The organism is Vibrio sp. Y2-5, assembly GCF_014596725.1.
Classification (GTDB): domain Bacteria; phylum Pseudomonadota; class Gammaproteobacteria; order Enterobacterales; family Vibrionaceae; genus Vibrio.
Genome location: NZ_JACVEG010000001.1, coordinates 1 through 57,671 on the forward strand (window position 1 = coordinate 1; position 57,671 = coordinate 57,671).

Annotated in this window: 51 protein-coding genes and 1 other RNA gene (1 of these 52 running past the window's edge); 42 read left to right on the top strand and 10 right to left on the bottom strand. The window is 44.1% G+C overall.

The genetic code is table 11. The features are described from left to right. The first annotated feature begins 416 nt into the window (after positions 1 to 416). The 8 genes from HUO09_RS00005 to luxS all read left to right on the top strand — a co-directional run bounded on the left by HUO09_RS00005 (position 417) and on the right by luxS (position 10,406). Positions 417 to 701: an oxaloacetate decarboxylase subunit gamma gene (locus HUO09_RS00005; RefSeq protein ID WP_167410810.1), complete on the top strand. Its 285-nt coding sequence runs from the start codon at positions 417 to 419 to the stop codon at positions 699 to 701. Positions 702 to 720: 19 nt separating this feature from the next. Further along, complete coding sequence (gene oadA, locus HUO09_RS00010) at positions 721 to 2,508, top strand: sodium-extruding oxaloacetate decarboxylase subunit alpha (protein WP_188232645.1); 1,788 nt, start codon at positions 721 to 723, stop codon at positions 2,506 to 2,508. A gap of 9 nt (positions 2,509 to 2,517) precedes the next feature. Continuing rightward, entirely contained in the window at positions 2,518 to 3,648 is a 1,131-nt protein-coding gene (locus tag HUO09_RS00015; RefSeq protein ID WP_167410808.1) for a sodium ion-translocating decarboxylase subunit beta, read from the top strand. 159 nt (positions 3,649 to 3,807) lie between these two features. Beyond that, positions 3,808 to 4,755 (top strand): NADP-dependent oxidoreductase, encoded by a 948-nt coding sequence (locus HUO09_RS00020; RefSeq protein WP_188232646.1) that lies wholly within the window; start codon positions 3,808 to 3,810, stop codon positions 4,753 to 4,755. Further along, a complete protein-coding gene (locus HUO09_RS00025) occupies positions 4,752 to 5,207 on the top strand; it encodes a YqaA family protein (protein ID WP_188232647.1) in 456 nt (151 codons plus the stop codon). Before HUO09_RS00020 ends, HUO09_RS00025 begins: the two co-directional genes overlap by 4 nt. A 19-nt stretch (positions 5,208 to 5,226) precedes the next feature. Beyond that, complete coding sequence (locus tag HUO09_RS00030; protein ID WP_188232648.1) at positions 5,227 to 8,082, top strand: pitrilysin family protein; 2,856 nt, start codon at positions 5,227 to 5,229, stop codon at positions 8,080 to 8,082. A 125-nt stretch (positions 8,083 to 8,207) separates the two neighbouring features. Continuing rightward, entirely contained in the window at positions 8,208 to 9,773 is a 1,566-nt protein-coding gene (gene gshA, locus HUO09_RS00035) for a glutamate--cysteine ligase (protein ID WP_188232649.1), read from the top strand. A gap of 114 nt (positions 9,774 to 9,887) precedes the next feature. Next, complete coding sequence (gene luxS / locus HUO09_RS00040; RefSeq protein WP_167410803.1) at positions 9,888 to 10,406, top strand: S-ribosylhomocysteine lyase; 519 nt, start codon at positions 9,888 to 9,890, stop codon at positions 10,404 to 10,406. A gap of 70 nt (positions 10,407 to 10,476) precedes the next feature. Here the strand turns inward: luxS and HUO09_RS00045 are convergent, their stop codons facing one another. Together HUO09_RS00045 and HUO09_RS00050 are read right to left on the bottom strand one after the other, a co-directional pair. Beyond that, the gene (locus HUO09_RS00045) at positions 10,477 to 11,751 is read right to left on the bottom strand and encodes an HlyC/CorC family transporter (protein WP_167410802.1); all 1,275 of its coding nucleotides are present in this window, start codon (positions 11,749 to 11,751) and stop codon (positions 10,477 to 10,479) included. 100 nt (positions 11,752 to 11,851) lie between these two features. Continuing rightward, a complete protein-coding gene (locus HUO09_RS00050) occupies positions 11,852 to 12,646 on the bottom strand; it encodes an inner membrane protein YpjD (RefSeq protein ID WP_042480529.1) in 795 nt (264 codons plus the stop codon). Between the two features lie 246 nt (positions 12,647 to 12,892). On the opposite strand from HUO09_RS00050, the gene ffh reads away from it, so the two are divergent. From ffh to rplS, 5 genes are all read left to right on the top strand, one after another. Continuing rightward, a complete protein-coding gene (gene ffh, locus HUO09_RS00055; RefSeq protein WP_167410801.1) occupies positions 12,893 to 14,278 on the top strand; it encodes a signal recognition particle protein in 1,386 nt (461 codons plus the stop codon). A 252-nt stretch (positions 14,279 to 14,530) separates the two neighbouring features. Continuing rightward, complete coding sequence (rpsP, locus tag HUO09_RS00060) at positions 14,531 to 14,779, top strand: 30S ribosomal protein S16 (protein ID WP_167410800.1); 249 nt, start codon at positions 14,531 to 14,533, stop codon at positions 14,777 to 14,779. A 27-nt stretch (positions 14,780 to 14,806) separates the two neighbouring features. After that, entirely contained in the window at positions 14,807 to 15,361 is a 555-nt protein-coding gene (rimM, locus tag HUO09_RS00065) for a ribosome maturation factor RimM (protein ID WP_167410799.1), read from the top strand. A gap of 25 nt (positions 15,362 to 15,386) precedes the next feature. After that, positions 15,387 to 16,133 carry a tRNA (guanosine(37)-N1)-methyltransferase TrmD gene (gene trmD, locus HUO09_RS00070; RefSeq protein ID WP_167410798.1) on the top strand — a complete coding sequence of 249 codons (747 nt, stop codon included), beginning with the start codon at positions 15,387 to 15,389 and terminating at the stop codon, positions 16,131 to 16,133. Positions 16,134 to 16,174: 41 nt separating this feature from the next. Next, a complete protein-coding gene (gene rplS, locus HUO09_RS00075) occupies positions 16,175 to 16,528 on the top strand; it encodes a 50S ribosomal protein L19 (protein ID WP_042480514.1) in 354 nt (117 codons plus the stop codon). A gap of 121 nt (positions 16,529 to 16,649) precedes the next feature. Here the strand turns inward: rplS and degS are convergent, their stop codons facing one another. The 3 genes from degS to zapG all read right to left on the bottom strand — a co-directional run bounded on the left by degS (position 16,650) and on the right by zapG (position 19,960). Continuing rightward, positions 16,650 to 17,711: an outer membrane-stress sensor serine endopeptidase DegS gene (gene degS, locus HUO09_RS00080; protein ID WP_188232650.1), complete on the bottom strand. Its 1,062-nt coding sequence runs from the start codon at positions 17,709 to 17,711 to the stop codon at positions 16,650 to 16,652. 297 nt (positions 17,712 to 18,008) lie between these two features. Continuing rightward, entirely contained in the window at positions 18,009 to 19,376 is a 1,368-nt protein-coding gene (locus HUO09_RS00085; RefSeq protein WP_167410815.1) for a Do family serine endopeptidase, read from the bottom strand. Between the two features lie 143 nt (positions 19,377 to 19,519). Further along, on the bottom strand, positions 19,520 to 19,960 hold the full coding sequence (gene zapG / locus HUO09_RS00090; RefSeq protein ID WP_167410796.1) for a Z-ring associated protein ZapG: 441 nt from the start codon (positions 19,958 to 19,960) through the stop codon (positions 19,520 to 19,522). Between the two features lie 150 nt (positions 19,961 to 20,110). Between zapG and zapE the strand changes: the two genes are divergently transcribed. From zapE to sspB, 8 genes are all read left to right on the top strand, one after another. Beyond that, complete coding sequence (zapE, locus tag HUO09_RS00095) at positions 20,111 to 21,214, top strand: cell division protein ZapE (protein WP_188233164.1); 1,104 nt, start codon at positions 20,111 to 20,113, stop codon at positions 21,212 to 21,214. A gap of 212 nt (positions 21,215 to 21,426) precedes the next feature. Further along, positions 21,427 to 21,855, top strand: a complete 429-nt coding sequence (gene rplM, locus HUO09_RS00100; RefSeq protein ID WP_167410795.1) for a 50S ribosomal protein L13 — start codon at positions 21,427 to 21,429, stop codon at positions 21,853 to 21,855. Positions 21,856 to 21,870: 15 nt separating this feature from the next. Further along, entirely contained in the window at positions 21,871 to 22,263 is a 393-nt protein-coding gene (rpsI, locus tag HUO09_RS00105; protein ID WP_042480501.1) for a 30S ribosomal protein S9, read from the top strand. A 331-nt stretch (positions 22,264 to 22,594) separates the two neighbouring features. Further along, the gene (gene petA, locus HUO09_RS00110; protein ID WP_042480497.1) at positions 22,595 to 23,188 is read left to right on the top strand and encodes a ubiquinol-cytochrome c reductase iron-sulfur subunit; all 594 of its coding nucleotides are present in this window, start codon (positions 22,595 to 22,597) and stop codon (positions 23,186 to 23,188) included. Then, positions 23,188 to 24,453: a cytochrome bc complex cytochrome b subunit gene (locus tag HUO09_RS00115; protein ID WP_042480494.1), complete on the top strand. Its 1,266-nt coding sequence runs from the start codon at positions 23,188 to 23,190 to the stop codon at positions 24,451 to 24,453. Before petA ends, HUO09_RS00115 begins: the two co-directional genes overlap by 1 nt. Next, a complete protein-coding gene (locus HUO09_RS00120; RefSeq protein ID WP_167410794.1) occupies positions 24,450 to 25,187 on the top strand; it encodes a cytochrome c1 in 738 nt (245 codons plus the stop codon). Before HUO09_RS00115 ends, HUO09_RS00120 begins: the two co-directional genes overlap by 4 nt. Before the next feature lie 99 nt (positions 25,188 to 25,286). Continuing rightward, entirely contained in the window at positions 25,287 to 25,922 is a 636-nt protein-coding gene (gene sspA / locus HUO09_RS00125; RefSeq protein WP_167410793.1) for a stringent starvation protein SspA, read from the top strand. A gap of 12 nt (positions 25,923 to 25,934) precedes the next feature. Beyond that, positions 25,935 to 26,405 carry a ClpXP protease specificity-enhancing factor gene (gene sspB, locus HUO09_RS00130; protein ID WP_167410792.1) on the top strand — a complete coding sequence of 157 codons (471 nt, stop codon included), beginning with the start codon at positions 25,935 to 25,937 and terminating at the stop codon, positions 26,403 to 26,405. A 70-nt stretch (positions 26,406 to 26,475) separates the two neighbouring features. On the opposite strand, the gene HUO09_RS00135 is transcribed toward sspB, so the two are convergent. Genes HUO09_RS00135 through HUO09_RS00150 form a run of 4 tightly spaced genes read right to left on the bottom strand, consistent with a single transcriptional unit; the run spans position 26,476 to position 29,819 of the window. Continuing rightward, a complete protein-coding gene (locus tag HUO09_RS00135) occupies positions 26,476 to 27,048 on the bottom strand; it encodes a BON domain-containing protein (RefSeq protein WP_188232651.1) in 573 nt (190 codons plus the stop codon). 16 nt (positions 27,049 to 27,064) lie between these two features. After that, a complete protein-coding gene (locus tag HUO09_RS00140; protein ID WP_042480478.1) occupies positions 27,065 to 27,655 on the bottom strand; it encodes a phosphoheptose isomerase in 591 nt (196 codons plus the stop codon). A 3-nt stretch (positions 27,656 to 27,658) separates the two neighbouring features. Further along, a complete protein-coding gene (locus HUO09_RS00145) occupies positions 27,659 to 28,030 on the bottom strand; it encodes a YraN family protein (RefSeq protein ID WP_167410790.1) in 372 nt (123 codons plus the stop codon). Then, entirely contained in the window at positions 28,002 to 29,819 is a 1,818-nt protein-coding gene (locus HUO09_RS00150) for a penicillin-binding protein activator (RefSeq protein ID WP_188233165.1), read from the bottom strand. Before HUO09_RS00150 ends, HUO09_RS00145 begins: the two co-directional genes overlap by 29 nt. A gap of 70 nt (positions 29,820 to 29,889) precedes the next feature. Here HUO09_RS00150 and rsmI point away from each other — a divergent pair, with 70 nt between their 5' ends. From rsmI to lpxC, 16 genes are all read left to right on the top strand, one after another. Further along, on the top strand, positions 29,890 to 30,753 hold the full coding sequence (rsmI, locus tag HUO09_RS00155; protein WP_188232652.1) for a 16S rRNA (cytidine(1402)-2'-O)-methyltransferase: 864 nt from the start codon (positions 29,890 to 29,892) through the stop codon (positions 30,751 to 30,753). Positions 30,754 to 30,844: 91 nt separating this feature from the next. Continuing rightward, positions 30,845 to 31,274, top strand: an RNA gene (rnpB, locus tag HUO09_RS00160) — RNase P RNA component class A. A 186-nt stretch (positions 31,275 to 31,460) separates the two neighbouring features. Further along, positions 31,461 to 32,411 carry a 16S rRNA (cytosine(1402)-N(4))-methyltransferase RsmH gene (rsmH, locus tag HUO09_RS00165; RefSeq protein ID WP_167410788.1) on the top strand — a complete coding sequence of 317 codons (951 nt, stop codon included), beginning with the start codon at positions 31,461 to 31,463 and terminating at the stop codon, positions 32,409 to 32,411. A gap of 7 nt (positions 32,412 to 32,418) precedes the next feature. After that, positions 32,419 to 32,736, top strand: coding sequence for a cell division protein FtsL (ftsL, locus tag HUO09_RS00170; RefSeq protein WP_167410787.1), 318 nt, complete (start codon positions 32,419 to 32,421; stop codon positions 32,734 to 32,736). Beyond that, complete coding sequence (locus HUO09_RS00175; protein ID WP_167410786.1) at positions 32,733 to 34,490, top strand: penicillin-binding transpeptidase domain-containing protein; 1,758 nt, start codon at positions 32,733 to 32,735, stop codon at positions 34,488 to 34,490. The genes ftsL and HUO09_RS00175 overlap by 4 nt, the downstream gene beginning before the upstream one ends. A gap of 20 nt (positions 34,491 to 34,510) precedes the next feature. Further along, entirely contained in the window at positions 34,511 to 35,995 is a 1,485-nt protein-coding gene (gene murE, locus HUO09_RS00180) for a UDP-N-acetylmuramoyl-L-alanyl-D-glutamate--2,6-diaminopimelate ligase (protein WP_188232653.1), read from the top strand. Then, on the top strand, positions 35,992 to 37,353 hold the full coding sequence (murF, locus tag HUO09_RS00185) for a UDP-N-acetylmuramoyl-tripeptide--D-alanyl-D-alanine ligase (protein ID WP_188232654.1): 1,362 nt from the start codon (positions 35,992 to 35,994) through the stop codon (positions 37,351 to 37,353). The genes murE and murF overlap by 4 nt, the downstream gene beginning before the upstream one ends. Further along, the gene (mraY, locus tag HUO09_RS00190; RefSeq protein ID WP_188232655.1) at positions 37,350 to 38,432 is read left to right on the top strand and encodes a phospho-N-acetylmuramoyl-pentapeptide-transferase; all 1,083 of its coding nucleotides are present in this window, start codon (positions 37,350 to 37,352) and stop codon (positions 38,430 to 38,432) included. Before murF ends, mraY begins: the two co-directional genes overlap by 4 nt. Before the next feature lie 74 nt (positions 38,433 to 38,506). Then, on the top strand, positions 38,507 to 39,835 hold the full coding sequence (gene murD / locus HUO09_RS00195) for a UDP-N-acetylmuramoyl-L-alanine--D-glutamate ligase (protein ID WP_188232656.1): 1,329 nt from the start codon (positions 38,507 to 38,509) through the stop codon (positions 39,833 to 39,835). A gap of 37 nt (positions 39,836 to 39,872) precedes the next feature. Beyond that, positions 39,873 to 41,063, top strand: a complete 1,191-nt coding sequence (gene ftsW / locus HUO09_RS00200) for a cell division protein FtsW (protein ID WP_167410781.1) — start codon at positions 39,873 to 39,875, stop codon at positions 41,061 to 41,063. Next, entirely contained in the window at positions 41,053 to 42,117 is a 1,065-nt protein-coding gene (murG, locus tag HUO09_RS00205) for an undecaprenyldiphospho-muramoylpentapeptide beta-N-acetylglucosaminyltransferase (protein ID WP_188232657.1), read from the top strand. The genes ftsW and murG overlap by 11 nt, the downstream gene beginning before the upstream one ends. Before the next feature lie 10 nt (positions 42,118 to 42,127). Beyond that, on the top strand, positions 42,128 to 43,588 hold the full coding sequence (gene murC, locus HUO09_RS00210; protein WP_188232658.1) for a UDP-N-acetylmuramate--L-alanine ligase: 1,461 nt from the start codon (positions 42,128 to 42,130) through the stop codon (positions 43,586 to 43,588). Positions 43,589 to 43,803: 215 nt separating this feature from the next. Further along, entirely contained in the window at positions 43,804 to 44,553 is a 750-nt protein-coding gene (locus tag HUO09_RS00215; RefSeq protein WP_175579629.1) for a cell division protein FtsQ/DivIB, read from the top strand. Further along, positions 44,546 to 45,808: a cell division protein FtsA gene (gene ftsA, locus HUO09_RS00220; RefSeq protein WP_102940468.1), complete on the top strand. Its 1,263-nt coding sequence runs from the start codon at positions 44,546 to 44,548 to the stop codon at positions 45,806 to 45,808. Before HUO09_RS00215 ends, ftsA begins: the two co-directional genes overlap by 8 nt. Before the next feature lie 30 nt (positions 45,809 to 45,838). Further along, complete coding sequence (gene ftsZ, locus HUO09_RS00225; protein WP_167410777.1) at positions 45,839 to 47,053, top strand: cell division protein FtsZ; 1,215 nt, start codon at positions 45,839 to 45,841, stop codon at positions 47,051 to 47,053. A 97-nt stretch (positions 47,054 to 47,150) separates the two neighbouring features. Further along, on the top strand, positions 47,151 to 48,068 hold the full coding sequence (gene lpxC / locus HUO09_RS00230; protein ID WP_167410776.1) for a UDP-3-O-acyl-N-acetylglucosamine deacetylase: 918 nt from the start codon (positions 47,151 to 47,153) through the stop codon (positions 48,066 to 48,068). 98 nt (positions 48,069 to 48,166) lie between these two features. Here the strand turns inward: lpxC and HUO09_RS00235 are convergent, their stop codons facing one another. Then, positions 48,167 to 48,625, bottom strand: coding sequence for a DUF721 domain-containing protein (locus HUO09_RS00235; RefSeq protein ID WP_167410775.1), 459 nt, complete (start codon positions 48,623 to 48,625; stop codon positions 48,167 to 48,169). A 332-nt stretch (positions 48,626 to 48,957) separates the two neighbouring features. Between HUO09_RS00235 and secA the strand changes: the two genes are divergently transcribed. From secA to carB, 5 genes are all read left to right on the top strand, one after another. Next, positions 48,958 to 51,651: a preprotein translocase subunit SecA gene (gene secA, locus HUO09_RS00240; RefSeq protein ID WP_188232659.1), complete on the top strand. Its 2,694-nt coding sequence runs from the start codon at positions 48,958 to 48,960 to the stop codon at positions 51,649 to 51,651. Between the two features lie 68 nt (positions 51,652 to 51,719). Then, entirely contained in the window at positions 51,720 to 52,118 is a 399-nt protein-coding gene (gene mutT, locus HUO09_RS00245) for an 8-oxo-dGTP diphosphatase MutT (protein WP_167410773.1), read from the top strand. A gap of 99 nt (positions 52,119 to 52,217) precedes the next feature. Next, positions 52,218 to 53,027: a 4-hydroxy-tetrahydrodipicolinate reductase gene (gene dapB / locus HUO09_RS00250; RefSeq protein ID WP_188232660.1), complete on the top strand. Its 810-nt coding sequence runs from the start codon at positions 52,218 to 52,220 to the stop codon at positions 53,025 to 53,027. Between the two features lie 481 nt (positions 53,028 to 53,508). Continuing rightward, a complete protein-coding gene (gene carA / locus HUO09_RS00255; protein WP_167410771.1) occupies positions 53,509 to 54,648 on the top strand; it encodes a glutamine-hydrolyzing carbamoyl-phosphate synthase small subunit in 1,140 nt (379 codons plus the stop codon). 16 nt (positions 54,649 to 54,664) lie between these two features. Continuing rightward, on the top strand, positions 54,665 to 57,671 hold the 5' portion of the coding sequence (gene carB / locus HUO09_RS00260; protein ID WP_188232661.1) for a carbamoyl-phosphate synthase large subunit. 224 nt of this gene lie beyond the right edge of the window; the window shows 3,007 of its 3,231 coding nt (coding positions 1-3,007); it begins with the start codon at positions 54,665 to 54,667; its stop codon lies off the right edge, out of view.

Here is a 57,671-nt window from a genome sequence, read left to right on the forward strand (position 1 = left end):
GCGGTCGGAGGTTCGAATCCTCCAGGACGCGCCACTATTTAAAGCCTCGCATAATGCGAGGCTTTTTCTTTTCCGAAAAAGCAATTCTTGTTTATCTGTAGGTAGTAAGTCACTGTTCTCTATCGAAGCTAGATGACTTTACTGGCTGAATTCCAAATTTCATTTCAATATTTCACTATTTCAATCGTAATTGACACAAATACCTTGTCTACACTCTGGTTTGCTTACAATCGGTTTGCGCCGTTTTGTTAGCTATGCCATAAATCTGACACTCAGTATGTGGTGCTTCTAGAAGAGTACTCTCAACTAAATTGACAATTTTTAATCAATTGAGATAATTTTCGCTCACTTGTCATAACGAGGAATCTCGTTTTTTTTGACGATTGTTGTCAGGATGACAAAAGAAAGGAAGCAACATGACAAACATTGGAAGCCTGCTAGTAGACGCGGCCGCCCTGATGATTACAGGGATGGGCTTCGTTTTTCTATTCCTAACCATTTTGGTTTATCTCGTTCGGTTAATGTCTAAATTGGTACCTCAAGAAGTACCTCAACCGATCAGTACACCTATCAAAAATAAAAAAGTACCAGTGAAATCTGCGGCGTTGAACCAACAAACGGTCAGCCCACAGGTTGTTGCGGCTATCTCTGCTGCGGTACATCAGCACCGTACTCTAGCTGCTGCTGAAAGTAGTAAATAATTAAAAGGAGTTAATAAGCATGTCTAAACCACTTGCCATAACCGATGTGGTCCTTCGCGATGCCCATCAATCTTTATTTGCTACGCGCATGCGTATCGAAGATATGCTGCCGATTGCAGCAGAGTTGGACAAAGTTGGCTACTGGTCTCTTGAAACTTGGGGTGGAGCAACATTTGATGCCTGTATTCGATTCTTGGGTGAAGATCCATGGGAGCGTTTACGCGAGCTGAAAAAAGCGATGCCTAACACGCCAATGCAAATGCTTTTGCGTGGTCAAAACTTGCTGGGTTATCGTCACTATGCCGATGATGTGGTAGAAAAATTTGTTGAGCGAGCGCGTACCAATGGTATGGATGTCTTCCGTATTTTTGATGCGATGAACGATGTTCGTAACTTTGAGAAAGCAGTAAAAGCGACGATTGATGTCGGTGCCCATGCTCAAGGCACTCTCTCGTATACAACGAGCCCTGTCCACAACGCCAATACTTGGGTTGATCTCGCTAAGCGATTGGAAGATTTAGGTTGTCATTCTTTGTGTATCAAAGATATGTCTGGCCTACTAAAGCCATATGAAGCTGAAGAGCTGATCACTCGAATCAAAGAATCTTGTGATGTTCCATTGGCTCTTCACTGTCACGCAACCACGGGCTTATCAACAGCGACAGCGGTGAAAGCGGTGGAAGCTGGTATCGACATTCTTGATACCGCAATTTCTTCAATGAGCCAGACTTACGGTCATACGCCAACAGAAACGGTTGTTGCGATGCTTCAGGGAACTGAGCGCGATACAAATTTAAAGCTAGAGCAGATCGAACCTATTGCGGCTTACTTCCGTGACGTGCGTAAAAAATACGCGAAGTGGGAAGGGCAACTAAAAGGCGTTGATTCTCGTATTCTTATTGCTCAAGTACCAGGTGGTATGTTGACCAATATGGAAGGCCAACTAAAAGAACAAGGTGCAGCTGACCGTATCGATGAAGTTCTTGAAGAGATCCCTCGCGTTCGTAAAGATCTTGGTTACATTCCTTTGGTAACACCGACATCACAAATCGTCGGTACTCAAGCTGTGATCAACGTTTTGACAGGTGAACGCTACAAGAGCATCACTAAAGAAACTGCGGGTTTATTGAAAGGTGAATACGGAGCGGCTCCAGCAGAAGTAAATGCTGAATTGCAAGAGCGTGTTCTCGATGGCGCTGACGTTATCACTTGCCGTCCTGCTGACCTACTGCAAGATGAGATGGAACACCTAACGACCGAATTGCTAGAAAAAGCAAAAGCGGAAGGTATTTCTCTGGCAGAAGATACAGTTGATGATGTACTAACATACGCTCTGTTCCCTCAGGTTGGCTTGAAATTCCTGAAAAATCGTCACAACCCAGAAGCTTTCGAACCTGCACCGGGTAAAGAGGCGGCAGCTCCTGTCGTTGCAACACCTGCTGCGGCACCAGTCGTTGGTGGTATTGAAACTTACAGTGTTAAAGTTGATGGTCATGTGTACGATGTGGAAGTTGGTCCGCAAGGTCAGCTAACGTCGGTTTCGCCTGCGCAGGCTAAACCTGCTGCTACAGCTGTAGTTGCTGTATCTGATAATGCTGAAGATGTTCCAGCACCACTAGCCGGTACTATTTTCAAAGTAAACGTAGCGGCTGGTGAAGAAGTTGCTGAAGGCGATGTACTCATTATTCTCGAAGCAATGAAGATGGAAACTGAAGTCAGAGCGGCTCGCTCAGGTTTAGTTCAGGATCTTCATGTCAAAGAAGGTGACGCTGTTGCTGTTGGTTCACCACTACTGAGCTTGGCGTAAGGGAGTACCATGGACGGATTAATAACCTTATGGCTTGAAACAGGTATAGCTAACTTTGAACTAGGCCAGATCATTATGATCATGGTTGGTTGTTTGCTACTGTTCCTTGCTATTCGTAAAGGTTTTGAACCCTTGTTACTTCTGCCAATTGGCTTTGGTGCGGTTCTAGCAAATATTCCAAATGCTGGTTTCACCGAACCGGGAGGTTTGCTTTACTACGTTTACCACGTAGGGATCGAATCGGGTGTATTCCCGTTGTTGATCTTTATGGGTGTAGGTGCAATGACTGACTTTGGTGCTTTGATCGCAAACCCCAAAACATTGTGGTTAGGCGCTGCGGCGCAGTTAGGTATTTTTGCGACATTATTTGGCGCAATTTTCCTTAACTATGTTCCGGGAATGGAATTTACCATGGCAGATGCCTCATCGATCGCGATTATCGGTGGTGCAGATGGCCCGACAGCAATTTTCTTAGCAAGTAAGTTGTCACCGGATCTGCTGGGTGCGATCGCCGTAGCTGCATACAGCTATATGGCATTGGTACCTATTATCCAGCCGCCAATTATGAAAGCACTCACGACTCCTGAAGAGCGCCAGATTAAAATGGCTCAGCTTCGTCATGTTGGGAAAACCGAAAAAATCATTTTCCCACTGATTGTCCTTCTGATGACCATTTTGTTCTTACCGTCAGCGACTCCACTTGTGGGTATGTTCTGTTTAGGAAACTTGATGCGTGAAGCGGGTGTGGTTGAGCGTTTGTCTAAAACTGCGCAAAATGAGCTGATCAACATCGTCACTATTTTCCTAGGGCTTGGTGTCGGTTCTAAGTTGCAAGCGGATAAATTCTTAAATTTGGAAACCTTGGGTATTCTGGCTTTAGGCGCCGTGGCATTCAGTATTGGTACTGCTGGTGGCGTTATTATGGCTAAGCTCCTCAACAAGTTCTCAAAAGAAGATATTAACCCGCTGATCGGTGCGGCTGGCGTATCTGCGGTTCCTATGGCTGCACGAGTGGTTAACAAGGTCGGCTTACAAGCTAACCCTCAAAACTTCTTGTTAATGCATGCTATGGGGCCGAACGTAGCGGGCGTACTGGGTTCTGCGGTTGCTGCGGGTGTATTACTAGCGCTAGTGGGTTAATCGCTAACGGATGAAACCGATGGGTTAAACTACCAATAGAGAACACTATCTCTGCTTAACGCTTTAACGGTATGAAACTGTAGTGTTTGTAAATATTGGTATATATTCAAAGGGATGCTGCAGCATCCCTTTTTTATTTGCGCTATAGGGACAGTTGAAATGGAAAACAAGCAAATTGCTATTACCCAGTTTGGTGGGCCTGAAGTTCTTTCAATATTATCGTCACCCATTCCTGAGCCGAAAGCGGGCGAAGTATTAGTTCGTGTGGCTTACTCTGGAATCAATCCGATTGATGTAAAAACACGAGCAGGTTTAGGCTGGGCTGCAGCTCAAAATAAAGACAACTTACCTTGGGTTCCGGGCTACGATGTTGCTGGTCAGATCGTGAAAACTGGCGAAGGTGTTTCTCGATTACAGGAAGGTGATAACGTCGCTGGCTTTATTGGCTTCCCTATTCGCGGCGGTGGATATAGCCAATACGTGTGTGTCCCAGAAAGTGAACTGAGTTTGGTGCCAGAATCGGTCACTCTAGAAGCTGCTGCCGTTCTTCCTCTCGCGGGGCAAACCGCTGCTCAGGCTTTGAATAAAGCGGAAGTGAAAGAAGATGATGTGGTCTTAATTTTAGCGGGAGCTGGCGGCGTTGGGCACTTAGCTGTGCAAATAGCCATAGCAGCAAAAGCGGAGGTTTATACCACTTGCAGCGAAAGCAATCTGGATTATTTGGCGACGCTGGGTGCTCACGCGATTAACTATCAGTTTGCGCCAGTCTCTCAGCGTATTGAAAAAGTGGATGTATTGATTGACCTTGTTGGCGGTGATGCTGCTTTGGATGCGTTGAAGTGTCTGAATGACAATGCACGTGTTGTCACTGTTCCGACATTAAGTGCGGAACTGATTTGCGAGAAAGCAAAAATGTTGGGTTTTCAAGCCACTGGCATGTTAGTCGATCCTAACCCTGAGCAGTTAGACACTATGTTGTACATGGTGAGTGTAGGGTTGCTAAAAACTGAAATTCAGCAAATCTACCCTATGGATGAAGTACAACAAGCCCACAAACAAATAGAAACGGGTCATACACGAGGCAAGGTTTTGTTAGATATGAAATGATTGAGTTTTTTAACTCTCTTTTCACCCAATTTGCGCAGTTGTTCTCTGATTCAGCGTTATGGGTTCTCTTTTTTGGCGGCTTTCTAAGTGCAACTCTACTTCCCGGTGGTTCAGAAGCCGCTTTAATCGCTACATTAGCGCTCAATCAATATTCCGTATTTTCTGTCATTACAGTCGCAACTTTGGGGAATACCCTTGGTGGCTTAGTTAACTATTGGTTAGGTTTATGGCTGCCGAATAGAACTCAGCAGCAAAAGCATGGTCATAAAGCTTTAGCTTGGTTAACTAAGTACGGCTACTGGTCTTTGCTGTTTAGTTGGTTACCTATTATTGGCGATCCACTTTGTTTAGCCGCTGGATGGTTAAGAATGAAATTTTTACCTTCATTTGTCATGATTTTGATTGGCAAAGCGCTTCGATATTCCATTCTAGCCGTTCTTTTCTTTTTCTAAGATTTTCTAAGGAGATGTTATGAGGAAAATCTGGGCTGGAGCCTTCTTATTAATCGCCATTTATGGCTGTAGTACTCAAACCAAACCAGAGACTGACCTCTCCTCACTTCCTCAAGGTATTCACTTAATTGAACAAGTGAATGCCGTCTCCGGTAAAGTGATGATCCCTTATTCTAAATACCGTTTAGATAATGGATTAACCGTTATTCTTTCTCCGGATCATTCTGATCCGTTAGTGAATGTAGACGTTACTTATCATGTTGGATCGGCTCGCGAAGAATTAGGCAAGTCAGGTTTTGCTCACTTTTTTGAGCATATGATGTTCCAAGGTTCCAAGAATGTAGGTGACCAAGAACATTTTCGACTGATCACGGAAGCGGGCGGTTCCTTGAATGGCACAACTAACCGAGACCGGACGAACTACTATGAAACGGTACCGGCTAATCAACTGGAAAAAGTGTTGTGGTTGGAAGCGGATCGTATGGGTTTCTTACTTGATGCCGTTTCTCAACGTAAGTTCGAAATCCAGCGCGATACAGTGAAGAATGAGCGTGCGCAAAATTATGACAATCGTCCTTATGGTCTTATGTGGGAAAAAATGGGTGAGGCGATATATCCAGAAGGACACCCTTACTCTTGGCAGACTATCGGATATGTTGAAGATTTGGATAAAGTTGATGTTAACGATTTAAAAGCGTTTTTCCTGCGCTGGTACGGTCCAAACAATGCTGTTTTGACTATCGGTGGTGACATTGACGTCGATGAAACTCTTCAATGGGTAAACAAATACTTTGGTTCTATTCCTAAAGGGCCGGAAGTGAAAAATGCCAAAAAGCAGCCTGCGATATTGCCTGAAAATCGCTTTATCACCATGGAAGATCGTATTCAACAGCCAATGGTATTGATTGGATGGCCGACTTCATATCGTGGTGCAGATGATCAAATGTCACTGGATGTATTGGCTAGTGTTCTTGGCAGCGGAACGAACAGCTATCTGTATCAAAGTCTTGTCAAAACCCAGAAAGCGGTAAGTGCTGGGGCGTTCCACGATTGCTCTGAATTAGCATGCAATTTCTATGTCTTTGCCATGGCTCCTGCTGGTAATAAAGGTCAATTGGCACCTTTATATGAAGAGCTTATGCAAACCCTTGATGAGTTCAAATCGAAGGGTGTGTCGACAGAACGTTTGGAACAAATCACAGGGATAGCAGAAGCAAATTCAGTTTTTGCTTTGCAAAGTGTGTCAGGAAAAGTGGCTCAGTTGGCTGCAAATGAAACCTTTTATGGCCAACCGGATCGTATTGAAGATCAGCTGGAACACTTGCGTCATGTTTCGCCGAAAACTTTGACGGCGGTTTATAGCAAATACCTTGATGGTAAAAATAAAGCCACACTCAGTATTGTTCCACAAGGTAAAACCAAATTCGCAGTGAAGAAAGCGACATTTGTAACGCCTGAGCGCAATTTGCCACCACATCAAAAAATCACTGAGCAGCAACTGACTTACCGACATGTGAAAGATAATTTTGATCGTTCAGTAATGCCGAAAGTCGCTGATGCTGTTCAGGCTCGCTTACCGACGTTGTATGACATTTACTTCAACAACGGTGCTGAGTTGCTTGGAACCAAGACATCTGAAACACCGACAGTGGTTATGCAATTTAAACTTCCGGCTGGTGAAAGACATGTGCCAAGAGGTAAGGAAGGATTAGCCAATTTAACCGCCGCCATGATGGAGCAGGGTTCTACATTAAGAAATGTTGAAGAGATTCAAGCACAATTGGATAAATTAGGTTCAACCATCAGCGTGAATGCGAATACCTATTCAACAAGCGTTGTGGTTTCTAGTTTAGAGAAGAATCTAGCTGAAACCTTGTCGGTGATCGAGGAAGTGTTATTCCAACCGGGCTTTAAACAAGATGATTTTGACCGAATCAAGCAACAAATGATTCAAGGAATGGTCTATCAGCATCAGCAACCGGAATGGCTAGCATCGCAAGCAACTCGCCAAGTGTTATTTGGTTCCTCGATTTTTGCTCGCTCCAGTGATGGTACTAATGATTCTATCGCCAGTTTGACCTTGGATGATGTGAAGCATTTCTATCGTAAACATTACACACCGAATGGTGCTCAAATCGTTGTCGTTGGGGATATTTCAAAACAGGATATTCGCAAGCAGCTTAACTTTTTCGCAAATTGGAAAGGAGAGGCTTCTCCTCTGATTGATCCTCAAATCATTCCTAACTTAACCAGTAAGAAAGTTTACTTGGTGGACAAACCGGATGCGCCTCAATCAGTGGTTCGTTTGGTTCGACGTGGTTTACCATTTGACGCTACGGGTGAGCTTTATCTGAGTCAACTGGCAAACTTTAATCTAGCTGGGAATTTCAATAGTCGTATTAATCAGAATTTACGTGAAGATAAAGGTTTTACCTATGGTGCGGGTAGCTACTTTACCAGTAACAGAGAAGTCGGTGCGGTGGTGTTTAATGCTCAAGTCAGAGCGGATGCTACGTTAGATTCGATTATTGAGTTACAGAACGAAATGGCGAAGTTCAGCGAGCAAGGCTTAACTGAACAAGAGATGGATTTCTTACGTCTGGCGGTGGGACAGCAAGATGCCTTGAAGTATGAAACTCCGGGACAAAAGGCTTCCTTATTGAGCAGCATATTGACCTACAGCTTGGATAGAGATTATCTACAAGTTCGTAATGAGATAGTCAAAAGCGTTGATAAAGTGACACTAGATCGTTTAGCTGCGAAATGGTTTAATCCGAATGACTACCAGATTATCGTGGTCGGTGATGCAAAAACACTCAAGCCTCAACTAGAAAAATTAACAATTCCCGTAGAAGAGCTTGAAATCATCCGCTAGAGTACACATAAAAGAGGAGGCGACGTTCGCGTGCCTCCTGTCTGTCTTCGTTGATTCTTCCACTAAACAAGGTTGAACTGCTAGAGGATTAGGCCGACTAACAATACATATAAGCGAATTTCAATTTGACTAATTTTGCCGAGCGACTTGAACGAGTTGCAAATAAATCCAAGGTATTTCAGCAGTTTGGCCGTGGTGTAGAACGTGAAACATTACGCTATACCTCTGATGGTGAGCTAGCTCTGACGCCACATCCTCAATCACTTGGCAGTGCTTTGACGAACCGTTGGGTCACCACCGACTTCTCTGAGTCTTTGCTGGAATTTATTACACCAGTTTCTAATGATGTTGAAACGTTAATGTCACAATTGAAAGATATTCATCATTTTGCTCAGTCTAAGCTTGATGATGAGAAGTTGTGGCCGTTGTCTATGCCTTGTTATGTAGGTAGCGAAGATGACATCAATCTTGCTCAGTATGGCTCGTCGAATACAGGCCGAATGAAGACCTTGTATCGTGCAGGTCTTAAAAAGCGTTATGGCAGCTTGATGCAGATTATCTCCGGCGTTCATTTCAACTTCTCTTTCCCAGATTCGTTCTGGGACGCATTGTATGGTGAGCAAGATGAAGCGGCGCGTCAGGAAACTAAATCGGAAGCGTACTTTGCGCTGATCCGAAACTATTATCGATTTGGGTGGTTGATTCCCTATTTCTTTGGCGCATCGCCAGCACTTTGTTCATCTTTCATTCGTGGCCGTGAAACAAAACTGCCATTTGAGAAAGTTGGTGGCACCTTATACCTTCCGCACGCAACCTCTTTGCGTCTAAGTGATTTAGGCTATACCAATAGTGCTCAGAGTGGACTAAAAATCGGTTTCAACGGTTTAAATCAGTATCTGGAAGGGTTGAACAGAGCGATTCGTACGCCTTCAGCAGAGTTTGCAGAAATTGGTGTCAAAGTGGATGGTGAGTATTGCCAGCTCAACAGCAACGTTCTGCAAATTGAAAATGAACTGTATGCACCAATCCGACCTAAACGTGTAGCGAAAAGTGGTGAAAAGCCATCAGAAGCGCTAGCTCGAGGCGGCGTTGAATATATTGAGGTTCGTTCTCTGGATGTGAACCCGTTCAGCCCAGTGGGTGTAACAGAACAGCAAGTTCGATTCTTAGATCTCTTCTTAACATGGGCAGCGCTTTCGGACTCAGATCCAATGGACAGCTGTGAACTGGAATGTTGGAGAGACAACTGGAACAAAGTCATTGTTCAAGGTCGACAAGTTGGTCTTGAGCTACAGATTGGTTGCCATGGTGAAAAACTCTCATTGCAAGATTGGGCTAAGCGCGTGTTTGCTGATTTACGCCAAATTGCTGAAGTGATGGATGCAGAAATTGGCGGTGATGATTACCAACAAGTGTGTAATGAGTTGGAAACGTGGATAGATAATCCTGAAAAAACATTATCGGCGCAATTGCTGGAAAAAGTAAAAACGTCTGGTGGTTTAGGTAAAGCAGGGTGTGCGTTAGGTCTGCAATATCGCCAAGACAATCTTGAGCATCAATATCAAGTTTATTCCAAAGCGATGATGGAAGAAGAAGTCATTCGTTCTGTTGAAGAACAACTTAGTATCGAACAACAAGATACGTTAAGTTTTGACGAATATCTTGAGCAGTATTTTGCTTACCTGAAATAAGCCGCTTCACCATTGATGCTTAGATAGCTATCATTAGCAAATAACAATAGTTAGCAAACCATTTATTTGTGCTGGAAAAGCGTTAAATTCCAGCACCATTGGAGAGAAAGAACAATGCCATTATTAGACAGCTTTACCGTTGACCACACTCGAATGAATGCACCTGCGGTACGTGTAGCTAAGAAAATGCAAACCCCTAAAGGCGACACAATTACAGTTTTTGATCTGCGCTTTACTATGCCCAACAAAGCGATTTTGTCTGAAAAGGGCATTCATACCCTTGAGCATTTATACGCAGGTTTCATGCGCGCACACCTAAATGGTTCAAATGTAGAAATCATCGATATTTCACCAATGGGTTGTCGTACGGGTTTCTATATGAGCCTGATTGGTACGCCAAGTGAACAAGATGTAGCGGATGCGTGGCTTGCAGCAATGCAAGATGTGCTTAAAGTGGAATCTCAAAATAAGATCCCTGAACTTAACGAATACCAATGTGGTACAGCTGCAATGCATTCGTTAGAAGAAGCGAAAGAGATTGCGAAGACTGTTATTGAGGCGGGTATCAGTGTTAACCGTAACGATGAGTTAGCTTTGCCAGAAGAGATGCTGAAAGAGTTGAAAATCGACTAATTGCCATCAGTTAGCAGATGTAAAAAAGGCTTGGTTTACCAAGCCTTTTTTACGTTCTCAGAAAAGAGGTTTACGCTTTTTTCGGTTTACGAGGATGAACTCGAACCAGCTTAATGCGGTTCTCTTCCAGCTCAACAATTTCCATCGGATGATTGGATACTTTGACACTGATTTGGCTCTCTGGGATATCTTCAAGATGTTCCAGAATCAATCCGTTAAGCGTTCTTGGACCATCAGTAGGAAGTTTCCACTTTAGGCTCTTGTTGATGTCACGAATGTTCGCACTGCCCTCAATCAGGAAGCTACCATCACCTTGTGGTGTAATTTCTTCAGATAAACTTGGTGCAATAGAGGTGGTAAATTCACCCACAATTTCTTCCAAAATATCTTCCAAAGTAATTAAACCAATAATGTCGCCATACTCATCAACCACCAAACCAATACGCTCTTTATTTCGTTGGAATTTCAGGAGCTGAACGTTTAACGGTGTGCTTTCAGGGATGTAATAAATTTCATCAGCGGCACGCAGGATGATCTCTTTATTCAGTTCATTTTTTTCCAGCACAAAGCGAGAGGCTTCGCGTAAACGCAGGATACCTACCGCTTCATCTATTTGGTCACGATACAAGACTACGCGGCCATGCGGAGAGTGAGTGAGCTGACGAACAATCGATTTCCAGTCGTCATTAATGTTGATTCCCGTGATTTCATTACGTGGAATCATAATGTCATTCACCGTTACGTGCTCAAGGTCAAGAATCGACAGCAGCATATCTTGGTGACGACGAGGGATAAGTCCGCCAGCTTCATTTACGACGGTACGGAGCTCTTCAGAACTGAGGTGATCATCACCACTGCTTAAGTTTTTGACGCCCAATAAGCGAATAAAACCGTTGGTAATGAAGTTGACGAATACGACTAATGGCGCAAAGACTTTCATCAGTATTGTCAGCAGCACACTGCTTGCGTAGGAAACCTTCTCAGGGAACAACGCGGCTAATGTTTTAGGCGTGACTTCAGCAAAGACAAGTACCACCAGAGTTAGCACACCTGTTGCGATTGCAACTCCGTAGTCACCGTATAGACGCATACCGATAATCGTCGCAATCGCGGAAGCGAGAATGTTGACTAGGTTATTACCGATAAGAATTAGGCCAATAAGACGATCTGGACGACCAAGTAATTTCTCAACTCGCTTTGCGCCTTTATGCCCCGTGTTGGCGAGGTGCTTTAAACGATAACGGTTGAGAGACATCATGCCTGTCTCAGAACCGGAAAAATAGGCAGAAATAACGATAAGACACGCAAGCAGCGCAAATAAAATACCCGTAGAGATATCGTCCAAAACGATCTTTTTCCTTATAACAGATTTAGGTAAATAAAATTTAGTAATTAATGGATTATGATAAGCGGGAAGTCAATCAAGACAACTCGCGAATGTTTACTCAGCTAAGGATTATTTCTCTGACAAATCGGCTACCAAAGTAAGCCAGAGTCAGCAATGTTGCACCGGCAACTGCAAACCAAGTCACCTTTCTTCCTCGCCAGCCTTTTTGGTAATGACCCCAAAGTAAAATGGAATAAACCACCCAAGCTATAAAAGAAAGTATCGCCTTATGAGCTTTGCCTTGAGCAAACATATCCTGAACAAAAAACCAACCAGTAATAAGAGTACCAGTTAGTAGTAAGTTGCCAATCAGAATTATCTTAAACAGTTGGCGTTCAACCATCAGCAATGGTGGTAAATTAGGGTTAATGGCTAAAGCTTTTTTCTTTTTCAATTTGTAATCAAGCCAAGCAAGCTGCAACGCATATAGCGCACCAATAGACAGTGTCGAGTACGAGAACAGAGCCAGAGATATATGAACGAGCAGTTTAGGATCGTTTTCCAAGTGCGTGATGAAAGTGCTTGGTAGGAATGTCGCGGCTGATACATTAATGGCAGAGAAGCTATAAACCACAGGTAACAAGAACCATAAGCGAGTTTTAAACATCGCTACGCTCATGACTAAAGAGATAATAAAACTTATTAGTGATGCCACGTTAAGCATGCTTAAATTCTGCCCAGTGACATTGAGAATCAGATCTCCGAGCAGCCAAGCATGAAAAACAAGTGCTAAAAAAGCAGAAATAAAAACGGACTTTGCTCTTATACCTGTGTGGTTGACTAGGCTAGGCACTATGGTTGCGATCGATAAAACGTACATTAGAGTGGCAACGATAGCGATTAAGTTATCCATACTTCTCACATAAATGGCTGCTGAATTAACGAATTATACATTGCATAACCCTAATGAGCTATGGTGGATCTTGATTGATTTTTGAGAGTTGAGATCTCACAAAGTTAACCCAATTTAGAAGACAAACCTCAATGTTTCTAGTTATAGAGATGACTGCATTCCCAGTTGTGGGGAATAGGGTATGCCTATGGACTTGGCTAAGGTATACTCACAGCAATTAATCGCCGTACCGCGAAGAGAATAAAGATGTTTGAGAATTTAACGGATCGACTATCCAAGACGCTGAAGAATATCAGCGGCAAAGGACGTCTTACAGAAGACAATATTAAAGAGACCCTGCGTGAAGTTCGCATGGCGCTATTGGAAGCTGACGTTGCACTTCCTGTAGTTCGTGATTTCGTAAACCGTGTTAAAGAGAGCGCGGTAGGTGTCGAAGTTTCTAAATCGCTGACCCCAGGCCAAGAGTTCATCAAGATCGTACGTAGCGAACTTGAAAAGGTTATGGGGGAATCCAACGAAGCGCTTAACTTAGCCGCTCAGCCACCGGCTGTTATTCTGATGGCAGGTTTGCAAGGTGCTGGTAAAACAACCAGCGTTGGTAAACTATCTAAGCTATTAAAAGAGCGTGACAAGAAGAAAGTGCTGGTAGTTTCTGCCGACGTTTATCGCCCTGCGGCGATCAAACAGCTAGAAACTTTAGCCACAGATCTTGGTGTTGATTTCTTCCCTTCTTCAGCTGACCAAAAGCCAATTGATATTGCGAATGCGGCTATTGATCATGCGAAGAAAAAATTCTACGACGTATTAATTGTTGATACTGCTGGTCGTCTTGCTATCGATGAACAAATGATGGCGGAAATCAAAGACCTTCATAAAGCGATCGACCCTGTTGAAACGCTATTTGTTGTCGATGCAATGACAGGTCAAGATGCGGCAAACACGGCAAAAGCATTCGGTGATACACTGCCATTAACGGGTGTAATTCTGACCAAAGTGGATGGTGATGCTCGTGGTGGTGCAGCCTTGTCTGTACGTCATATCACAGGGAAACCAATTAAATTCTTGGGTGTGGGTGAAAAAACTGACGCTCTAGAGCCGTTCCATCCAGATCGTGTTGCTTCCCGAATTCTAGGTATGGGTGACGTACTGTCACTGATTGAAGACTTGCAACGTAATGTTGACCAAGATAAAGCGGAAAAGCTGGCTAAGAAGTTCAAAGAGAAAAAAGGCTTCGACCTAGAAGACTTCCGTGAGCAGCTTGGTCAAATGAAAAATATGGGTGGCATGATGGGAATGCTGGATAAGCTTCCAGGTATGTCTCAGCTTCCTGCCGGTGTTAAAGACAAAGTCGATGACGGTATGTTCAAACAGATGGAAGCCATCATCAGCTCAATGACGATGAAAGAGCGTCGCAACCCTGATTTGATTAAAGGTTCTCGTAAGAAACGTATAGCGTCAGGCTCAGGTGTTCAGGTTCAAGACGTTAACCGCCTATTAAAGCAATTCACTCAGATGCAAAAGATGATGAAAAAAATGCAGAAAGGCGGCATGAAAGGCATGATGCGCAACATGCAAGGCATGATGGGCGGAATGGGAGGTATGGGCGGAGGCGGCGGTTTCTTCGGTCGTTAAACTAAACCCAGACCTCGATTTGTTAAGTTGAGAATTTTGATTGTTCAAAAAACGTTCTCAACTTTTCAAAGTGTTATCAAGGTCACAGTAATTTGCCCCTGCTTTTGGTGGTGAAAATTTAGCTAAAAACCTTGCAATGCCTCGGAATAAGAGTAAAATTCCGGGGCTTTATTTTGGCACGAGACCCCAAGCTGTTTTATCTGAGACGGTTACTGGGGTTAATTTTATTTTTGAGAAAGCAAAGAGGACGACATGGTAACCATTCGTTTGGCACGTCACGGCGCTAAGAAGCGTCCATTCTATCAAATCGTTGTTGCAGACAGCCGCAACGCAGCTACTGGCCGCTTCATCGAGAAAGTAGGTTTCTTTAACCCTACTGCTACTGGTCAAGAAGAAGGCCTACGTCTAGATCTAGATCGCGTGAACCACTGGGTTTCACAAGGCGCATCTCTATCTGACCGCGTAGCTAAACTAGTTAAAGACGCTCAAAAAGCGGCTTAATTCTTACATTTAGTGAGTAACTAGTTTATGTCGATGAAAGGTAAAGAAACAATGAGCAAACAAAACGAGAGAATTGTTGTAGGCAAGTTTGGAGCTACTTACGGCATTCGTGGTTGGCTTAAGGTTTTTTCCTATACAGACAATCCGGAAAGTATTTTTGATTACGCCCCTTGGTTTGTTAACCACAAGGGTGAGTCAGTTGAATACAAAGTAGAAGGTTGGAAGCGCCACAACAAAGGGCTTGTAGTGAAACTAGCAGGTCTTGACGTTCGTGAAGATGCGAATCTACTCACTAACTTTGAAATTTCAATTGATCCTGCAGTACTACCAGAATTGCCAGAAGATGAATTCTACTGGCGTGAATTGTTCGGCATGCAAGTTGTGACAACTCAAGGTTACGATCTTGGTAAAGTTACTGACATGCTAGAAACAGGCTCGAACGATGTTCTCGTAGTTAAAGCAAATCTGAAAGATGCTTTCGGACAAAAGGAACGATTAATTCCGTTCCTTGAAGAGCAAGTGATCAAAAATATTGATCGCACAGCTCAACGGATCGAAGTTGACTGGGATCCAGCGTTTTAACTCTAAAATATAAGGCAAAGAACACATGTGGGTTGGCGTTATAAGCCTATTTCCTGAAATGTTCCGCAGCATTACAGATTTTGGAGTCACAGGCCAAGCGGTTAAAAAAGGGTTGTTGTCTGTTGATACTTGGAATCCTCGCGATTTCACTCACGACAAACGTCGCACTGTCGATGATAAACCCTACGGTGGTGGCCCTGGTATGTTAATGATGGTACAGCCTTTGCGCGATGCTATTCATGCTGCCAAGCAAGCCGCACCGGGTAAGACGAAAGTCATTTATCTCTCTCCCCAAGGTCGAAAACTCGACCAGCAAGGAGTTGAAGAGCTCGCCATGAATGAGAACCTTGTTCTTATCTGTGGTCGCTATGAAGGGGTAGATGAACGCATTATTGAATCTGAAGTTGACGAAGAATGGTCAATCGGTGATTTTGTAATGACGGGTGGGGAAATCCCAGCCATGACGTTGATTGACTCAGTATCTCGGTTTATTCCGGGGGTACTTGGAGATTTCGCGTCAGCGGAAGAAGATTCTTTTGCTAATGGTTTGTTAGATTGTCCACACTATACGCGTCCTGAAGTGTTAGACGGAAAAGAAGTACCAGCGGTACTGAAATCCGGTAATCACGAGGACATTCGTCGCTGGCGACTGAAATCGTCGCTAGGCCGAACTTGGTTAAGACGTCCGGAGCTCCTGGAAAACCTAGCTCTGACTGACGAACAGGAACAATTGCTGGCTGAGTTCATTAAAGAAACTCGGAATAACCGGTAACCTATTAAATTTAGTATCAGTTTATTCTAGGAATTTAAAAAATGAGTAACATCATCAAAGCTCTTGAGCAAGAGCAAATGAAACAAGACCTACCTAAATTTGCACCAGGTGACACTGTTGTAGTTCAAGTTAAGGTAAAAGAAGGTGAACGTGAGCGTCTACAGGCATTCGAAGGTGTTGTAATCGCTATCCGTAACCGTGGTCTACACTCTGCATTCACTGTACGTAAGATTTCTAACGGTGAAGGTGTTGAGCGTACGTTCCAAACTCACTCTCCTGCTATCGGCGGAATTGAAGTTAAACGTCGCGGTGCAGTACGTCGTGCCAAGTTGTACTACCTGCGTGAGCGTTCTGGTAAGTCTGCTCGTATTAAAGAGAAACTTGCTAAGAAGTAATACTTCATATCGCATTCTCATAGAAAAACGGAGCCAATTGGCTCCGTTTTTTATGTGTCTAATCTTCGATAAAATGCTAAACAGACGTGAATCACTAAACAGAAGAATTACTTTGATTCCACTATTCGCGAGTATCTTCTGAAATGGTTACTGGAACGGTAATTTCCTCACCTTTACGTAATAGCGTAAAGTTGGCAACGGTTCCTGGTCTTAGGTTAGTCACGAAATCCATCACGCTTTGGCGACCATTAATCTTGTGACCATCGATCTTCAAGATAATATCGCGCGCTTCAAAACCTGCTTTTGCGGCAGGACCATTCGGATCTACAGCCAAAATGATGATTCCGCCAATATGCTCGCTACCGAGTAAGCGTGAGGTGACCGAGTTAATGTCTTGGCCATCAACACCTATGTAGCCACGAATTACTCGTCCATCCGCAATGATCTTTTCCATGATGGTATTCGCTAGCGAATAGGGGATGGCAAACGAAATCCCATAGGTTTCTAAATCTGTCGCTTGTTGAAAAGACGCCGTATTAATACCAACCAATTCTCCCTGAGTATTCACAAGAGCACCGCCAGAGTTCCCCTTGTTGATAGCTGCGTCTGTTTGGATAAAGGCTTGGCGACCATCCGCACTGATAGAAGAGCGGCCTGTTGCGGAGATGATACCAAATGTGGTGGTTTGCCCAAGGTTGTACGGGTTACCGATAGCAAGAACAACATCGCCTACTTTAGCTTGATAGTTAGGGTTTAGAGGAATAACAGGAAGATTATTGCCTTCAACACGTAATACAGCGATATCAGTTCTTCTGTCTTTGCCCACCAGTTGAGCGGCGGCGACTCGCCCATCTTGCAGAGCGACTATGATTTGATCGGCTTGAGCTACAACGTGATAGTTGGTAATGATGTATCCTTTCTCACTGACGATAACGCCTGAACCTAACCCCTGAGTTGACAACTTGTTGCGATCATTTTCTGAGTATTTGCGGCTATAGATATTAACCACTGCTGGTGCAGCTTTACTCACGGCACCATTAAATGAGATTTGTAGTGAAGTAATGTCAACGGATGCGTTGCTGCGCTTGGGAAGGATGTTGTTTCGTAAAGATGGCATAGCAGCAACAATGATAGCAGCAGTCACTAAGCCTATCACAACAGAACGGAGCAAAACTTTTAGCATATATTCCCCAAAATCAGCGCAGCTATATCCCTTCTTCTTAAATCGTGCAGTGGCGTTTACTAGGTTGATTATTCCCGGTTCCATAGTGGTTTATGTTCGAGGGGAATGGTTTACTTGCCGTTTTCCTGCAATATCAAGTTGTCTGGGTATAATCGAGTGAGTTTTAAATAGTTGTATCCCAAGATGTTTGGGTTAGTAATATTGAAACGAAGAATAGCATTACCCAACCAAATAACAAAAGGACCACATCAAATAGTGGTCCTTTTTAAGTGTTGTATTAACAACGCAGTGGTAAGTTTATCGAACAACTAAGTAAATAGTCCGATCACCTCGTTGAATGTTAAGAGCCAAGATACTTGGGTTCTTATCCATGATTGCTCTTAAATCTGCGATATTTTTTACTCGTTGTCTGTTAACACCAATAATGATGTCGTCAGTCTGAAGTTGGTAGCTTTCCGCTGGTGAGCCTTTCGCAACACTGGTGACTTTGACACCTTCAATAGGGTCTGTTGCCGTGGTATTGCTTAACTCTGCACCTTGTAGCCCATGATGTAGATTGTCTGCTTTAGTTTTAGCATTGGTTGCTTCACCAAGCGTGACTTCGTAAGTTTTTTCTTTACCTTCACGAATGATGCCCAGTTTTACTGTTTTACCTGCACCTAAAGTTGCCACTTTCGCGCGTAATTCAGAGAAGGTTTCTATCTTCTTACCGTTCACCGATACAACGATATCACCAGCTTTTAAACCAGCTTTATCTGCTGCACTGTCGGGCACTACTTGGCTGACAAAGGCACCTTTAGTCGATGAATAGCCCATTGCTTCTGCAAGCTCAGAAGTGACCTCTCCGCCTTGTACACCTAGCATGCCTCGTTTTACTTCACCAAATTCTAGAATTTGGCTGGTGAGGTTCTTCATCATGTTCGACGGGATAGAGAAACCAATACCCACGTTTCCACCGTTAGGGCCAAGAATCGCGGTATTAATACCAATCAGTTCACCGTTCAGGTTGACCAGTGCACCACCTGAGTTACCGCTGTTAATCGCTGCATCGGTTTGAATGAAGTTTTCGAAGTTTTCAATGTTCAATCCACTTCGACCTAGAGCGGAAACAATCCCAGAGGTCACTGTTTGACCAAGACCAAATGGGTTACCGATTGCTACCGCGAAATCACCAACTCGAAGTTTATCCGAATCTGCAATCTTAATTTGCGTGAGATTTTCTGCTTTTTCTAGCTTCAGTAGCGCAATGTCAGACATCTGATCGCCGCCGACAAGCTCCGCATTCAGCTCTCTTCCATCATGCAATTTGACGCGAATTTTTTCTGCATTGTTGATGACGTGGTAGTTGGTCACAACGTAGCCTTTGCCCGAATCAATAATGACACCAGAACCTAGCGCTCTAAATGGGCGTTCTTGCATCTGTTCTACGGGAAAGTCTGGACCAAAGAAGAATCGGAATTGTTCGGGAAGCTTTTGTCGTGAAACTTGAGTGCCTTCCACTGCAATGCTTACCACTGCCGGTGTGACCTTTTCGAGCATAGGTGCCAAGCTAGGTACTTGCTCTCCATTTACAGATACAGGCAGTGCCGCAGTAGCTGGCATTGGTGTAATGATAGAACTTAAGCTTAAGGATAGGACCGTTAAAGCAAGCAAAGGTTTTTTCATCATGAAACTCCTCATTGATAAGTATCTGGTCGTGATTAATATTTGTGCTAAATATCAAACTTCAACAGACTCAGTGAGAGTTATGACTCAAAAACCTTTTTAAAGTTCACTAGAGATTGATTGTTATCAATATTGAATATTAATTAACTCGCTTTAACATCGATAACATCTGAAGAACGGAGAATGGTTTTTTCTTCGCTCTTTAAGAGGCCTGTTGCACCTAAAGCATAATCTTTTGGCTGCTCTTCTAGCGTATCGTCAGTATTGCTGTCCTCTTTTTGTTGAGCAACCTGTTTAACAAACGGATTATCTTGCTCTGGAAGATTTGGAAGTAACTCGCTAGAGGTTTTGGACATGTGCTGATAAAGCTTGGTGTAGTCTTTGCCAAGGGTATCAAGCATTTCAGCAGTTTGGGCGAAGTGATCAGCGAGCTCTTGACGCTGTTGTTCGAGTGCGTACTTCGCACCATCTAAATCTTTTTGTAAGGATTTCTGTGCTTTATATTGAGGCGTGGTTAAACGAGAAATCACAACGCCGGCAACAAGGCCAACTAACAATCCAACAATCGCATAAATCCAAGGCATAACAGCTCCTTATTGTTGTTATTTAACATGTTTTTCACCAGCTGGTTACACATGCGTATGTCTCATGGTACTATGAGTCCTCGAATGGATAAAGCAAAAAGCATGTGCTCTACATTGCAGTTTCTTCCCTCTTTTTTTGAGCAGATAGTCATGACTCCGAAGCAACGATACGAACAAGATTTAAAAAGGTCGGATTTTCAACAAGATGAAGCACAAGCTATGGCGGTAAACGCCTTAGATAACCTTTATCATCAGCTTATTGATTACCTGAATACGCCAGTGGTCAAACCATCTCGCTGGCAAAAGCTACTGGGAAAAAAAGAAGAAAAACCTCAACTACCTAAAGGTTTGTATTTTTGGGGAGGAGTAGGGCGCGGCAAAACATATCTGATGGATACTTTTTTTGACGCTTTGCCAACCGATAAAAAAATGCGGGTGCACTTTCATCGCTTTATGTATCGGGTGCATGATGAGTTAAAACTGTTGGATGATGTCAGTGATCCACTGGAGTTGATTGCTGATAAGTTCAGTAAAGAAGCTGTAGTTATCTGTTTTGACGAGTTTTTTGTATCTGATATTACTGATGCAATGATCTTGGGAACGCTATTTCAAGCCTTGTTCCAGCGAGGTGTTGTCTTAGTTGCAACGTCCAATATCCCGCCTAATGATCTCTATAGAAATGGTTTGCAGCGTGCACGGTTCTTACCCGCTATTGCTCTGATTGAAAAACATTGCCAGATTTTAAATGTGGATAGTGGTGTGGATTACCGTTTAAGAACATTGCAACAAGCGGAAATTTATCACTATCCGCTGGATACGAAAGCGTCAGAAAATCTTGATAAGTATTATGGGCAATTAGCGGGCAGTGAAAAGCCGAAACAGTGTCAGATAGAGATCAACCACCGTACTATTGATGTTATAGAAGCTAATGATGGTTTGCTCTATGCGTCATTTGCACAACTGTGCCAGACGGCTCGGAGTCAAAATGACTATATTGAGCTGTCAAAACTTTACCACACGGTGTTACTTGCTGAAGTTAAACAGATGGATCGCACCATCGATGATGCGGCGAGACGGTTTATTGCCTTAGTTGATGAGTTTTATGAGCGAAATGTGAAGCTCATTATTTCAGCAGAAGTGCCGTTAGAGCAGCTTTATACGCATGGACAGCTGGAGTTTGAATTTAAGCGTTGCCAGTCTCGTTTAATTGAGATGCAAAGCCATGATTACCTAGCTCAGGAACACTTAGCGTAATCCTTACAATATTGATAAGGAAAAATGACTTTTTTGTTTAAAAAGAGGTGATTTTTCCTTCACTCTTCTTTATAATCCTGCGACCCACCGTTACTGCAGGTCTTTTTAGGCCGGGAGTACCACCCACTCGAAGGGGTGTTGTCTGGGCTCTTAGACAGTGGGAGCAATTTGCTCCTTTAAGTGTAAATTTTAATTAACGGGTTATTATTAGCATGAAAACATTCGTTGCTAAACCAGAAACTGTAAAACGCGACTGGTATGTTGTAGACGCTGAAGGTAAAACTCTAGGCCGTCTAGCAAGTGAAATTGCATCTCGCCTACGTGGCAAACACAAAGCTGAATACACTCCACACGTAGACACTGGTGATTACATCATCGTTGTTAACGCGGAGAAAGTTGCTGTAACTGGTAACAAAGCTAAAGACAAAATGTACTACCGTCACACTGAATTCCCAGGTGGCCTAAAATCTTTCAGCTTCGAGAAGCTGATCGAGCGTAAGCCTGAGATGGTACTTGAGCTAGCGGTTAAAGGTATGCTTCCAAAAGGTCCTCTAGGCCGTGCTATGTACCGTAAGCTTAAAGTTTACGCAGGCGCTGAGCACAACCACGTTGCTCAACAACCTAAAGTACTAGACATCTAATTGGGGATATCGGAAATGGCAGAGAATCAATACTACGGCACTGGCCGTCGCAAAAGCTCAGCTGCACGCGTTTTTATTAAACCAGGCAGCGGCAACATCGTAATCAACAAGCGTAGCCTTGATGAATACTTCGGTCGTCCAACTTCTCGTATGGTTGTTAAACAACCTCTTGAGCTAGTTGAGATGGTAGAGAAACTAGATCTATACATCACTGTTAAAGGTGGTGGTATTTCTGGTCAAGCAGGTGCTATCCGTCACGGTATCACTCGCGCTCTTATGGAATACGATGAATCACTACGTCCTGCACTACGTGCGGCTGGCTACGTTACTCGTGACGCTCGTTGCGTTGAACGTAAGAAAGTTGGTCTACGTAAAGCACGTCGTCGTCCACAGTTCTCAAAACGTTAATCTTTCTTTACTGGAAGATGTTCGTTGGTCCAGTTTTACTGGATGGGAACAAAAAAAGCTCGGCTTATGCCGGGCTTTTTGTTTTTCTACACCTTTGAAAAAATTCATTTATCAATAATCACTTCCGAAACTTTTACAGCCTTACTTCCTTTTGTGACGTAACTTAGGGTTTGCTTCACAAATGTTACGAAAAGGTAGCTTTATCTTGTCAAAAAGTAGGGTTTTATTTATCATTTGCCGTCAAATAAATACAACTAAATTAGTATTTTGTTAGCCATGCTCTTAAGCGGAATAACAGCAATCCACAAGGAGCAAATGGGAGAATGTCTGGATGAGCAATGCGCCTTTGAACAACAGTCGCAGACGTTTCTTAACTGCGACAACTGCGGTTGTCGGTGGGTTAGGAGCGGCGGCAGTTGCTGTACCTTTTATAAAATCTTGGAACCCAAGTGCGAAAGCAAAAGCGGCCGGCGCCCCTGTCGAGGTTGATGTAAGCAAACTCGAGGAAGGGCAAATGGTTCGTGTTGAGTGGCGTGGTAAACCTGTATGGGTTGTTCGCCGTTCTCAAGTAATCGTTGATGCTCTTAAAGAGCACGATAATCAATTACGTGATCCGAATTCTGGTGAAGAACAGCAGCCGGATTACGCTCAAAACACTTATCGCTCAATTAAGCCTGAATATTTCATCGCTGTGGGTATCTGTACGCACCTAGGTTGCTCGCCAAGCTATTTGCCGGATTCTTTCAGTGAGCAAGTCCAAGGCGTTAAGTCAGGTTTCTTCTGTCCTTGTCACGGCTCGAAGTTTGACATGGCTGGACGTGTGTTCCAGGGCGTACCTGCACCACTGAACCTGGTCATTCCGAAGCATATGTATTTAAGCGATACAAGAATTGTCATCGGTCTCGATGAAACAGGGGAGGCATAATGCAAGCTCTACTTGATTGGGTAGAAAAACGTCTACCCGCGATGAACGCGTATAAAAAGCACCTTTCTGAATATCCAATGCCAAAGAACTTCAACTTTTGGTACCTTTTTGGTTCCTTGGCGATGTTGGTGCTGGTTAACCAAATCCTAACGGGTATTTGGTTGACGATGAACTACGTTCCTTCTGGTGAAGGTGCCTTCGCGTCTGTTGAATACATCATGCGTGATGTGGAGTTCGGTTGGTTGCTACGCTACATGCACTCAACGGGCGCTTCTGCATTCTTCGTGGTTGTGTATCTGCATATGTTCCGAGGCTTAATCTACGGTTCATATCAAAAACCTCGTGAACTTCTTTGGTTGTTCGGCATGCTGATTTTCTTGGTGCTGATGGCTGAAGCGTTTATGGGTTACTTGCTACCTTGGGGACAAATGTCTTACTGGGGTGCTCAGGTAATCATTTCTCTGTTTGGTGCGATTCCAGTCATCGGTGATGACTTAACACTATGGATTCGTGGCGACTACGTAATCTCTGGTGCAACGTTGAACCGTTTCTTTGCACTGCACGTAATTGCTTTACCAATCGTGTTACTACTGTTGATTGTTCTGCACATTCTTGCTCTGCATGAAGTGGGCTCAAACAACCCTGATGGTATCGAAACCAAGTTGCCTAAAGGCTCTATGGGTGACGATTACCAATCGCAGTTCAAGTTCCACGACTACTACTCTAAGAAATACGACATCATCGACTCTATTCCTTTCCATCCTTATGGAACGGTAAAAGATATGGTTGGTGTTGCTGGCTTCTTGTTCTTGTTCAGCTACGTGTTGTTCTTCAACCCAGAAATGGGTGGATACTTCCTTGAGCCGCCTAACTTTGAAGCTGCAAACCCACTGAAAACGCCAGCGCACATCGCGCCAGTTTGGTACTTCACGCCGTTCTATGCGATTTTGCGTGCAGTTCCGGATAAGCTGATTGGTGTTGTTGCTATGGGTGCCTCGATTGTCGTGCTGTTCCTATTGCCTTGGTTGGACCGTTGTAAAGTACGTTCTTACCGCTACCGCAGTAAGTTGCATTTAATCAACATTATTCAATTTACCATTTGTTTCATTGCTTTAGGTATTCTTGGTGCGCTACCAGCGACGCCAACTTATACCTTACTAGCTCGAATCTTTAGTTTAGGTTACTTCATGTTCTTCGTATTGCTGTTCTTCTACAGTAAAAATGAAGCAACCAAGCCACTACCAAAGAGGGTGACATTCAAATGAAAAAATGGATTGTAATTTTGTTTGCATTGTTGCCATCGATGGTGATGGCAGCAGGTGGAAATGTACATTTAGATAAAGCAGAAAATGATTTAACGGATCAAGCATCTTTGCAACGTGGTGCCAAGTTATTCATGAACTACTGTTTTGGATGTCACTCTACGCAATACCAACGTTATGAACGTGTTGCGACGGATTTAGGCATTCCAGCAGATTTAATGAAAGAGAATCTTATTTTCAACCCAACCACTAAGATTGGTGAGTTGATGGAAAACGCGATTCCTGATAAATCAGCTGCAAAATGGTTTGGTGCTCCACCGCCAGATTTGACTCTAGTCGCACGCGTACGTGGTGCTGATTGGCTATATACCTACTTGCGCTCATTCTATGCGGACCCAAGCCGTCCATTTGGTGTAAACAATATCGTTTTCCCGAGTGTAGGTATGCCACATGTTCTTGAAGAGCTACAAGGTACGCCAGAACCTATTTTCGATACTCATGAAGTCAATGGTGAAGAAGTTAAGGTTGTGGTCGGTACTAAGTCTCAAGGTAACGGTGAGTTAAGTGCAGGGGAATATGACCAAGCTGTACTGGATTTGGTTAACTTCCTGGAATACTCAGGCGAACCTGTTAAATTGGAACGCCAAGCTATGGGTTGGTGGGTATTCGCATTCTTAGTTGTGTTCACTATCGTTGTCGTGGCACTTAAGAAAGAATATTGGCGTGATGTGCACTAATTGTGCTATTATACCGCGCTAAATCCTAGTATTTAATTCTGCAATGGGGGCTTAGCCTCCATTGTTTTTTGTATCTGTGTAAGTGTGCTGGAGGGCTCCATGGCTGTAGCTGCCAATAAACGTTCTGTGATGACTCTATTTTCAAGTGCATCTGATATGTATAGCCATCAGGTTCGTATTGTGCTGGCTGAAAAAGGTGTCAGTGTTGAGGTTGAGTTGGTTGAGGATAATAACTTACCAGCTGAGCTAGTTGAGCTTAACCCATACAAAACAGTACCTACTTTAGTCGATCGTGAGCTTGCGCTTTATGATTCAAAAATCATCATGGAATACCTTGATGAACGTTTCCCACACCCGCCACTAATGCCTGTTTATCCGGTAGCTCGTGGTAATAGCCGCTTAATGATTTATCGCATTGAGAGAAACTGGTATTCACTTGCTGAAAAAGTCGTTAACGGCAAAGGTGAAGAAGCTGAATCTGCACGTAACAAACTACGTAACGATTTGCTAACTCTTGCACCAGTATTTGCTGAATATGAATACTTTATGAGTGAAGAGTTCAGCTTAATCGATTGTTATTTGGCTCCGCTATTATGGCGTTTACCTGTGCTAGGTATCGAATTAGTTGGCCCTGGGTCTAAAGAGCTGAAAGTTTATATGAACCGTGTATTTGAGCGCGATTCATTCCTAGCTTCTCTAACTGAAGCAGAACGCGAGATGCGTCTTGCTCGTTAATGGTTGTATTTGATGGATATTGATCAAATGACACCTCGTCGACCATATATGCTACGTGCATTTTATGATTGGTTGCTAGAAAACGATTTAACTCCTCATCTTGTTGTAGACGCGACGATGCGTGGTGTTCGAGTTCCTATGGAATACGTACAAGATGGACAAATCATCCTTAATGTGGCACCTCGTGCTGTCGGTAACTTAGAGTTAGGTAACGATGAAGTTACTTTCAATGCTCGATTTGGTGGCCGACCACAAGTTGTTGTTGTTCCGTTGTACGCTGTACAAGCGATTTATGCACGTGAAAACGGTGCCGGAACCATGTTTGATCCAGAGCCAGCTTACGAGCAAGAGCTTGATTCAGATATGATTGTGGAAGATGTCACAGACGAAAACATCGAAGTTGAATCTTCTATTGATGATGCTCCGTCAGATGATGAGCCACCTCGTCCAAAAGGCAAACCAAGTTTGCGTGTTGTGAAGTAATAAGTCGTGAAATAACACAAAAAAAGCAGCTCATTGAGCTGCTTTTTCTTTTTGAACTTTTTGTTCAGTTTTATTCATTGCCATATTTAAAGGCTCTGATTACCTGCTTCACGCCTGAGATGTTACGCGCAATTTCTGTCGCTTTATCGGCATGTTCATGAGATACGTAGCCAAATAAATACACTTCTTTGGCTTCTGTAATCACTTTAATCTTTGTGCCGTTAAGGTTTGAATCTGCCAGCAGAGCTGATTTTACTTTGGTTGTTATCCAGCTATCGTTACTTATTGCACTCACGGACAAAGGCTCGGCAATTTTGACCTGATTATGCAATTCTTTCACACCTTTGACTTTTTGTGCTTGAGCAATAAATTGGTCTAGTAATTCGGCATTTCTCGCTTGACCAAGAATAACGACAGTTCCTTGATATGAGCTTGCAACAAACCGAGCTGCGCCTCTGTAAGGTGCTTTGTTGCCAAGGCCTGCCACTTCAAACTCAATTTGGTTGTCGTTCCAAATCTGTTGTGTCGTTCGAGGATCTGTCACTAAATTCGCGGTCGTCGCAGCGCCAGCGATAAATAACCCGGCACACCCTGACAAATTCATTGCGGCACTTAATATTAACGCTAGGCGGAGAGACTTCATAACAAACCTTCTACTGTTATTCTTCGTGGGATGGGAATAGCACCTGATCAACCAAATCGCACAGACAGTGTAGTGTGAGCATATGTACTTCGTGGATGCGAGCAGTACGATGAGATGGAATACGAATTTCCACATCATTCTCACCTAACAAACCCGCCATTTCACCACCATCTTTACCTGTAAGCGCAATGATGGTCATATCGCGAGTTACCGCAGCTTCCATTGCTTTGATGATGTTTTTACTGTTACCACTGGTTGAAATAGCAAGTAAGATATCGCCCGGCTGACCGAATGCGCGAACTTGTTTAGAGAATACTTCTTGATAGTGGTAGTCGTTAGCAACCGCAGTCAAAGTAGTGATGTCTGCCGTTAAAGCCATTGCAGGTAAGCTAGGACGCTCAGTTTCAAAACGGTTAAGTAAACATGAGACAAACTGTTGAGCGTTAGAAGATGAACCACCATTACCACAACAGAGAATTTTGCTGCCGTTCAACAGGCTAGCAACAATCGCCTGTGAGGCATGTAAAATAGCATCTGGCAGTGCTTCTGCTGCTGCGATTTGAATCTGAATACTTTCAGTGAAACTGTCTTTAATGCTTTCTAGCATTGATTATCCTTCGGTAATTGCGTTTTTTATCCACTCAATATGGTTGCCACCACTGTGAATAGCGACCACATCAAATCTAAAATCTGTAGCATCAGCATTTAAGCCTTGCTTGAGCATCCACCAATTAGCTGCTTTGATCAAGCGGTGCTGTTTTTGTCTGGTCACACTTTCGGCTGCGTGACCATAATTTTGACTGTTACGGTATTTTACTTCGACAAAAACGATGGTGCTGCTTTCTTTCATTATCAGGTCTAACTCACCACCCCGAGCAAGGAAGTTTTTATCGATTAGAGATAAACCTTGACGGCGTAGATATTCCGCCGCCATTTGTTCAAACTGCTGGCCTTTACTGCGTTTGCTCAGAAGTAGTGCCATGCTCAGCCCAACTGATTTCGCGTTGTACTACACATTGGTCATCAATGCTAAGTACACCTGTTTGTCCATCAATGGTATATCCTTCGACGGTTTTCATTTGTGGAAGTTCAACCATTAAGCGATAAGCGTCCATACCCAGAGCTTGTAATCGACGTTCAGCGTTAGAATCTTTAGGCCACAATCGTTCCATCTGCTCAGAAATTTCTGCCTGAGGATGAATGAGAAGAGGAATGTCACTGTAGCTTACGCCAGTTAGGTCTTCATATTGGCGACCACCACCGTTACTTTTTGAGTTTGAGTAAAGCTTTGGTGGACGCGTGTCCGGGTTAATAGCCACTTCAATAAATGGCTTAATCAGAGTCAGTTCGTCACTGCTTGCAACTATGTATACCGCATCGATATCGCGGCGGCTACGAGGCTGACTTTCAAGCTTGATGTTAAGTAAGCTTTCCATTTGAGCAATGTTCTGTTGGCTATCTTGCAGACCAAATACATTGTTTATATTGCGTTGAAGCTGACGTTTGTTACCAAACAGATTTACAGCTACTTTGTTATCACTGTATTTACGCCACTCTTCATTGAAGGCTTCAACAACGCGTTCGCCATAACTGCTTTGAGGAGCGAGGATTAGAGGATATTGCGCGCCTTCAGCTGCGAGGTGTTTAGCTGCCTGTGCAACTTCCTGCTCTGGAGAGAGTGCGAGATAACAAATATCCGTGCCTTCGATCAATTCATCCGGAATGTTCAACGCGAGACTTGGGATCACGTGATCGCTAGTCCTATGTTGCTGCATCTGTGCGATGTTCTCTTTAAGCAGGGGACCCACGATGAAATCGATCTGCTTCTCTTGAATTTTGGCTTTTATTGCTTCTAAAGACTCAGTATTGGTATCGATGATAGTAAGTGTTGCGTTATCTTCACGCTTTTCATCATTCATCATTGCCATGATGAAACCATCGCGAATTAACTGAGCTTGTTTATCAAACTTGCCTGTTAGTGGCAGCAATAGTGCAGTGTTCACCGGCTGGATGATAGTGAGATTTAAGATATCTGTAATCGATTTTGGTGTATAGGTTGCTGCCGGATGGTTAGGATTTTCTTCCAACCATTTTTCAAGCGTATTCTTCAACTGTGGAATATCGCTGCCGTAAGTTTTTACATAGACAGCCAATTGTAACCAACCATCCAAAATATCTTCTTCCGGTTTCGTCGTCAGTTGAGTGATAGTTTGACCTGAATAGCGTTGCAAATTAGCCCAGATCTGATCAGAAATGGCTTCTTCTTGATCGCTTGGGATCATGCCATACAACGCAGACAATTCGCGGCTAGTGTCAAAAGGACGATCCAGCGCGGTAAAAATATCTGCTCGCATTTGATGGTATTGCACCCATTGAGAGTCAGCTAATGCCCATTGTGCGTTAAAGTTCAGCTGCTTGAGAGCTTGAGTATACTGCTCGGCATTCATAGAAAGCTGAGCTTTGCTCATTTGCCACTCAGCTTGTTGTACTTCACTAAGGTTTTGTTTTGACAGTCGATAAATGAGTAGCTGAGCTTGTTCGGTGTTGTTACTCGCGATAGAGGCTTTCATGGCCATAATTAACCAATCATTCTGCAAGCTCCCCTGACTACTGTCGGCTTTCATAAGATAATTTTGTGTCGGCTGGTTCGCTTCACCTGTGATATCAACATATTGAGGTGCTGAAGGTTTAGACGAACAAGCTGCTAACGTGATTGCTAATGCAACTGGAGCGAGTAAGCGTGGTACACTGATTCTCTGATGGTTATTTATAGCCATGAGTTCTTTTCATTATCCCGAGTGAAATTGTCTCTATATTAATCGTTGAAGTGATGGTAAACAAATGACAGATAACAAAACCTTGCCAGTAGAAGTCCCAACTTTATACATTGTTCCTACTCCGATAGGCAATTTAGGGGATATTACCCAGCGCGCCTTAGACGTGCTCTCAAGTGTTAATGTTATCGCAGCAGAAGATACTCGCCATACCGGCAAATTACTTGCTCACTTTAATATCCAAACCAAAACCTTCGCTTTGCATGATCACAACGAACAACAAAAAGCTCAAGTATTAGTTGAAAAATTGTTAGCTGGAGAATCAATTGCATTGGTTTCAGATGCTGGAACACCACTTATCAGTGACCCAGGATACCATTTGGTGACTCAATGTCGTCAGGCTGGAGTTAAAGTTGTGCCACTTCCTGGTGCATGTGCTGTTATCACTGCATTAAGTGCCTCTGGTCTGCCATCAGACCGCTTTAGCTTTGAAGGCTTCCTACCGGCCAAAAGCAAAGGCCGCAAAGATAAATTTATGGAAATCGCAAAAGTTGAGCGTACCTGTATCTTCTATGAATCTCCACACCGCATTACCGAATCATTGCAAGATATGTTGTCTGTGCTTGGGCCAGAACGTGAAGTGGTCTTGGCTCGTGAGTTGACGAAAACCTTTGAAACAATTCAAGGGATGCCGCTTGGTGATCTGATTGAATGGATTGAAGAAGACGAAAATCGCAAACGTGGCGAAATGGTACTGCTTATTCACGGTCACAGAGAGCAAGCAGATGAAGCTCTCCCAGATGAAGCGCTGCGTACGCTAGCGATTTTGACTAAAGAATTACCGCTAAAGAAAGCAGCAGCGCTTGCTGCTGAAATCTACAACTTGAAGAAAAATGCGCTGTATAAGTGGGGATTGGAAAATCTGGATTAATCGTCTGGATTTTAAGCACCTGAGTGTTAATTACCGTGCAAAAGGCATTCTTCCTAGACACTGAGTTGAGTTATCTATAGAATTCGCGCTCGGAGTTGACTGGGTAGTCGCTGCTTTGTTGATGTCCTTCGGGAGACTGGCGTTGAAGTCCTTTGGGAGACTGACGTTGACGTCCTTCGGGAGACTGACAAAGGGGAGGAAAGTCCGGGCTCCATAGAGCAGGGTGCCAGGTAACGCCTGGGGGGCGCAAGCCTACGACAAGTGCAGCAGAGAGAAGACCGCCGATGGCCCGCAAGGGATCAGGTAAGGGTGAAAGGGTGCGGTAAGAGCGCACCGTGCGACTGGCAACAGTTCGTAGCAAGGTAAACTCCACCCGGAGCAAGACCAAATAGGCCTCCACATTGCGTTGCTCGCGTAAGGAGGCGGGTAGGTTGCTTGAGCCAGTGAGTGATTGCTGGCCTAGACGAATGGCTACTGCCGCGCAAGCGGAACAGAACCCGGCTTATACGTCGACTCCACCTATTTCAGACCCATCATAACAACCTCGTTATGATGGGTTTTTTGCTTTATATTGACTTAGTTGATAGCAAAACCACTAAACTTGGTGCAATGTCACGCCCTATAAGCGCTTATGGGTAGCAGTAGTGTAATAATTCGGTACACTACAAGATGATTATTGACGGGCTGGCCCGCAGAACGAGAAACTTATGACTGACTCTTTCCAACATATTTCTGTACTTCTTCATGAATCAATTGATGGCTTAGCGATCAAACCTGATGGTATCTATATTGATGGAACTTTTGGTCGTGGTGGCCACAGTCGTACCATTCTGTCCAAGCTGGGTGAAAACGGTCACCTATACAGTATTGACCGCGATCCTCAAGCAATAGCAGAAGCACAGAAGATTGATGATCCTCGTTTCACTATCGTACATGGTCCATTCTCTGGTATCGCTGAATATGCTGAGCGTTATGATTTAGTTGGAAAAGTAGACGGCGTGCTGTTTGACTTAGGTGTATCGTCGCCACAACTTGATGATGCAGAGCGAGGCTTCAGTTTTATGAAAGATGGCCCTCTGGATATGCGTATGGATCCGACGTCAGGCATCCCTGTTTCTCAGTGGTTAATGGAAGCTGACCTTGATGACATTACTTGGGTTATTCGTGAGTTTGGTGAAGACAAACATGCTCGCCGTATCGCTAAAGCAATTGTTGCTTATCGTGAAGACGAAGAGAACGAGCCGTTAACGCGTACCAGTCAGTTAGCTAAGTTGATTTCTGATGCCGCGCCGAAAAGTTTTAAAGAGAAGAAGCACCCAGCAACCCGGTCTTTCCAAGCTTTCCGTATTTACATCAACAGTGAATTAGAAGAGATTGATACCGCATTGAAAGGGGCGGCATCTATTTTAGCTCCAGAAGGGCGCTTGTCGGTGATCAGCTTTCACTCGTTAGAAGACCGTATGGTGAAACGCTTTATCCGTAAAGAGAGTAAAGGTCCTGAAGTACCTCATGGTATTCCTCTTACTCAAGATCAAATCAAAGCTTTGGGTAGCGCGAATTTAAAAGCGATAGGCAAAGCAATTATGCCTTCGAAAGAAGAAGTTGAAATGAATCCACGCTCACGCAGTTCGGTTCTGCGTATTGCTGAGAAACTCTGATTTATTTATGCCTCAATCTAAGACTAACCTTGCCAAACTGATCGTCATTGACCTGTTTACTGTAGGTCGGGTGCCGTTAGTGTTATTAATCTTGATCTTTGCGAGTGCTATGGGCGTTGTGTTTACCACCCACCACACTCGCCAAGCTATTTCTGAAAAAGATCAGGCTTTTATGGAAAGGGATAGATTGGATAATGAATGGCGCAATTTGATTCTCGAAGAAACAGCGCTTGCTGAACACAGCCGAGTTCAAGAACTTGCTGAAAAAGATCTGGAAATGAAACGTCCGGATGCGGATAAGGAAGTTGTGGTTAACCTGAAATGAAAAAAAAGCCCGTTCAAGCAAAAGCTAAATCTAACAAATCCGCCACTAAACCTGCTCCATCTAAAGAAGCGATGCCAGCTCCAGTTTTCATCCGTTGGCGTTTCTATCTTCTTATTTTCTTTCTTCTGGCCGCTATGGCTGCGCTTATAGGGCGTGTTGCTTTTATCCAAGTCATCGAACCGGACAACTTGATTCGCGAAGGGGATATGCGCTCTATTCGTGCAAAAGAATTGCACTCTGCACGCGGTATTATCTCAGACCGAAATGGTGAGGCGATAGCCGTAAGTGTTCCTGTCGAAGCCGTATGGGCAGATCCGGTAGCGATCTTTAAACATGGCGGTTTGCAGGAAAAGGATCGTTGGCATGCGCTCGCTGATGTACTGGACTTAGACCGCAATGCATTGTTGAAAAAAATCTCAGATAACCGTACTCGTCGCTTTATCTATCTTCAACGCCAAGTCAGTCCTGCGATGGCTAAGTATATTCGAGAGTTAAAGCTAAAAGGTGTTGGTCTTAAAGCGGAATCTCGTCGTTACTATCCCGCAGGTGAAGTCAGTGCACACCTTATTGGTGTGACAGGTATTGATGGCCATGGTCTGGAAGGCGCAGAGCGCAGTTACGATAAATGGCTGACTGGTGAATCTGGCAAAAGTATTATCCGTAAAGACAGATATGGTCGCGTAGTTGAAAATATCTCGCTAGAAGAGAGTGAGGAAGGGAAACCACTGCAACTTACTGTTGACCAACGTCTGCAAGCAATCGCTTTTCGCGCAGTGAAACAGGCGATGGCCGATTACCGGGCAACGTCAGCTTCAGCTGTGATGTTGGATGTAAAAACCGGTGCTGTATTGGCGATGGTAAATGCGCCGTCATATAACCCGAATAACCGTAGCGACTGGCAAAGTTTTAAAATGCGCAACCGTGTGATTACGGATGCGTTTGAACCAGGATCTACAGTGAAACCTTTTGTGGTTCTTGCTGCTCTGGCGAATGGTATTGCAGATGAAAATACCATTATTGATACAGGTGATGGCGTGCTGCGGATTGGTGGTAGCCGTGTGCGTGATACATCTAAAGTCGGTAAAGCTAATCTACAGATGATTCTAAAGAAATCGAGTAACGTCGGTGTGACGAAACTTGCACTTAAGATGCCTCTCGAAGCGATGTTGGGAATGTATAACTCAGTTGGTCTGGGTGAAATGTCGGGACTAAACCTTGTTGGTGAAACCGCAGGTATTTTCCCTAGCCGCAATCGCTGGTCACAATTTGAAATTGCTACGCTCGCTTTTGGATATGGTCTGGCGGTTACCCCGATTCAGTTAGCTCATGCTTATGCTACTTTAGGCAATTACGGGGTTTACCAACCTATTCACATTATCGAAAACAATCAACAGGATCTGTCCCATCGAGTGGTGGAAGCTAAGTACGCCAAACAGGTACTGGAAATGTTAGAAACAGTGACTCAACCCGGTGGTACGGCCGTTAAAGCTGCGGTTCCTGGATATCGTATTGCCGCCAAATCAGGCACATCTCGTAAAGCCATTGCTGGTGGTTATAGTGACGAATACTTTGCCTACACCGCAGGAGTTGCTCCTGTAAGCGACCCGAGAATTTCTCTGGTGGTTATGGTCAATGAACCACAAGGTGATTCCTACTACGGCGGCGCAGTAGCGGGTCCTGTTTTCTCAGAGATCATGAAAGGGGCATTGCAAATTCTGAACATTGTCCCTGACGAAAACAAATTTCAAGAATAACAATTAGTGTGAGAATCCGAATGAACACTAGTAAGGCTTTATCTGAACTTATCTCCCCTTGGCTTCAAGCAAACCCTGCTTGGGCTAATATCTCCATTACTCGTTTAGATCTCGACAGCCGTAAAATTCAGGCTGGTGATACCTTTGTCGCTATTGTTGGTCATACCGTAGACGGCAGAAAATACATAGATGCCGCTATCGAGCGTGGAGCGAATGCCGTATTAGCTCAAGCGTGTCCACTCAAAAATCACGGCGATGTTGAATGGAAATCGGATGTTCCGGTTATCTATATTGATCAACTTGAACAGCATTTGTCTGAGCTGGCTGGAAATCTTTATGGAGATCATCAGAGTCGTGTAGTGGGCGTTACCGGGACCAACGGTAAAACCACCATCACTCAGCTTATTGCACAATGGATTGATTTGTTAGGGAAAAAAGCAGCAGTGATGGGGACCACAGGTAATGGCTTCCTCGCTAACTTAGCTCCTGCAGCAAACACCACTGGTAGCGCGATTGATATTCAAGCTCAGCTGTATCAACTCTCTGAGCAAGGGGCAGAGTTCACCGCATTAGAAGTATCTTCCCACGGTTTGGTGCAAGGGCGAGTGAAAAAGCTCAGTTTCGATGTCGGTGTATTCTCGAACTTAAGTCGTGACCATTTGGATTATCACGGCACCATGGAAGAGTATGCGAAGGCTAAGTTTTCTCTCTTCACCGAGCACCAATGTAAAAATGCGATCATCAACGTTGATGATGCAGTAGGCTTGGAGTGGAGCGCTAGGTTACCTCACGCTGTTGGTATTTCTCTGAAATCAAAACCGAATACAGAGCGAGCGCTTTGGGCAACGCAGGTTAATTATGCAGAAACAGGAATCACCCTTACCTTTGACGGTAGTTGGGGTGCTGGCAAACTGCATGTGCCTTTGATTGGTGAATTTAACGCATCAAACGTTTTACAGGCTTTTGCGGCTATGCTGGCTTTAGGGTTTGCTAAAGAAGAGTTGATAAAAACAGCACCTCAATTAAAACCAGTGCTTGGTCGCATGGAGTTGTTCCAAGTGCCAAACAAAGCAAAAGTGGTTGTGGATTACGCTCATACCCCTGACGCACTAGAAAAAGCGCTTCAGGCTCTTCGAGTTCATTGTCGTGGTAAACTATGGGCAATTGTTGGTTGTGGCGGTGACCGAGATAAGGGTAAACGTCCAATGATGGCTTCGATTGCTGAAAAGTTTGCCGATCGTGTCATCCTCACTGATGACAATCCGCGTAGTGAAGACCCGGCCGCTATTGTACAAGATATGCTGGCAGGCCTAGCCAAACCGAACGAAGCTCAGGTTGAGCACAGCCGATTTTTGGCAGCGAAATTTGCGGTTGATAACGCTGAAGCGGACGACATCATCCTACTGGCCGGAAAAGGCCATGAAGATTATCAAGTGATGGCGCATGAAACCATTCATTATTCAGACCGAGAGTCTGCACAAACACTGTTGGGGTTAGCATTATGATCAAAACATCGTTATCCCAGTTAAGTGAAGTTTTAAGTGCACGTTTAGTCGGTCAAGATTGCAACATCGAAGCGGTAACTACAGACACTCGTCAGGTGCCTGAGAAGGCTCTGTTTGTCGCACTAGTCGGTGAACGTTTTGATGCTCATGACTTCGCACAACAAGCTTTAGATAATGGTGCTTGTGCGCTTTTGGTGGAACGAGAGTTAGATATTGCCTTACCGCAGTTAATTGTTGCCAATAGCAAATTAGCATTAGGTAAACTCGGTCAATGGGTTCACCAAGTATGCGCGACACCGACAGTGGCGATTACTGGCAGCTGTGGTAAAACCACCGTCAAAGAGATGGTGGCGAGTATTTTGTCTTCCAAAGGACAGGTACTTTTCACTTCGGGTAACTTTAACAATGATATTGGTGTGCCTCTGACTCTGCTTCGTTCGACGGAGCTAGATGATTACGCGGTCATCGAACTAGGTGCAAACCACATTGGTGAAATCGCTTATACCACCGAACTTGCTCAACCAGACGTTGCCTTAGTAAACAACGTGGCTGCTGCACACTTGGAGGGGTTCGGCTCTATTAACGGTGTGAAACGTGCCAAAGGTGAAATTTATCAAGGTTTAAAAGCTGCAAGTACGGCGATAGTTAATCTTGAAAGCAATGGTGGCGAACTGTGGCAATCTGTGTTGGCTGACAAAACGGTGAAAACCTTTTCAGACCTGGACACGAGTGCAGATTTTCATGCTAAGAATGTTGAACTGGATTCAGCCGGTCAAGCGTCATTTGATATGGTGACACCCGTTGGTGAAATCCGTATTTCTTTAAACATCATTGGTCAGCACAACGTGTCTAATGCGTTAGCGGCATCGACTCTGGCAATTGAAATGGGTGCGACACTCAACGAAATTCAATTTGGCTTGTCTCATTTACCGAAGGTAAAAGGCCGAGTGGATGTGCAAAAATTAGCAGATAACATCACCTTAATTGATGACAGTTATAACGCGAGTGTTCCGGCTATGAAGGCTGCGGTTGACTTGTTGGCGAGTTTTTCTGACAGCCGTTGGTTAATTTTAGGCAATATGGCGGAGTTGGGTGACGAAAGTCTTGCACTTCACCAACAAGTCGGAGAACATGCTGCACCATTCAATTTTGAATTTGTCTTGACCTATGGCGCTGACGCGAAAGTGATTAGCGATGTTTGTCATGGTAAGCATTTTGAAAGTCATCAAGAGATGATCAGTTTCATCGAGCAGGTTCTAGAACAACAACAGAATCGTTCTCATGTGCTGTTAGTCAAAGGCGCTAATAGTGCAGGTATGAGTAAGATTGCTGCTGCTCTTAAGGAGAATTACTCATGATTATTTGGCTAGCGGAGTTACTCCAGCCATATTTTTCGTTTTTTCGTTTGTTCGAATACCTATCATTTCGAGCAATTGTGAGCATTTTGACTGCACTTGGATTGTCGTTATGGATGGGACCTCACTTAATTAAGCGCTTACAGCTTCTGCAAATTGGTCAAGTCGTTCGTAATGACGGACCAGAATCTCACTTTAGTAAGCGTGGAACACCGACTATGGGCGGTGTGATGATCTTAGCGTCAATTTTTGCCACAGTTCTACTTTGGGCGGATCTTTCCAATCCTTACGTGTGGGCAGTATTAGCGGTGCTTGGTGGTTATGGTGCCGTCGGTTTTGTGGATGATTATCGTAAAGTGGTGCGTAAAAACACCGATGGTTTGATTGCCCGCTGGAAATACTTCTGGCAATCAGCAATTGCTTTGGTTGTTGCTTTTGCATTGTATACCCATGGTAAAGATACGGCTGCGACTCAACTTGTTGTTCCGTTCTTCAAAGACATCATGCCTCAGTTGGGAATGCTCTACATTGTTCTGACTTATTTTGTCATTGTTGGCACCAGTAACGCCGTAAACCTTACTGATGGTTTAGACGGTCTTGCTATTATGCCAACTGTGCTTGTGTCGGCTGGTTTTGGTGTGATTGCATGGGCAACGGGTAACGTTAACTTTGCAAGTTACCTTCACATTCCATATATCCCGTACACTTCGGAGTTGGTGGTTGTGTGTACCGCTATTGTTGGTGCTGGTTTAGGTTTCTTATGGTTTAACACTTACCCTGCACAAGTGTTTATGGGCGATGTAGGTTCTCTGGCTCTTGGTGGCGCTTTAGGCACCATCGCTGTACTTGTTCGCCAAGAATTTGTATTGGTTATCATGGGCGGTGTATTCGTTATGGAAACCATTTCCGTGATCCTACAGGTGGGTTCATACAAACTACGTGGTCAACGTATTTTCCGTATGGCGCCAATTCATCACCACTATGAACTGAAAGGCTGGCCAGAGCCGCGCGTCATCGTGCGTTTTTGGATCATCTCTATTGTGTTAGTTTTAATTGGCTTAGCGACTCTTAAAGTACGTTAACAGCTAAAGTACGTTAGTTACGAGCTAAACAGAAATAATGATTGGGGAACATCCCCAAAGGATATGGATTTAAAATGGACCGTTGGCAAGGCATTCAGCATGTTGTGGTCGTAGGGCTCGGTATTACCGGGCTCTCTGTCGTTAATTATCTGCGAAAGTTTCATCCTCAAATTGAGGTGAAAGTCATTGATACTCGCGAAAATCCGCCGAGTAAAGAACAGCTTCCGGCAGACGTTGCTTTACATAGCGGCGGCTGGAATATGGATTGGTTGTTGGAAGCAGATTTGATCGTGGCAAATCCGGGAATAGCCTTAGCGACACCGCAGGTTCAACAAGCTATTGCTGCCAACATTCCTGTCGTGGGGGATATCGAACTGTTTGCTTGGCAGGTGCAAAAACCAGTCGTTGCGATTACAGGCTCCAATGGTAAAAGTACGGTTACCGACCTCATGGGTGTGTTAGGTAATGCGGCTGGGATTAAAACATCGATTGGTGGCAATATCGGTGTGCCTGCACTCGATTTGCTCTCCGAAAATTCTGAACTTTATGTACTTGAACTTTCGAGTTTTCAGCTTGAAACAACTTCCAGCCTAAAGCTTAAAGCGGCAGCATTTTTAAATCTTTCTGAAGATCATATGGATCGCTATGACGGTATGGAATCTTACCGCCAAGCTAAATTGCGTATTTTTGAACATGCTGAAACCTTAGTTGTGAACGCCGATGATCGTCAAACCTATCCAGATTCAAACAGCGCCAATCTGGTGAGTTTTGGTCTAGATAATCCTGCGGATTTCTACACTCAAGAGAGCCAAGGGCAAGAATGGTTAATGGCTGTTGATGAAGCTGTATTACCATCGGCAGAGCTGAGCTTAGTCGGGCGTCACAATATAGCCAACGTTTTAACCGTTCTAGCGTTACTGAAAGCGGCTGGTATTGAATACAGTGACTCACTGCTCACAGCATTGAAGTCTTACACTGGATTGACGCATCGTTGTCAGGTAGTTGAAGACAAAAATGGTGTTAAGTGGGTAAATGACTCTAAAGCTACAAACGTAGCCAGCACGCTAGCCGCGCTATCAGGCCTGTCTTTGGAAGGGCGTTTGTACTTGTTGGTAGGCGGACTCGGTAAAGGGGCGGATTTCTCTTCACTCAAGCCTGTATTTGCTACTTTACCTCTTCAGCTTTGTTGTTTTGGCGCCGATGGTGATCAGTTTATGCCTCTTCACCCGTCAGCACGTCGATTTGAGACTATGGAACAGGTAGTTAAAACCATTCATTCTGAGTTAAATAAGGGCGATATGGTGTTGCTGTCACCCGCTTGTGCCAGTATGGATCAGTTTAAAAACTTTATGGATCGAGGCGAGCAGTTTGCCGCTCTAGCTAAACAATTTGCAGATAAGTAACTAGCGCCTAAGCGTCAAGTAATCGAAAGGTAATGTTTTGGGACGATTTAAACCAATAAATTCTATTCATAAATGGCTACGAACACCTTCCCCAGAGGCTTTGTTTGATCGTCAGCTCGTCTGGATAGCATTAGGTTTAATGTTGATTGGTCTTGTTATGGTGACATCAGCATCGTTTCCAATCAGCTCAAGGTTAACGGACCAACCGTTCCATTTTATGTTTCGACATGCTCTGTTTTTGTTATTGGCGCTCATCACTTCATCGGTCATTTTACAAATACCGATGCAGCGCTGGTCTCAATATAGCTCCGCATTGCTTGCTATCTCTTTCATGCTTTTAGTGGTAGTACTCGTCGGTGGTAAATCAGTTAATGGTGCATCTCGCTGGATTCCTTTAGGACTTTTTAACTTGCAGCCTGCCGAGGTAGCAAAGCTGTCTTTGTTCATCTTTATGTCTGGTTATTTGGTTCGTAAGCAGCATGAGGTGAGGGAAACCTTCTTTGGTGGTTTCATTAAGCCTATTTTGGTATTTATGGCCTTAGCGGTATTGCTGCTGTTGCAGCCGGATTTAGGTACTGTGGTTGTGATGCTGGTGACTTTGTTCGGTATGCTGTTTATTGCTGGTGCGAAGCTCTCTCAGTTCCTCGCCTTAATGGTGGCTGGTATTTTGGTAATTGTCGGACTCATTGCCGCAGAACCCTATCGTATACGACGCGTGACCTCTTTCCTTGATCCTTGGGATGACCCGTTCGGAAGCGGTTATCAGCTAACTCAGTCACTGATGGCATTTGGTCGAGGTGAATGGTTTGGTCAGGGGTTAGGTAACTCGATTCAAAAATTGGAATACTTGCCAGAAGCGCACACCGACTTTGTATTTGCTGTTGTGGGCGAAGAACTCGGCTTTGTTGGTGTAGTTCTGATCTTAATGCTGATTTTTAGTTTGGTTCTGAAAGCCGCATTTATTGGCAAAAAAGCCTTTGAGCATGACCACCAATTTGGTGGATACCTGGCTCTTAGTATCGGTATTTGGTTTGCTTTCCAGACGCTCGTTAACGTTGGTGCTGCGGCGGGTATGGTGCCAACCAAAGGTCTTACTTTACCCCTGATTAGTTATGGTGGTTCCAGTTTAATAGTTATGTCGGTGGCAGTATCTATTTTGCTTCGTATTGATCATGAATGCCGAGTAGAGCGAGTTCGACAGATAGAAGAAAATGCGGATGAAGAATAAGAAACGTTTAATGGTGATGGCTGGTGGTACTGGCGGTCACGTTTTCCCTGGACTAGCTGTGGCGAAAAAGCTTCAACAGCAAGGCTGGGAAATTCGCTGGTTAGGCACGGCAGACCGTATGGAAGCCGACTTAGTGCCCAAGCATGGTATTGAGATTGATTTTATTCGTGTCAAAGGTTTACGCGGACAAGGTATCGCTCGTTTAATTAAAGCGCCTTTTCAAATTCTAAATGCCATTTTGCAAGCTAGACGCCACATGAAAGCTTGGCAACCTGATGCTGTCCTTGGTATGGGCGGATACGTCAGTGGACCAGGTGGTATCGCCGCTTGGTTGCAAGGTATCCCCGTTGTTCTGCATGAACAAAATGCAGTCGCAGGCTTAACCAATCAATGGCTATCGAAAATTGCGTCAAGGGTATTTCAGGCCTTTAATGGTGCGTTTCCGAATGCACCTGTGGTCGGAAATCCGGTTCGTACGGATGTCGTTGAGCTGCCTGAACCGAATCTACGTCTTGCTGAACGCAGCGGTCCTATCCGTGTGCTGGTCATGGGCGGAAGCCAAGGCGCAAGAATTCTCAATCAAACATTACCTGAAGTGATGGCGAAATTAGGCGAAGATTATGAAGTTCGTCATCAGGCTGGTAAAGACAATCAAGCGGATGTTGAACAAGCATACCAAGCTGCTGGTGCGAAGAATTTTCAAGTTACCGAATTTATTGATGATGTAGCTCAGGCTTATGCGTGGGCTGATTTGTTAGTTTGTCGTTCTGGCGCTTTGACGGTTTCAGAGGTGTCAGCAGCGGGAGTTGCCGCTATTTTCATCCCATTTATGCACAAAGATAGGCAACAAGCGCTGAATGCCGATCATCTAGTAGAATGTGGCGCAGCTAAAATGATAGAACAACCGCAATTGACGGTTGAAAAGCTCAGCCAAACTATTGCTCAACTCGAACGTACCCAATTATTAGATATGGCTAACAAAGCTCGCCAAGCAGCAAAATTAGATGCAGACCAAGTGGTTGCTGATGCCATTATCGCTATCACTGAGAAATGAGAACCTATTCATGAAGATCAAAAATACTCAAGACTTAGCTCAAATCCGAGCAATGGTGCCTGAAATGCGCCGAGTTAAATGCATTCACTTTATCGGCATTGGTGGTGCAGGTATGAGCGGTATAGCAGAAGTGTTGTTGAATGAAGGTTATCAGATCACTGGCTCTGATATCGCGGCGAATGCGGTGACGGAGCGTTTAGAAAGTATCGGTGCGACCGTATTCATTGGTCATCAAATGTCGAATATTGACCAAGCAAGTGTGGTGGTCGTATCAACGGCGATTAATGAGCAAAACCCAGAAATTCAAGCCGCTCGTGAAAAACGTATTCCAATTGTACGTCGCGCTGAAATGTTAGCTGAGTTGATGCGTTTCCGTCATGGCATCGCTGTTGCAGGTACGCACGGCAAAACAACCACTACCGCTCTAGTGACTCAAATCTATTCAGAAGCGGGTATGGACCCGACTTTTGTCAACGGTGGCTTGGTGAAAAGTGCGGGCACAAATGCTCGCTTAGGTTCGAGCCGGGTGTTGATTGCTGAAGCCGATGAGAGTGATGCTTCATTTCTTCACTTGCAACCGATGGCAACCATCGTGACGAATATCGAAGCTGACCATATGGATACTTATGGTGGTGATTTTGAAACTTTGAAACAGACGTTTGTCGACTTTCTACATAATCTACCGTTCTACGGTCAGGCTATTTTATGTATTGATGATCCTGTGGTTCGTGAGCTAATTCCGCGAATTAGCCGACAAGTTATCACTTATGGTTTCTCTGAAGATGCGGATGTTCGTATTGAAAACTATCGCCAGCAAGGGCAACAAGGTCAGTTCACGGTTGTTCGTAAAGGCAAAGAGAATTTAGACATTACGCTGAACATTCCAGGTCGCCATAATGCTCTCAACGCTTCGGCTGCAATAGCGGTTGCGACTGAAGATGACATCAGTGATGAAGCTATTCTGAAAGCGCTGATAAGCACGCAAGGAACAGGTCGTCGCTTTGACCATTTAGGTGAGTTCGAAACCGGTAATGGCGTTGCAATGCTGGTGGATGACTACGGTCACCACCCAACAGAGGTTGATGTGACCATCAAAGCCGCTCGTAGCGGTTGGACTGACAAACGTCTGGTGATGATATTCCAGCCACACCGTTACACTCGTACTCGCGATCTCTATGACGATTTTGCCAATGTGCTTGAGCAGGTTGATGTGCTGATTATGCTGGATGTTTATTCTGCCGGTGAAAAGCCCATTGCAGGTGCAGACGGTCGTTCACTCTGTCGAACTATCCGCAGTCGAGGAAAAGTTGATCCAATCTTCGTTTCAGACAGCAAGACTTTGCCTGCTGCGTTAGCTAACGTATTACAAGATGGTGACTTAGTCCTGACTCAAGGCGCGGGTGATGTGGGCAAAGTAGCCAAACACTTACAATCTTTACAATTGAATATTGAAAAGATGCAAAAGTATTAAAATTGTTTCTTATGGATGAAGCATTCGTGATATTGGTGCTACTCCTACCAGTTTTATTTATTTGAGTGTTTGATACTTTTAGTGTCCTCAGTATAATCCTTAGGTTAAAGTTATTGCTTTTGCCTCTATTGTACATTGAAATAGGGAATTGAATTGCCAGTCGTCAACAGGAACAACGAACTTTGATAAGTAGTACATTTTCTCAAGGTCGTATTATGTCCCGTTCACCCATAGTCAGAGAGCACATTGCTGGTGCTAGCTTTTTACTTGTGGTGTTGTTGATGGTTGGTTTTTTGCTGTATTCAACGATCAGTTGGATGTGGGATGAAGAGAGGCTTCCGCTCTCAAAGATAGTTTTACAAGGTGACTTAAAATACGTATCTGCGTTTGATGTTCAACGTGCATTTGGTCAACTCGATCATATTGGCACATTCATGTCGCAGGATATTAACGAGCTGCAATCAAGTGCTCAGTCAATTCCTTGGGTATCTCATGCTTCAATCCGCAAACAGTGGCCAGATACAATAAAAGTATTTTTAACTGAATATCAGGTTAAAGCTATTTGGAATGGTAATTCGTTACTTGATGATAAAGGTGTTGTCTTTAATGGCGATATTGCTCAAGTAAATGAAGAATACGTAAAACTATATGGACCAGATGGCAGTGCACCTGAAGTGTTAAATATCTGGAAAGAATATAGCCCTAAATTTCAGCAGATAGGCTTAAATATATCCTCTCTGGTATTAAACGAGCGTCGAGCTTGGCAAATTATTTTAGACAATGGAATTCGCTTAGAATTAGGAAAAGAGTCTTTAGAAGAGCGAATTAACCGTTTCTTTTTACTCTACGAGCAGCTAGGTAATGATGCTGAACGAGTGAGTTATATCGATCTCAGATATGATACCGGAGCGGCCGTTGGTTGGTTTCCTGATCAAGAATTAGCGCAAGAGAGCACAGATGAGTAAAACAGCTGATGACAAATTAATTGTTGGTCTTGATATCGGCACAGCCACCGTTTCAGCCTTAGTTGGTGAACTACTTCCTGACGGTCAAATTAATATCATTGGCGCAGGTACAAGCCCTTCCAGAGGAATGGATAAAGGCGGCGTAAATGATTTAGAGTCGGTGGTTAAATCCGTTCAGCGTGCAATTGACCAAGCTGAATTGATGGCAGAGTGCCAAATTAGTAATGTGTTTCTATCAATCTCTGGTCGACATATTACAAGCAGAATTGAAAAAGGCATGGGAACTATTTCTGAGGGCGAAGTTTCTCAAGAAGATATGGATCGTGCCATTCATACCGCGAAGTCAATTAAAATTAGTGAGGAACAGCGTATTTTGCATGTCATTCCTCAAGAATTTACGATTGATTATCAAGAAGGTATAAAAAATCCACTAGGATTATCGGGAGTACGCATGGAAGTCAGCGTGCACTTGATTACTTGCCATAGTGATATGGCAAGAAACATTATTAAAGCTGTTGAACGTTGCGGATTGAAAGTTGAGCAGTTAGTGTATTCAGGGTTAGCAGCAAGTAATGCTGTTATCACTGAAGACGAGCGAGAGCTTGGCGTGTGTGTTATCGACATTGGTGCAGGTACGATGGATATCGCTATTTGGACTGGTGGTGCTTTAAGACATACAGAAGTATTCTCGTACGCGGGCAATGCGGTAACAAGCGATATAGCGTTTGCTTTTGGCACCCCAGTTAACGACGCTGAAGAGATCAAAGTTAAGTACGGCTGTGCGTTAAGTGAGTTGGTAAGTAAGGATGATACGGTAAATGTACCAAGCGTTGGTGGAAGACCATCGCGAAGTTTACAGCGTCAAACCTTGTCGGAAGTGATTGAGCCTCGCTACACTGAGTTAATGGGCTTAGTTAACCAGACTATCGATACTGTCCAAGAGAATTTGCGAAAAGAAGGAATTAAGCACCATTTAGCTGCAGGTGTAGTCCTAACTGGCGGTGCTTCGCAAATTGAAGGTTTAGTGGAATGTGCAGAGCGTGTATTCCGCAATCAAGTTAGGGTAGGTAAGCCTCTCGAAGTGAGTGGACTTACTGATTACGTTAAAGAGCCGTATCATTCTACGGCAGTTGGTTTACTTCATTACGCGAAAGACAGTCAAATTAATGACGACATTGAGTTTCAAGAGCCAAAGCGCCAGTCAGTGTCTAGTGTATTTGGTCGTTTGCGTAATTGGATACAAAAAGAGTTTTAACCTGAGTTGCAGGAAAAACGGAGATAACACATGTTTGAACCGATGATGGAAATGTCTGACGACGCGGTAATTAAAGTTGTTGGAGTTGGTGGCGGCGGCGGTAACGCTGTAGAACATATGGTGCGTGAGTCCATTGAAGGCGTGGAATTCATCAGTATCAACACGGATGCACAAGCACTTCGCAAAACCAGCGTAAGCAGTGTCATTCAAATCGGTGGTGATATCACTAAAGGTTTGGGCGCGGGTGCTAACCCTCAAGTGGGTCGTGATGCAGCTCTCGAAAGTCGAGATCGAATTAAAGAATTACTAGCTGGTGCCGATATGGTGTTTATCGCAGCTGGTATGGGCGGTGGTACCGGTACAGGTGCTGCTCCTGTTATTGCTGAAGTGGCAAAAGAACTGGGCATCTTAACCGTTGCTGTAGTGACTAAACCATTTAGCTTTGAAGGTAAAAAACGTCTTGCGTTTGCTGAACAAGGAATTGAAGAGCTTTCTAAACATGTTGACTCTTTAATTACTATTCCAAATGAAAAACTGTTGAAAGTATTGGGTCGTGGTATCACTTTACTTGAAGCCTTTGCTAGCGCGAATGACGTACTAAAAAATGCAGTACAAGGGATTGCAGAGCTAATCACTCGCCCAGGCATGATTAACGTCGACTTTGCAGACGTACGAACAGTAATGTCTGAAATGGGTCACGCTATGATGGGTAGTGGTATTGCCAAAGGTGAAGACCGTGCTGAAGAAGCTGCTGAAATGGCAATTTCAAGTCCTCTACTTGAAGACATTGATCTTGCTGGCGCTCGCGGCGTATTGGTTAACATCACCGCTGGTCTGGATATGAGACTGGATGAATTCGAAACGGTTGGTAACACTGTTAAAGCTTTTGCTTCTGACAATGCTACTGTTGTTATCGGTACATCACTTGATCCAGATATGGCTGAAGAAATTCGCGTAACGGTTGTGGCTACAGGTATTGGTAACGAAAGAAAACCAGATATTACTTTAGTTGCAGGCGGTAAAGCGAAAGTTGCACCAGTCGCTCAACCACAAGTTGCTGCCGCAGCAAAAGTGGAAGAAAAACCGGCACAGCCTTTGCATGAAAAGACAGAAGTGAAAGCACAGCCTTCACCGACGTCAAATGTCTCTTCTTCTTCTAGCCAAGGGCAGAATGTTGCTCCTAAGCCAGAAAAAGAGAGTGGATATCTGGATATACCTGCTTTTTTACGTCGTCAGGCTGATTAAAATACCGCCACAATTTGACAGTGTTCAAAATTTTGGTAATATGTCGGTCGGTAAAGTTACCGGCCGAGCTTTGTGGCATTGATTTAGAGGCAAACAGATGATCAGACAACGTACTCTGAAAGAGATAGTGAAAACAACTGGTGTGGGTCTCCACTCTGGTCGTAAAGTCACACTTACTCTTCGCCCAGCTGCTGCAAACACAGGTATTATTTACCGTCGTACTGACATAAATCCACCAGTTGATTTTCCAGCTGACCCAGAATCAGTACGCGACACTATGCTGTGTACTGCTTTAGTTAACGATGAAGGCATTCGTATCTCTACAGTAGAGCACTTAAGTGCAGCTCTTGCTGGTATGGGTATTGATAACGTCATTATCGAAGTGGATGCACCAGAAATTCCAATTATGGATGGTAGTGCGAGTCCGTTTGTATACCTACTGCAACAAGCTGGTATTGAGACTCAAAACGCGCCTAAGCGATTCATCCGTATTAAAAAACCAGTTCGTTTTGAAGATGGTGATAAGTGGGCAGAAATGCGTCCACATAACGGCTTCAAAATGGATTTCCAAATTGAGTTTGATCACCCAGCTATCGATGGTGACGATCAACGCTTAGTGTTTGATTTTTCAACTCAAGGTTTTATCAAAGAGATTTCTCGTGCTCGTACTTTCGGCTTCATGCGTGATATCGAGTATTTGCAATCGCAAAACCTATGTTTAGGTGGCAGCTTTGACTGTGCTATCGTTTTGGATGATTACCGCATTCTTAACGAAGAAGGCCTGCGTTTCGCAAACGAGTTTGTGACTCACAAAGTACTTGATGCAATTGGTGACTTGTACATGTGTGGTCATGCAATTGTGGGTGAGTTCAGTGCTTACAAATCAGGTCATGGTCTGAATAACCAACTGTTACGTAAAGTATTGGCAGATCAAGAAGCTTGGGAATGGGCAACTTTCGAAGAGGAAGCGGGTTCACCTGTAGCGTTTGCAGACCCAAACATGGTTCTAGCGTAAAACATAAAGATTTTTAAGAAGCCAGACTCAGTCTGGCTTTTTTTATGTCTGCGTTTTTATGCTTACGCTAGAGAATAACGATGGTAACTTTTTCTAAGTTACTTTTTCGCCAGTTTTGCAATGCTCTCTAATCGCTGTTTAACCTTAGGGTTGGCATTTTGAGCGACCATTAACAACGATGAGGCGGCATTTTCTGAAAGTGGGGGGCGAGGAATTGCCTCTTTTTGATCCTTGATTGAACCTTTTTGGGTGCGATAAATAGCTGGATTGATCTTTATTTCAATACTGATTAGTTTGCCAAATCCCTGATTTCTTAACTGGTTAAGAATATTTAGCCGTTCATAGTCCACTTTCATTTTGATCGATGCACTAGCGGCTTCTAAAACTAAATGTCCACCACGAACGTTTGCCGCTCTTATATGTGGTTCAATGCCTTTAGGTAACAGAGTTTGCAATATTAGGTTGATCTGGATGATCTCTTTCGCGTGCTGTTGTAACTTACTCAGCCGAGATGACTCAATCAATTCGTCTGTAGATGTGGGGCGATGATCTCGCATTCCGCACTCCTTTTATAAAGTTCTGCAGCATTCTATAACGTTTCCTTGCTGACTGAAATGAGCGATTGAACATGTATTCTCTAGTGTCTGATAGCCTAAAACATTGGGCTTAGTGCACAAAATACAAAGCTCAAAGCAAACAAGTTCTAATGTTATTGGTTGTTGAACGAAAAATTACTTAAACTATGCGCCACTAGTGTCTTGAAAATAAACGTCATCATCACAATATCAGAAGATACATGATTTATCTCAGTATCCTTAGTTGAAAACAGGTAGAGACTGAAGGCATTAAGAGATCGCGGACGATCTAAGCAAAGAGAGATTCACAACAAATGATAACTAAGCTACTGACAAAAGTGGTCGGCAGTCGTAACGACAGAACACTTCGCCGTCTAAGAAAAATTGTAAAAGAAATAAATAATTATGAGCCTGCATTTGAAGCTCTGTCCGATGAAGAGCTAAAGGCTAAAACGGTAGAGTTTCGTCAACGTCTTGAGCAGGGTGAAAATCTAGACCAATTACTACCAGAAGCGTTCGCTACTGTTCGTGAAGCTTCAAAGCGTGTATTCGGCATGCGTCATTTTGACGTTCAGCTTATCGGCGGTATGGTTCTGAACTCTGGTCAAATTGCAGAGATGCGTACAGGTGAAGGTAAAACACTGACAGCAACGCTTCCTGCTTACCTAAATGCATTACCAAGTAAAGGTGTTCACATTGTTACAGTGAACGACTACCTCGCTAAGCGTGACGCAGAAACAAACCGCCCATTATTTGAATTCCTCGGTCTGACAGTTGGTATCAACGTACCTAACATGTCACCTCCAGCGAAAAAGGAAGCTTACCAAGCAGATATTCTGTACGGAACAAACAACGAGTTTGGCTTCGATTACTTGCGTGACAACATGGCATTCCGCCCTGAAGACCGCGTGCAACGCGAACGCTTCTTTGCTGTAGTCGATGAGGTTGACTCAATTCTTATCGATGAAGCGCGTACGCCATTAATTATCTCTGGTCCAGCTGAAGACAGTTCAGAGCTTTACACTCGTATTAATATCCTAATCCCGTCTCTTCAGCTTCAAGATAAAGAAGACTCTGAGGAGTACCGCGGTGATGGCCACTACACTGTTGACGAGAAATCTAAGCAGGTTTACCTCACTGAAACGGGTCAGGAATTCGTTGAAGAATTGCTGGTTAAGAATGGTTTAATGCAAGAAGGCGATACACTTTACTCTCCTGCTAATATCAGTCTTCTTCACCATGTGAACGCTGCGCTACGTGCTCACGTTTTGTTTGAGAAAAACGTCGACTACATTGTGACGGAAGAAGGTGAAGTGGTCATCGTTGATGAACACACTGGTCGTACTATGCCAGGTCGTCGTTGGTCTGATGGTTTGCATCAAGCTGTTGAAGCAAAAGAAGGCGTTCAGATCCAGAACGAAAACCAAACTTTGGCATCGATTACCTTCCAGAACTACTTCCGTTTATACGAAAAACTGTCAGGTATGACAGGTACAGCAGATACAGAAGCATTCGAATTCCAACAAATCTATGGTTTGGAAACAGTGGTTATTCCAACTAACAAGCCTATGATTCGTAACGATATGCCGGATATGGTCTACCGTACAGAAGCTGAAAAGTTTGCAGCTATCATCGAAGACATCAAAATTTGTGTTGAAAAAGGTCAGCCTGTACTGGTTGGTACGGTTTCGATTGAAAAATCTGAGTTGCTGTCCAATGCACTGAAGAAAGCAAAAATCAAACACAGCGTTCTGAACGCGAAGTTCCACGAGAAAGAAGCGGAAATCGTTGCTGAAGCAGGTAAACCAGGTTCAGTCACTATCGCGACCAACATGGCTGGTCGTGGTACGGATATCGTGCTTGGTGGTAGCTGGCAGATGCAAGTTGAATCGCTAAACAATCCAACTCAAGAGCAAATTGATGCAATTAAGGCGGAATGGCGCAAAGTTCACGATCAAGTTCTAGAAGCGGGTGGTTTACATATCATTGGTACTGAGCGTCACGAATCACGCCGTATCGATAACCAGCTACGTGGTCGTTCAGGTCGTCAGGGTGATGCGGGTTCTTCTCGTTTCTATCTGTCAATGGAAGACACACTGCTGCGTATTTTCACTTCAGACCGTATGGCAAGCTTGATTCAAAGCGGTATGGAAGAAGGCGAAGCGATCGAATCTAAGATGCTTTCTCGCTCAATTGAAAAAGCTCAACGTAAAGTTGAAGGTCGCAACTTCGACATTCGTAAACAGCTTCTAGAATATGATGACGTTGCCAACGATCAGCGTCGTGTCGTTTATGAACTTCGTGATGAGTTGATGAGCACTGACGATATCAGCGAAATGATTGAGCAAAACCGTGCAGACGTAATGACAGCAGTGATCGATCAATACATTCCACCACAATCACTCGATGACATGTGGGATATCGCTGGTCTGCAAGATCGTTTGAAGCATGATTTCGATCTTGAGCTGCCTATTCAGTCTTGGCTGGATGAAGACGACAAACTGTATGAGGAAGCACTTCGCGAACGTATTCTTGAAAACTCGGTAACGGTTTATAAGAACAAAGAAGAAGTGGTTGGCGCTTCAGTGATGCGTAACTTTGAGAAATCTGTAATGCTACAGACTCTTGATACACTGTGGAAAGAGCACCTTGCTGCGATGGACCACCTGCGTCAAGGCATCCACTTACGTGGTTATGCACAGAAGAACCCGAAACAAGAGTACAAGCGTGAATCGTTTGAGCTATTCGAAGAACTTCTTGAGTCACTGAAGTCAGACGTAATCTCGATTCTTTCTAAAGTACGTGTTCAACAACAAGAAGAAGTTGAGCGTATGGAGGAGCAACGTCGTGCTCAAGCAGAGCAAGCGGCTCGTATGAGTCAAGCTCAGCACGCCAATGCGAACGGTGAAGAGGCAGAGGCTCAAGCTGAACGTAAAGTGGGTCGTAATGAGCCTTGTCCATGCGGATCAGGCAAGAAATACAAACAGTGCCACGGCAAAATTGCCTAATAAAAGCAAAGAGAAAAGAGTCGCTTAGGCGGCTCTTTTTTTAAGTAAAGAAAGACAAAGGAACACAGATGAAACGAATTCATATCGTGGCGGGCATCATTTTCAATCAGGATAAATCACAAATCTTTATCACTAAGCGCCCAGACAATTTGCACAAAGGTGGTTTCTGGGAGTTTCCTGGGGGCAAAGTTGAAGAAGGTGAAAGCGTAGAACAAGCCATGACTCGTGAACTTGAGGAAGAAGTTGGCATTGAAGTGACGGAGCAGCAGCTGTTCGAACATCTGGAATACGATTACCCAGAAAAATCACTGAAGTTCGACTTCATCGTCATCAGCAACTTCAACAACGAACCATATGGCAAAGAAGGGCAAGAAGGACTTTGGGTAGACATTGCAGAACTCGCAAATTACCAGTTTCCAGAAGCCAATGTTCCAATCCTCGAACGTGTTATTAAAGAGTTTTCTTAAGTGCTAGCTATCAACCTCGATAGTTGGTAGTTTAAAAAGCGTAAATCGGAATAACACTATGCAGGACTGCGTAGTCACGAGTAAATGGAGAAATTTGCAATGGTAAGAATTGCAATTGCAGGCGCAGCTGGACGTATGGGCCGCAATCTGGTGAAAGCAGCACATCATAATTCAGACTCAACAGTGGGTGCAGGATCTGAGCGTCCTGAGTCTTCTCTTGTTGGAGTAGATGTTGGTGAGTTATGTGGTGTTGGTCGATTTGATGTCGCTTTGGTGGATAATCTGGAGTTAGCGGTCGATAACTTTGATGTCATCGTGGATTTCACGGCACCAGCAAGCACACTAGCAAATATTGAATTGTGTAAGAAGTACGGCAAGAAGCTGATCATTGGTACTACAGGCTTTACCGATGAAGAACGCGAATTGATCAATGAAGCCGCGAAAGTTATCCCTATTGTGATGGCTCCAAACTACAGCGTAGGTGTGAACCTTGTATTCAAGCTGCTAGAGAAGGCCGCTAAAGTCATGGGTGATTACTGCGATATTGAAATTGTCGAAGCGCACCATCGACATAAAGTAGATGCACCATCGGGTACAGCGATTGGTATGGGTGAAGCAATTGCTGGTGCTATGGGCAATAAACTCAATGATGTTGCAGTGTATGCGCGTGAAGGTATCACTGGGGAACGTACCAGAGATGAAATTGGCTTTGCGACCATTCGTGCTGGTGACATTGTGGGTGAGCACACGGCGATGTTTGCTGATATTGGTGAACGTGTAGAGATCACTCATAAAGCTACAGACCGAATGACATTCGCCAACGGCGCTATTCGCGCTGCAGTATGGTTGAATCAAAAATCAGCAGGTTTTTACACCATGACTGATGTGCTAGGTTTGAACGAACTGTAATTACATAATTATGCGTCAGGTTCGCTTGGCGCATTAGAATTTCTCTAACATTTCTGAATCAAATTTTCTTTCCTATAATTTAGCTTATCCTTTAACTTTTTAAGTGTTTTTGTCACCTTTAGGTTGATTTCTCCAACTTTCCTCTATTTTTGACAATAAAAAAATAATATTAACGTTTGCTTATTTTTTTTGCGCTAATTTCGATTGTTAACAAACTATTTTTGCCTATTTTAAAATCAAAGCCTCATAAATATTGTTTTTGAATGAGTAAAACATGCATTTTTGATGGGTTAGGGCTCTTTTTTAGCTCTAAGGTAATAAATTTGAGTTTAATTTATCTGCTAACGTTGACATAGGTCACAGCGATCTCTAAAATATCGCCAATTTGTCAAAATTAGCCTAGAGCATGATTTTCACGCGAACAGGAAGGCAAATTTGCAATTTAATTTAAATTTTATGCATTTTTATTCTGGAGGTTGTCTTGAGTAAATCAGCACTGTTAGTCCTAGAAGATGGGACAGTGTTCCGCGGAGTGTCCATTGGGGCAGATGGTTCATCCGTTGGTGAAGTCGTTTTTAATACCTCGATGACGGGGTACCAAGAAATCCTCACTGATCCTTCCTATTCTCAACAAATCGTTACACTAACTTATCCTCACATTGGCAATACTGGTACTAATATCGAAGACGAAGAATCTTCTTCTATTCATGCACAAGGCCTTGTGATTCGCGATCTTCCTCTTATCGCTTCTAACTTCCGTAGTGAACAATCTCTTTCTGATTACCTTAAATCACAAAATATTGTCGGTATTGCTGATATCGATACGCGTAAACTGACGCGTATTTTACGTGAGAAAGGCGCCCAGAATGGTTGCATTATGGCAGGCGATAACCTAGATGAAGCTCTTGCGTTGGTAAAAGCTAAAGAGTTCCCAGGCCTGAAAGGCATGGACTTAGCGAAAGTTGTAACGACTAAAGAAGCGTATGAATGGAAACAAGGTTCATGGACACTGGAAGGTGGTCTACCTGAGCCTAAAGATGACAGTGAATTGCCATACCATGTAGTGGCATACGATTTCGGTGCAAAACGCAATATCCTGCGTATGTTGGTTGACCGTGGTTGTCGTCTAACTGTAGTACCTGCAGAAACTTCAGCGGAAGAAGTACTAGCAATGAATCCAGATGGCGTATTCCTATCGAATGGCCCTGGTGACCCTGCACCATGTACTTACGCAATTGAAGCGACGAAAACGTTCCTTGATAAAGGTTTGCCGGTATTTGGTATCTGTTTAGGTCACCAAATCCTTGCGTTGGCTTCTGGTGCACAGACGGTAAAAATGAAGTTTGGTCACCACGGCGCTAACCACCCGGTTAAAGATCTTGATCGTGGTGTGGTAATGATTACTTCTCAAAACCACGGTTTTGCTGCGGATGAAGCAACGCTACCTGAGAACCTACGTGCAACGCACAAGTCTCTATTTGACGGTTCTCTACAAGGTATTCACCGTACGGACAAACCGGCATTCAGCTTCCAGGGGCACCCAGAAGCGAGCCCAGGTCCGCACGATGCTGCACCGCTATTTGACCACTTCATTGAATTGATTAAACAACACCGCGCTTAATTTGGAGTAGTAGATAATGCCAAAACGTACTGACATTCAGAGCATTCTTATTTTAGGTGCAGGTCCAATTGTTATTGGTCAGGCTTGTGAGTTTGACTACTCTGGCGCTCAAGCGTGTAAAGCACTACGCGAAGAGGGCTACCGAGTTATTCTTGTGAACTCAAACCCTGCAACTATCATGACTGACCCAGAAATGGCTGATGCAACATACATCGAGCCAATTCACTGGGAAGTTGTACGTAAGATCATCGAGAAAGAACGCCCAGATGCGATTCTTCCAACAATGGGTGGTCAAACGGCTCTTAACTGTGCACTTGCTCTAGAAGCAAATGGTGTTCTTAAAGAGTTCGGCGTAGAGATGATTGGTGCGACTGCAGATGCAATCGACAAAGCGGAAGACCGTTCTCGCTTTGATAAAGCAATGAAGTCTATCGGCCTTGAATGTCCACGCGCTGATACTGCTAAAACGATGGAAGAAGCTTACCGTGTCCTAGATATGGTTGGTTTCCCATGTATCATCCGTCCTTCATTCACTATGGGTGGTACAGGTGGTGGTATCGCTTATAACAAAGAAGAGTTCGAAGAAATCTGTCGCCGTGGTTTGGATCTTTCTCCAACCAACGAACTGCTTATCGATGAATCGCTAATTGGTTGGAAAGAGTACGAGATGGAAGTTGTTCGTGATAAGAACGACAACTGTATCATCGTGTGTGCGATTGAAAACTTTGACCCAATGGGTATTCACACCGGTGACTCAATCACGGTTGCACCAGCTCAAACACTAACGGATAAAGAGTACCAGCTAATGCGTAATGCATCGCTAGCAGTACTGCGTGAAATCGGTGTAGAGACTGGTGGTTCAAACGTTCAGTTTGGTATCAACCCGAAAGATGGCCGTATGGTTATCATCGAGATGAACCCTCGTGTATCTCGTTCTTCTGCTCTTGCTTCAAAAGCAACGGGCTTCCCAATCGCGAAAATCGCAGCGAAACTGGCCGTTGGCTTCACTCTTGATGAGCTAATGAACGACATCACTGGTGGTGCAACTCCTGCATCATTCGAACCAACCATCGACTACGTTGTGACTAAGATTCCTCGCTTTAACTTCGAGAAATTCGCTGGCGCAAATGACCGTCTGACTACACAGATGAAATCTGTTGGTGAGGTAATGGCGATTGGTCGCAACCAACAAGAGTCTCTTCAAAAAGCACTTCGTGGCCTGGAAGTAGGCGTGAATGGTTTTGACGAAATGGTTGACCTTGATGCACCTGATGCGCTGACTAAGATTCGTCACGAGCTTAAAGAAGCGGGTGCAGAGCGTATCTGGTACATTGCTGATGCATTCCGTGCGGGTATGTCCGTGGACGGCGTATTCAACCTGACTAACATTGACCGTTGGTTCCTAGTTCAAATCGAAGAGCTTGTACAACTAGAGCAACAAGTGAAAGCGGGCGGTTTCGCTGGCCTTACTGAAAATGTTCTGAAGAAGATGAAGCGTAAAGGTTTCTCTGATGCGCGTCTATCTTCTCTGCTGGGTGTGTCCGAAAATGAAATCCGTCGCTTACGCGATCAATTCAACATCCACCCAGTTTACAAACGTGTTGATACATGTGCGGCTGAGTTCTCTTCTGATACAGCTTACATGTACTCATCTTACGATGAAGAGTGTGAAGCAAACCCAACAGATAAAGACAAAATCATGGTTCTTGGTGGCGGTCCAAACCGTATCGGCCAGGGTATTGAATTTGACTACTGTTGTGTACATGCTTCTCTTGCACTGCGCGAAGATGGTTACGAAACTATCATGGTTAACTGTAACCCTGAAACTGTATCAACGGATTACGATACTTCTGACCGTTTATACTTCGAACCAGTAACACTTGAAGACGTACTTTCAATTGTACGAGTTGAAAAGCCAAAAGGTGTTATCGTTCAGTACGGTGGTCAAACACCACTGAAACTGGCTCGTGCTTTAGAAGCGGCGGGTGTGCCAATTATCGGTACCAGCCCAGATGCTATCGACCGTGCAGAAGACCGCGAACGTTTCCAGGGTGCTGTTGATCGTCTGGGCTTACTACAGCCAGAAAACGCGACAGTAACAACGATGGAACAAGCGGTTGAAAAATCAAAAGAAATTGGTTTTCCACTGGTTGTACGTCCTTCGTATGTACTTGGTGGTCGTGCGATGGAAATCGTCTATGACGAGCAAGACCTACGTCGCTACTTTAACGAAGCGGTAAGCGTGTCAAACGAGTCTCCTGTTCTACTTGACCGTTTCCTAGATGACGCAACAGAAGTGGATATCGATGCTATCTGTGACGGTGAGCGTGTGGTTATCGGCGGTATCATGGAACACATTGAGCAAGCAGGTGTTCACTCAGGTGACTCAGCATGTTCGCTTCCTGCATACACGCTAAGCCAAGAAATTCAGGACAAGATGCGTGAACAAGTAGAGAAACTGGCTTTCGAACTTGGTGTACGCGGTCTGATGAATACTCAGTTTGCTGTTAAAGATAACGAAGTTTACCTCATCGAAGTAAACCCACGTGCTGCACGTACAGTACCATTCGTATCTAAAGCAACGGGCGCACCACTAGCGAAAATCGCTGCACGTGTTATGGCTGGTCAAACTCTTGAGCAGCAAGGTTTCACGAAAGAGATCATCCCACCATACTACTCAGTAAAAGAAGTGGTACTGCCGTTCAACAAGTTCCCTGGCGTTGACCCACTATTAGGCCCAGAAATGCGCTCTACTGGTGAGGTTATGGGTGTCGGTGCAACATTTGCTGAAGCATTCGCGAAAGCTGAGCTAGGCTGTGGTTCTGTTTATCCAGAAGGTGGTCGTGCACTGCTTTCAGTACGTGAAGGTGATAAAGAGCGTGTTGTAGACCTAGCTTCTAAACTAGTGAAACTTGGCTACCAACTAGATGCAACTCACGGTACTGCAGTGATTCTAGGTGAAGCAGGTATTAACCCTCGCTTGGTAAACAAAGTTCATGAAGGCCGTCCACACATTCTGGACC

Bases quoted from the DNA above. Each gene is read 5' to 3' on its own strand.
- oadA (WP_188232645.1), top strand. From the start codon at position 721: ATGTCTAAACCACTTGCCATAACCGATGTGGTCCTTCGCGATGCCCAT.
- HUO09_RS00015 (WP_167410808.1), top strand. From the start codon at position 2,518: ATGGACGGATTAATAACCTTATGGCTTGAAACAGGTATAGCTAACTTT.
- rplS (WP_042480514.1), top strand. From the start codon at position 16,175: ATGAGTAACATCATCAAAGCTCTTGAGCAAGAGCAAATGAAACAAGAC.
- HUO09_RS00115 (WP_042480494.1), top strand. From the start codon at position 23,188: ATGCAAGCTCTACTTGATTGGGTAGAAAAACGTCTACCCGCGATGAAC.
- zapE (WP_188233164.1), top strand. From the start codon at position 20,111: ATGACTCCGAAGCAACGATACGAACAAGATTTAAAAAGGTCGGATTTT.
- rplM (WP_167410795.1), top strand. From the start codon at position 21,427: ATGAAAACATTCGTTGCTAAACCAGAAACTGTAAAACGCGACTGGTAT.
- trmD (WP_167410798.1), top strand. From the start codon at position 15,387: ATGTGGGTTGGCGTTATAAGCCTATTTCCTGAAATGTTCCGCAGCATT.
- sspA (WP_167410793.1), top strand. From the start codon at position 25,287: ATGGCTGTAGCTGCCAATAAACGTTCTGTGATGACTCTATTTTCAAGT.
- murD (WP_188232656.1), top strand. From the start codon at position 38,507: ATGGACCGTTGGCAAGGCATTCAGCATGTTGTGGTCGTAGGGCTCGGT.
- HUO09_RS00175 (WP_167410786.1), top strand. From the start codon at position 32,733: ATGAAAAAAAAGCCCGTTCAAGCAAAAGCTAAATCTAACAAATCCGCC.
- ffh (WP_167410801.1), top strand. From the start codon at position 12,893: ATGTTTGAGAATTTAACGGATCGACTATCCAAGACGCTGAAGAATATC.
- mutT (WP_167410773.1), top strand. From the start codon at position 51,720: ATGAAACGAATTCATATCGTGGCGGGCATCATTTTCAATCAGGATAAA.
- HUO09_RS00135 (WP_188232651.1), bottom strand. From the start codon at position 27,048: ATGAAGTCTCTCCGCCTAGCGTTAATATTAAGTGCCGCAATGAATTTG.
- HUO09_RS00140 (WP_042480478.1), bottom strand. From the start codon at position 27,655: ATGCTAGAAAGCATTAAAGACAGTTTCACTGAAAGTATTCAGATTCAA.
- HUO09_RS00030 (WP_188232648.1), top strand. From the start codon at position 5,227: ATGAGGAAAATCTGGGCTGGAGCCTTCTTATTAATCGCCATTTATGGC.
- HUO09_RS00120 (WP_167410794.1), top strand. From the start codon at position 24,450: ATGAAAAAATGGATTGTAATTTTGTTTGCATTGTTGCCATCGATGGTG.
- rsmH (WP_167410788.1), top strand. From the start codon at position 31,461: ATGACTGACTCTTTCCAACATATTTCTGTACTTCTTCATGAATCAATT.
- ftsA (WP_102940468.1), top strand. From the start codon at position 44,546: ATGAGTAAAACAGCTGATGACAAATTAATTGTTGGTCTTGATATCGGC.
- ftsZ (WP_167410777.1), top strand. From the start codon at position 45,839: ATGTTTGAACCGATGATGGAAATGTCTGACGACGCGGTAATTAAAGTT.
- luxS (WP_167410803.1), top strand. From the start codon at position 9,888: ATGCCATTATTAGACAGCTTTACCGTTGACCACACTCGAATGAATGCA.
- HUO09_RS00020 (WP_188232646.1), top strand. From the start codon at position 3,808: ATGGAAAACAAGCAAATTGCTATTACCCAGTTTGGTGGGCCTGAAGTT.
- secA (WP_188232659.1), top strand. From the start codon at position 48,958: ATGATAACTAAGCTACTGACAAAAGTGGTCGGCAGTCGTAACGACAGA.
- murC (WP_188232658.1), top strand. From the start codon at position 42,128: ATGAAGATCAAAAATACTCAAGACTTAGCTCAAATCCGAGCAATGGTG.
- rpsI (WP_042480501.1), top strand. From the start codon at position 21,871: ATGGCAGAGAATCAATACTACGGCACTGGCCGTCGCAAAAGCTCAGCT.
- rsmI (WP_188232652.1), top strand. From the start codon at position 29,890: ATGACAGATAACAAAACCTTGCCAGTAGAAGTCCCAACTTTATACATT.
- degS (WP_188232650.1), bottom strand. From the start codon at position 17,711: ATGCTAAAAGTTTTGCTCCGTTCTGTTGTGATAGGCTTAGTGACTGCT.
- HUO09_RS00145 (WP_167410790.1), bottom strand. From the start codon at position 28,030: ATGGCACTACTTCTGAGCAAACGCAGTAAAGGCCAGCAGTTTGAACAA.
- murF (WP_188232654.1), top strand. From the start codon at position 35,992: ATGATCAAAACATCGTTATCCCAGTTAAGTGAAGTTTTAAGTGCACGT.
- dapB (WP_188232660.1), top strand. From the start codon at position 52,218: ATGGTAAGAATTGCAATTGCAGGCGCAGCTGGACGTATGGGCCGCAAT.
- HUO09_RS00235 (WP_167410775.1), bottom strand. From the start codon at position 48,625: ATGCGAGATCATCGCCCCACATCTACAGACGAATTGATTGAGTCATCT.
- HUO09_RS00025 (WP_188232647.1), top strand. From the start codon at position 4,752: ATGATTGAGTTTTTTAACTCTCTTTTCACCCAATTTGCGCAGTTGTTC.
- mraY (WP_188232655.1), top strand. From the start codon at position 37,350: ATGATTATTTGGCTAGCGGAGTTACTCCAGCCATATTTTTCGTTTTTT.
- sspB (WP_167410792.1), top strand. From the start codon at position 25,935: ATGGATATTGATCAAATGACACCTCGTCGACCATATATGCTACGTGCA.
- ftsL (WP_167410787.1), top strand. From the start codon at position 32,419: ATGCCTCAATCTAAGACTAACCTTGCCAAACTGATCGTCATTGACCTG.
- HUO09_RS00085 (WP_167410815.1), bottom strand. From the start codon at position 19,376: ATGAAAAAACCTTTGCTTGCTTTAACGGTCCTATCCTTAAGCTTAAGT.
- HUO09_RS00215 (WP_175579629.1), top strand. From the start codon at position 43,804: ATGTCCCGTTCACCCATAGTCAGAGAGCACATTGCTGGTGCTAGCTTT.
- lpxC (WP_167410776.1), top strand. From the start codon at position 47,151: ATGATCAGACAACGTACTCTGAAAGAGATAGTGAAAACAACTGGTGTG.
- HUO09_RS00050 (WP_042480529.1), bottom strand. From the start codon at position 12,646: ATGGATAACTTAATCGCTATCGTTGCCACTCTAATGTACGTTTTATCG.
- HUO09_RS00005 (WP_167410810.1), top strand. From the start codon at position 417: ATGACAAACATTGGAAGCCTGCTAGTAGACGCGGCCGCCCTGATGATT.
- zapG (WP_167410796.1), bottom strand. From the start codon at position 19,960: ATGCCTTGGATTTATGCGATTGTTGGATTGTTAGTTGGCCTTGTTGCC.
- petA (WP_042480497.1), top strand. From the start codon at position 22,595: ATGAGCAATGCGCCTTTGAACAACAGTCGCAGACGTTTCTTAACTGCG.
- rpsP (WP_167410800.1), top strand. From the start codon at position 14,531: ATGGTAACCATTCGTTTGGCACGTCACGGCGCTAAGAAGCGTCCATTC.
- rimM (WP_167410799.1), top strand. From the start codon at position 14,807: ATGTCGATGAAAGGTAAAGAAACAATGAGCAAACAAAACGAGAGAATT.
- murG (WP_188232657.1), top strand. From the start codon at position 41,053: ATGAAGAATAAGAAACGTTTAATGGTGATGGCTGGTGGTACTGGCGGT.
- murE (WP_188232653.1), top strand. From the start codon at position 34,511: ATGAACACTAGTAAGGCTTTATCTGAACTTATCTCCCCTTGGCTTCAA.